The sequence below is a fragment of the Advenella sp. S44 genome, from assembly GCF_002810445.1.
GTDB lineage: Bacteria > Pseudomonadota > Gammaproteobacteria > Burkholderiales > Burkholderiaceae_B > Advenella.
Window position 1 is genome coordinate 1,438,299 of sequence record NZ_NEXS01000003.1, and the last position, 57,671, is coordinate 1,495,969.

A 57,671-nucleotide genomic window follows, 5' to 3' on the forward strand; every position below is an offset into this window, starting at 1 on the left:
GCTGCCGACCCGTTACTTGCAATGGTTGATGAAATAAATAAATGCCGGCAGCTGGAGGCACAGGATGACTGACTCCGATAACAAAGCCAATGACCCGCAATTTGCCTCGACGCTGGCTCAGGCAATCGATGTGCTTGCCTGTTTCAGATCGGGGGAGCCGACGCTGGGAAATAAACAGATTTCGGTGCGTACCGGCCTGTCCCCGAGCACGATTGTCAGGCTGACCCATACGCTTGTGCGACTAGGGTATTTGCGCCGTGCACCGCAGGGCAGGCGCTATCTACTGGGACCGGCCGTGCTGACATTAAGCTATCCACTTCTTGCAAGCCTGCAATTACGACAAATTGCCCGCCCTCTGATGTTGCGGCTGGCGCTGGAGATCAACGGCGCTGTCTCACTGGTTATTAGGGATCGTTGTAATATGGTTTATGTGGAAACGGCACGCGCCAATGAAACTCTACAGGCTCATCCGGATATTGGTGCCGCATTGCCCATGATGTCGACCGCGGCCGGCAAGGCTTGGCTCTGCCGCGCCTCTGCACAAGAGCGCGATGCCGCCCTGAATCGCATTCGGGTGGAGCAGCCAGACCATTACAAAGCGCATCACCATAGCCTTGACGAAACTTATCGAGAATTCGAGCGCTATGGTTATTGCTCGAACAACCAGCAGTGGGTGCCGCATTCGTTTGGTTTTGCGGTTCCTTTTGCAAAGCCGATAGATGCCAATATTTTTGTCCTAAACTGCGGTGTGCCAGTCACTGATGGGTCATTTGCCGAGCGCAACAGGCAAATCCCCAAAAGGCTGCAAGTTCTGGTAAACAGTGTGCAAAATACGCTTGGTTTATAAAATTGCTTTATTCTCAGGATAAAACCCGATTACAGTCAATAGGGCGATAATTGAAAAAAACCGTCGTCTCACCGAAACACCGGTGTGACGACGGGTCTAAGTTTACTTAAGTAAACGTTTTGCCCTAAATCTTGACGGCTTTTTCCTTGCTGGTCAGATAGCCCACCGCAGCGCTGAAGCGATCGCGATATTTTTCGTCGATCAGCGGGGCGACCTTGTCCTTGACCACATCGTGCAGGCCGGGCTTGCCGCCTTTGCCTTTTTCCCAGTCACCAGGGTGTTGGAAGTTGCTCATGATGTAGGTCCAGCCATTGAGCTCGTCCACTGACTGCAGGCCGGTGGATTCGGCGCCGGCAGGGCAGGACAGCAGACGTGCCAGTTGCTTGGTATCCACGTTGTAGGCCCACAGGAAATTGTTGACGTGCGTGCCGCTGTCCTCACCAATGAACAGGGTGCGCAATTTTTCTGAGAATTTGATATTGTCCGGATTGGCGATTTTATCTGCGTTGGCCGTATTGCCCAGCGCATCGGGGGTTTGCAGATCTTCGCCGACCAGTTCTGCCGGTGGTTTCATGTCGACCGGAACCCATTCGCTGTTGATTGGCTTGCCAGTATTGTCTTTCTGATCGGCTTTCAGATTCAGTGCATATACGGCGCCGGCATATGGGCCTTGAACCTTGATGTCGCTGGAGCCATCGAGCATGGCATCGCGTACATAGGACATGGCTGAGTAGGCGATTTTATCCTTGACATTAACGGTCGTGCCTTCCATTTTTGAAAAGCCCATGCTGCCGCCGGACAGTGCGGCATAGCGGTGCGTTTCCAGAAACGCCGCTGCTTTTTCCATGCCAGGCTTGAGCTTGACCCAGTTAAACTTCTTATCAAAGACGATTTTCGTGAATGTGCTGTCGTCGGGGTCGTCGGTCTTGACCTCCATGATGTCTTCAGGCCGCAGCTTGTTGGCCAGCGCTTCAATTTCATCGCTGCTCGCATGTCCCAGGTGAATCCAGGTCAGATCTGCCGAGCCCGGACCCTCGCCACTGGTCTGGTGCCATTTGGCGACATACAGATTACCGGCAGACAGGTCTTGTTTTTTGTCTGCAACGAACATAAATAATCCGCCATGGTTGGCATCGTCGCCCATCAACGCGGTACGTTCGTCAGGCATTACCTGGATCAATTCATGAGAAATACGGCCAAGGTTGTAATGCTTCTTGATAGAGCCCGTGCCGTCGGGGTTAACGGTCACTTCCGGCATATGGCCGTAGTGGTATGGGTTGGCTTTGGTCTCATCACCAAACAGCGCCTTGCTGAAGCCTTTGAACTCGTCGTTTTTGGCGATTTTGAAGGCATTGGGCTCGTACTCTTCGCTGGATAAATGCGTATTCCATGGGGAGAGCGAGGCGCCACAGGTAATCCACAATCCATGTACGCCGGAGGTATCAACGTTGTGATATTTCACCAGGGACAGGTGGCCGGTATCCGGGTCCTGGTCCAGGGTAAGAACCGCGATAGGCGAGGGCAGCTTGCCATACATATCATCGCCATTGAGATTGCGTGTGGTGTATTCGAACTGCACAACGGCAAATACCGTATTGCCCTTGACGCCGTCTACCTTGGCATTGTCTAACTTGAGCAACGATGTGCCATCGGGGCTGTCAGAGAAAATCTGGCGCTCTTTGCCGGCAACCGATGTGTCCAGAATTGGCTTGTTGTTGATATCGAAGTAGCCGCCGGCAATAACTTGGCCGCCTTTGCCGTCAGGCACCTTGTCGCCCGTCAGAAAGAACGGCTTGTAGGCCAGCTCAAACGTGGTGCTGGTCTTGTCGGCCCAATTGATTTTCAGCGAAGAGTCCACCGTGGTATCGGCCAATGCGGCCAGGTTATCCAGGGTGGGCGCTGCCATACCGACAAACTCCGCAGAGGCAAACGCCTTTTGCACAGCGTCGGCTGTTTGGGCCGTGGCAAAGCCAGCGAAGCTGCCCAGAACGCCCGTGGTGAGCGGCAACATGGGTGCACTTGCCAGTGCTTTGAGACTGCGGCGACGAGAAGGGGAAAACGTAACGGATTTCATCTTACTTGATCCTGTTGAAAATAATCCGCAGATATTACAGGTTTAATATGACAGGAATTTGTACGTCGAACCGGTTGTGAGCTACATGTGCTTATCTCTATTTTTGTACTGACAGACTTTCGCTCCCCAGCGTGTACACAATAGGAAAAGTGAATTGGTCAAACTGTGAATGTGGTTTATTAGTGTCTGTCTCGCACGCCGACATTTAGCAAAAACATCTTTGTTATAGGAAGTGGATAAGGAAAATAAGTAATGCAAGGAGATTAAGATAAATACCAAGTATCCTCGCATGCCCATTTTCAAGATGATAGTTTCTTTTGGTTATATAGAAATGTCGTTGATCATTAACAGGATGACAAAGACTCAAAAGATAAGAATACGTTATTGTCATTTTTTGGATACAAATTCGCAGATGCGTGGGCTCGGATCGAATAACGATATTCGAGTATTTTTTATTGATATGACATACTTTTTCCATCGTTGTCCTGTATTTTTGGGGAAAGCAATTTTGAACGACAAGAAATGCATACACTTATCTCGTATCAATGAAACCCGTAACATTAACCGGTATATTGCGGAAAATTTTTGTGTAGCCATATCGGGAAGCGAGACGCCATGAAATTCCACAGACAAACCCGCAAGCGATACTACGAGAATGGCTATCTCAGCCAGTGCCAGGCTGCTGTCGTCAAAATTGAAGCCGACATGATCGAGCTCGATAGCACGGTGGCTTTCCTCGAGGGAGGAGGCAGGAAGCGAATCACGGTACGATCACGCTGGGTAGTGGCCGCGCCCTGAGATTTATCGACGCAAGAAAAATGTACGGACACTCGCCAGGGATCGACGGCTATCCTGACGGTCAAGTTGGCGGCGTGATTTTGGCACAAAGTACATCCGGAAGATGCGTCGCTTCTAGATGATCTGCATATTGACGACAGCGTCACGGTGTGCATCGATACTGATCGACGAACACGCTTGACGCTCAGTCATACGGCCTCCCACATCCTTTAGGTTGCTGTCGGTTCGATCCGGCCCGATGCAGTACAGTCAACGCTGGGCTGTCATATCCGGACCGACGGGGCACGCTTTGATTTTGGTGTGAGCGAGCGCTTAAGCCCGGCACAAATCATCCAGATCGAAGCCTGTGCCAACGATCTGGTCTTGCGCGACGTAGTTATCACAATGAGCGCGCACGCGCACGAGCCTGATCTGCGCCGCTGGTATTGCGAGCGTCACGACATTGCCTGTGGCGGTACCCACCTGGATCGTACCGGGCCAGTTGGCAAACTGGTGGTGAAACGCAACGGCCTGGGAACGGGAAAAGAGCGTCTGACTTGCCTTTTCCCTGATGCCATCTTTGATACGGCACGTTTTTTATTAATACGGCGCGTTTTTATTAAATAGGTGCCTGACACATAGAATCCCTTGGCTTTGCATTAACGGATCGTCGAGCCATAATAAACGTAACGTTGCCACTCGTCGCTATGTATACCAACGCTTCCTGTCGGAGGATTCGGCGGAAAATCATAGCCGTCAAGGCAGGTGCAGCGTTAGTGAACCCCGCTTATACTGCCTTAATGATTAGTCCGGCGCGGGAAAATCAACCCCGTCAAGGCAGACTGGCCAGGAGCACGCATTAACGGCGGCGATGATGCCCAGGCTTCCGGTGGTGGGACCGGTGGCCTCGATATTGTCGATGGGCCGATTTTTTATTGTAAGCCCGTGGACGGTAGTGTTTATGACGACTGGAATGATTGTATTTTCTTTCATACTTTGGCCCACTGTGGCGATAGCCGTCACGATAACCATAATGGCGATCGTGCACCACGCAACCGGTCAGAAAAATACTCAGAAAACCGATAATGACAAGCAACTTTTTCATCGACATTCTCCCTGTTTATTTTGCCGATATAGTAAACAGGATTCACTTCGATAGGTATTGCCCAGTTGTAATCTAAATTTCAATCGGGTTCAGAGCAGATGAGCTGTAATAATAATCGTACGGCGAGTGTGCTTGTTTTCTACTTGAAAGTAAGAAATGGCCTTCTCATTATTGCCTATACTATGTCAACCAGTGCCTTGAGCCCAGCCACTCTGGCCTCCGTTCTCGCTTCGGCTGCCTGCAGTTTGAGATCATAAAGTACATTCGCAAGGTGGCAAACCGTCCTGACAGGCACAAAAAAGGTGGCGATCGCGCCACCTTTTCCATGCAATATTGCGTTGTGTTTCAGGCCGGGCTAGTCTTCCTTGCGTAGGTGCGGGAAAAGCAGTACATCGCGAATGGTCGGGCTGTCGGTCAGCAGCATAATGTAGCGGTCAATGCCGATGCCGCAGCCGCCGGCAGGCGGCATGCCATATTCGAGCGCGCGGATATAATCGGCGTCGTAGTACATGGCTTCTTCATCCCCTGCGTCCTTGGCAACAACCTGTGCCTGAAAGCGTGCAGCCTGGTCTTCGGGATCGTTCAGTTCAGAGAACCCGTTCGCAATCTCGCGGCCGGTAATGAATAGTTCAAAGCGCTCGGTAATTTGCGGATTGCTGTCCGAGGCGCGGGCCAGCGGAGAAACTTCTACCGGATAGTCAATGATGAAAGTCGGGTTCCACAATTGTGATTCGGCTGTCTCTTCAAACAATGCCAGTTGTAATGCGCCAATACCGGCCCGCGCCAACACCGGGCCGTCGACGTCCGCACCCAGCCTGCGCAATTCTGTGCGCAGGAATTCAATGTCATTGAGCTGTGTTTCTGTATAGCCCTGGGCATATTTCATGATGGCCTGGGTAATCGTCAGGCGATCAAAAGGCTGGCTCAGGTCCAGTGCTTTGCCCTGGTGGGTCAGAATCGCACTGCCGGTCGCCTGGGTGGCCACATCGCGCAGCAACTGTTCGGTAAAATCCATGAGCCACTGATAATCCGTATAGGCGGCATAGAACTCCATCATGGTAAATTCCGGATTATGCCGGGGGCTGACGCCTTCGTTGCGAAAATTGCGGTTGATCTCGAAGACGCGCTCAAAGCCGCCCACCACCAGCCGTTTCAGATACAGTTCCGGCGCGATGCGCAGGAACATCTGCATGTCCAGCGCGTTATGATGCGTCACAAACGGCTTGGCGGCAGCGCCACCGGGAATTGGATGCAGCATCGGTGTTTCGACTTCCAGAAAGTCGGCAGCATTCATGACCGAGCGCATTGCAGCAATGGCCTTGCTGCGTACCTTGAAGGTGTTGCGTGATTCTTCAGTCATGATCAGATCGACGTAGCGCTGGCGATAGCGCAGTTCCTGGTCGGCAATGCCGTGAAATTTGTCGGGCAGGGGCCGCAGGGACTTGGAAATCAGGCTGATTGATTCGGCATGAATCGACAGTTCGCCCTTGTTTGTCTTGAAAACACGGCCACTGACGCCGATGATGTCACCGATATCCCACGTCTTGAACTGTTCGTACACGTCTTCGCCGAGGCCTTTTTTGTCCAGATAAATCTGGATGCGTCCACTGGCATCCTGGATGGTGGCAAAACTGGCCTTGCCCATCACACGCTTGAGCATCATGCGGCCAGCAACACAGGCCGGATTGGCTTGCGGATCCAGGGTTTCCTTGTCTAGCGAATCAAACTGCTCATGCAGCGCCTGTGCCTTGTGTTTTGGCTTGAAGCTGTTGGGGTAAGCCACGCCGGCTGAGCGCAGGCGCGAGAGCTTGCCACGTCTTTCGGCGATGAGTTTGTTTTCGTCAACTTCGGTAACGGGCGCGTCTTTCTGGATGTCGTTCATAGGGTTTGCTGATGTTTTGCTTTGCATGTCAGACACAAGTGACATGGCAGGGTGAATGGGGATGGCAGGTTGCGATATGCGTGTCAAACGGGTCGATAATAACGATATGGCCGCTCACTGGCTGTACTGACGTATGTCATCCAGCGCTTTGCTGGCAAAATGTTCGCTGTTGATATACCGGACAATCGCTTCTGCCACGGCCTCGGGGCTGCGCAGCGCACCCGTTTCGTTCAGTGTGGTAAAGCGGGCCAGATCCGGGAAATCGTCGATATTGCCCGAGCGAATGGTCTCTTGCATGTGCGTATCTATGACACCGGGTGCGAGCGATACCAGCCTGGCATGCGGCGCTTCCAGGCTGGCGACACGAGTATACATGTCCAGCGCTGCCTTGCTGGCACAGTACACGCCCCAGCCCGCAGTGGGCGAGCGCCCGGCGCCCGAAGAAATGTTGACGACCCGTACATCTGCAGCCAGCGTCTTGGTGGCGCGAAGCAGGGCAGTGGTCAGCAACATGGCACTGGTGACATTCAGATTGAATGTACGGGAAATGGCATCAGCGTCTTTGAGCGTATCATACTGGGCGACTGGTCCCAGAGAACCCGCATTGTTGATCAGCAGATACTGGCTTGCGGTCTGATCCAGCTGCGCAAAAATTCCCAATGCCGCAGCTTCGATATGCTGCATATCGGACAGGTCATGGGCATAATGCACATGCGTGCAGCCCGATGCTTGCGCCAGCCGCTGCGTTTGCGCATCGCTGTTGCGCGACACGGTAATCAGCTGTCTGGCGCTGCCGGCCAGCTTGCGTGCCAGCGCGGCGCCCAGGCCGCGCGATGCACCAGTCACAATAGCAATCGTTCCACTCATATCAGACTCCCTGCTTCAGGCTGGCTTCGATAAACGGGTCAAGGTCGCCGTCCAGCACCTTTTGGGTATTGGATATTTCGACATTGGTTCGCAAATCCTTGATACGGCTATTGTCCAGCACATACGAGCGGATCTGGTGACCCCAGCCGACTTCGGTCTTGGATTCTTCCAGTTTCTGCTGCTCGGCCAGCCGGTTGCGCATTTCCAGCTCGTACAGCTTGGAGCGCAGCATGGACATGGCTTCGGCTCGGTTGCGATGTTGCGAACGGTCATTCTGGCACTGTACAACAATGCCTGTCGGGGTGTGGGTAAGCCGCACTGCCGAATCGGTTTTGTTGATGTGCTGACCGCCCGCGCCACTGGCGCGATAAGTATCGATCCGCAAATCCGCAGGGTTGATTTCAATCTCGATAGAGTCATCGATTTCGGGGTACACGTACACACTGGCAAAAGACGTATGGCGACCATTGGACGAGTCAAACGGGCTTTTTCGAACCAGTCGGTGAACACCGCTTTCCGTACGCAGGTAGCCAAACGCGTATTCGCCTTCGACCTTGATGGTTGCCGATTTGATGCCGGCTACGTCGCCATCGGACTCTTCCAGTACTTCGGTTTTGAAGTCCTTGCGTTCGCAATATCTGAGGTACTGGCGCAACAGCATGGACGCCCAATCCTGGGCTTCGGTGCCGCCGGCGCCAGCCTGGATGTCGACAAAACAATTGAGCGGGTCGGCCGGGTTGGAGAACATGCGGCGAAATTCGAAGCCGTCGATGATCTTGCCAATGCCGTCAGTATCTTCCTCGATGGCAAGCAGCGTCGCATCGTCGTCGTCGGCGCTGGCCAGTTCAAAGAGTTCTTGCGTATCGCGAATGTTCTGCTTCAATTGATCCAGTACAAGAACGACATTTTCCAGGCTTTTTTTCTCGCGGCCCAGTTCCTGGGCCTTCTCGGGGTCGTTCCAGACGTCCGGGTTTTCCAGCTCCAGATTGACTACTTGCAGCCGTTCTGATTTGGATTCGACGTCAAAGATACCTCCGTAGCGCGTCCTCGCGCTCAGCGTAATCTTCAAGACGGTCGGCCAGTTGGTTCTGACGTTCTGCTTCCATGCGTGTTATTCCCTTGCTGAGTAATTTTGCTTAACCCTTTATTTTAGCGCACCCGGGCGCCATAGCTGGCCGAATGCCGATCTTGGGCTGCAAAACTTACGTGTCGCCCGGGCTGGCGCCTGGATGAGTCAGACGTTACATTCAGCGGGCGGGGCGTTGGCCGGAAACATTGCCAAAGGCGCCCCCGACCGTGCCAACTACGCCATCAATATGCTGACCGGGCGTGCCTGTCGTTGTGCAGGCGGTCAAAACCAGAAGGGCGAACAGAATGGCGCTGGTAAGTTTCATAATTTTTCTGGAAATAAAAATGCAGGATAACAAATTGCCGGCCGCTTGCCTTGTCGGGACGGTAACCGTTGTAACAAGAATACCTGAAGGCGCGCATCTGATCGGGATCTTCAGCCAGGGGCATGATGCGGTCACGCTTTTAGAAAGCCGCCGGCTCGGCGTGGCGCACCATCAGTTGCACGTTTACAACGCCATTCCAGGCATTGGGCGCAATTTCATAGATAAGATCGGTGTATTCCGGCAGGGTCTCGGCATGATTGAACCAGATTGCATCGTATTGCTGGTTCATGCGTTCCAGACGCAATTTCAGGTGTTTTTCCTTCAGCAAACGCTGATTGAGCACCCGGAACGTGTCACGAAAAAGGGGAGGGGGAAAACCGGCGCCCCAGACGTGCTCATGCAGCATGCCGGCCACTTCCGCTGTCGTAAAGAGTGGATCGAGCGAGCCATCGGTTTCGATCAGCGGTTCAAAACTGTCTTTGCCGCTAATGCGGCGTACCGCCAGGTCAAAGGCCTCTTCAAATTCGGCAAAAGCCTCTTCGCGCAGTGTCAGCCCGGCGGCCATGGCATGGCCGCCGAATTTGAGAATCATGCCCGAATGGGTTTTGGACACCAGATCCAGAACGTCGCGAAGATGTACGTCCGGCACAGACCGACCCGAACCGCGCAGCTCTCCCGGGTCACCGGGGGCAAAGGCCAGGGTTGGTTTCCAGAATTTTTCTTTCAGTCGTGATGCGACAATTCCCACCACGCCCTGATGCCAGTCAGGATGAAAGACACACACGGTGGCGTTGCGGGCTTTTTCAGGCGCTTGCAGGCTGGCCTGCGCTTGTTCGCTCATATCCTGTTCAATGGTGCGACGCCGATGGTTCATCGTATCCAGTTCGCGGGCTAGCGCCAGCGCTTCGGCCTCATCGTCCGTCGTCAGGCAGCGTATCCCGATGCTCATATCGGCCAGACGGCCGGCGGCATTAATACGCGGACCGATGCGAAAACCCAGATCCAGCGCCGTGGCCTCCCGGTTGTCGCAACTGGCCACCAGGAACAGGGCCTTCAGACCAGGCTGCAATTGATTGCGGCGAATTTTTTTCAGTCCCTGCGACACCAGCAGTCGGTTGTTGGCGTCCAGCCTGACCACATCGGCCACCGTTCCCAGCGCGACCAGATCGGCCAGTGCGTCAAGCCGCGGGCCCGCTTTGGCGTCCACCCAGCCGCGCCTGCGAAACTCTGCGCGCAAGGCCAGCAGTACGTAAAAAATGACACCCACGCCGGCCAGGTTCTTTGATGGAAAGCCGCAATCTGGATGATTCGGGTTCACAATGGCGAGTGCCTCGGGTAGCGCATCCCCGGGCAAGTGATGGTCCGTGACCAAGACCCGCATGCCCAGGTCATTGGCGGCCTGCACCCCGTCTATGCTGGCGATGCCGTTGTCCACCGTGATCAGCATATCCGGCTTGCCTGCAGGATGATTGCACGCCAGTTCCACCACGGCAGGAGACAATCCATAGCCCGTTTCAAAGCGGTTGGGCACCAGAAAATCGACATCGGCGCCAAACGCGCGCAAGCCACGCAGCGCCACCGCGCACGCCGTGGCGCCATCACAGTCGTAATCAGCGACAATCAGCAGCTTCTGTTTGGCGGCAATGGCATCGGCCAGAATGGCTGCCGCCCTATCGGCCTGACTCAGTTCCGAGGGATTGATCAGGTCGGCCCAGGACAGACGTGTCTGCTGGGAAGAAGCCACGCCGCGAGCTGCCCACAACCGGGCCAGCAGGGCATGAATGCCGCTTTCCTGCAATTGTTTTTCGTAGTCAGGGTTAACCGGACGAGCTGTGATTTTTACTGAGACCACCATTGCTTCCATTGCTTGCGTTTACCGGGCAGCCATTTCAATAGCGCCGGTGTAGGTTCCAGGGAAAGGTCGACCCACCGGTCTTCGCCGGTCAGGATCAATCTGAATGGCATGGTAACAGGGTTGCCAGCAGATTCGGCCTCAAGCGCTTTTCCCAACTCAAGTGTCAGTGTCTGCTCCACGCTCGGCAATAAAGCGAGCCAGTGGCCCCACTGACGCGTCCGATGAACGGCTTCCAGGTCGCGGATCACGGTCGGCATTGTTGTTGCAGGAGGTGTCAACTGCGCGGGTGCGGCGCCGCCAAACAGCCAGCCACCATTGATAAGCGGCAGGTTCTTGTCGCGCCGGGCCTCATTGACAGGATGATGATGCCAGGCAATCTGCAGTTCGCTCAGCAGGCGACGCAAGGGTTTAAAAGCGTCTTCCTGCGGCCAAACGTGCGCCAGATCGGCGCTGGCGATTAATGTCGGGCTCAGTGACGGTAGATCAAAATCGTCCGGTACCGCCACCGTCCAGCCTTGCGGGGTGTGGTCCGTGAGCGTAAAGGGCGTGCCGGCAAAGATCTCTGCTGCACTATCGTACAGCGCCAGGCTTTCCTCTTCTGTCACGGCAATGTCGGTCGCGGTCAGCATGTGCGCGCCGGTATTGGTCAGGCCAAAGTGCGCAAGCTGAAACAGCCAGACCGCTTCATTGACCTTTGTGCCCGGGACCAGAATGGGTGCAAGCGCTGCACCGGCGTTCTGGCCGGGCGCTGGCGTAAATTGATGGCGCTGTACGAGCCAGGCTTCAAATGGCGTACAGCCGGTTTGATCCGGATCGGCCGCGTGCCTGTGCGCTGTGCCGAATTCGAACAGGCGTCGCAGCAGAACCGCATTTTTTTTCAGGTGCTCGGCAGTTTCGTGCGCCACGGAATCGGCAGGAAGTGCACCGATAATGATCAGTTCCATGTCGGCGTATTTCTCATAATGTGGGGCCTATTGCAGGCAGCTGTGGAATCATAAGCAGGGTGGTCAATTCAAAAGCATGTTTGGGTCGCGATTGTCATGAGACGCCTGGGGCCGCTTCCGGCCATTGCCTCATTAACCTGTGGTGGGAATGAACTGAGTCCAATTCTTAAGTGGCTTATCGCAAGATATTGGAAGATTATAACGGCTAAGCCCAGCTAGGGTGTAAGAAGGGCTAGGCCGCGCGACGGCCAAATCCGTTCAGCGATCGGTAACGGCAAGCGATGTCATCAAGCAGCCAGGTCACGACGGGCGTGTTTAATGTCCTGGGCGATGGCGTGTTCGATCAGTTCGGGATCCGAAGTCAGATTCACGCTGTAACTGTCGCCGATGCGAATCCATTTTGTCCTGCCATCGGATTTCGGCAGTTTACAAGATATCTGGAAATTGTATTGGTTTTGCGCCGGCAACCGGCTCTTGGTTGCGTCCACTTCAACGAAGCTTGTGACGCGGATCTTGAAATCTTTTTCCTCTATCCCTGCCTCCCGGCAGATACGGGCCTTGGAGATCAGCTTCCAGATCTGTTCTTCGGATTTATTATTTGAGCGCAAAAAGAAATGGAAAATGAGGAATGCTGCCAGACCCGCAATTACTAATACACTGTCGATACTCATCGGTTGCCCTCATTTGTTAAGTTGATGATCTTACTCTGAATTGACACGCTGTGATGCGCGTCTGTCTTTTTTATGAAGAAGGGATCCGGGATTTATCGGATTTGCAGCATTTGATCCTGCCTCTTGGGGCATAATGGGTCTTCACACTCTCTACGGATACGACATGAATAGGAAAGCCATACAAATCACAACATCGCCATTAAATGCCGGTGGCATCGTGTTGGTCGCTTTGGCCGACGATGGTTCAATTTGGCAATCGAACAGGCAAAATATGTCTTCGTCGAGCGACAAATGGTCGGCTTGGACAAAACTGCCGGATCTGCCGCAAGGGACGTCCGATGAGCAAACGGATTAAGCCAGCTCAAATGATGGTTCCACGGCAAGCTCTGCGCAACCCCAATAACAAACAGAACGCAGCTTATTCGGCTTGTCAAACGCTTGCCGCAGAAATCTGACCTCATCGCCTGTGGCGAGGCGCCTCGCGTCAAATGCCGCACTCAAAGCGGATCCATGCCTCGATCTTAATGAAAATAATAATTGGCGACGTATCTGCGTACCCGCCTTGTATTGAGAAAATCAATGTCCTTGCGGTTTCGCTCTGTATCGACCAGTTGAATGAACCGGATCGCCTCGTCATCGCGCAAGGTTCGGCTTTGGCCGCTCTGGTAATGGAATTTCACACCAGGCAAGCCATATTCATACAAGACGCCGACAGATTGAATTTGATTCATATTGGCACCTCCAGATGAGTTGATATAAGTGCAGCGAGACTATGTTTCAGTTCGCCAACGCTTATATGGACTCACCCTTATTATTTATATGAGGCCTGGGGCGGCAAACGCAATATCAATATCGTAATGAAACATTTCGTTGCTTAATCAGTGGTGTTATGAAAATGAAAAGCTCGTTGCTAAAAATTTGCCTGGTGCCGCTGTCTGTTTTTGTTCAAGTCGCCGCAGACGGTTTTCATAACGAGCAGCGTCGCGAGCCGGCTCGGCTTGTATGGCTCAGCCCAGACTCACATTTGTAATAATTGTCACCCTTTCCGGCAAAAGTCGTTTTGTGCAGGGCAGGCTAAATATAATCGGCTTGGCAGGCCTAAAAACTTCGCAGGCCTAAAATGCTTACGCGGGCAATTGCCGCTATTTCCATCGAAAGCTGGCTGACCAAGGAAAATAACAGATGAAATTTCGCGCTACCGTCACGACGGTGTCACTCATAATGGCAGCCATGGTTTCCCTGCCAACCTTTTCACAAAACGTCCCACAACCGGCGGCGGAAATAGCCCCACAACAAGCCGCGCAAGTATCGCTGGCCAGCAGTATGGTCGCCAATGGCGGCACCACGGCCGAACTGACTTCAGTGGTTAAATCCGGAAACCGGGTGACGGTAAAGGTGCGTTTCGTAGAAACGGACCCCGGGGTGTCCGGGCTTTACATGCTGTACCCTTCCCTGGACGACAAGGCGTATGAAAATGATTTCTATCTGCTGGCCGGAGATAAAAAGTATCTTCTATTGAAGGACTCTGCGGGCAAGCCGCTAGCGCCGGGAAAAGTGCAGTTGCGCAGTAGTGGAAAAGTACGGGGAGTGTGGTATGGCACCTTTCCTGCGCCCCCCGACAATGAGAGCGTGATGTTGTTCATTCCGAATATTGAACCGCTGGGCCCGTTTCCGATTTCCGGTCAGTAAAACCATGCTGACCAAACTTTCTGTGGGTCTGGCTGATAAATTAATGACTGCACAAAGGCTGGCCATCCAGGTGCTGGCTGCCGTGGCGCTGTGCATGCCTGCGCTGGCTGCTGCACAGGACGATGATGACCGTGGCCAATATATTCTTGAACTTGTTCCGCAAATTCGCGACTTGATTGCTGCCGATTCCGATTTGGATGCAGCCACTAGCGGGTTGTCTGCAAGTGCCCGCCAGCTTGTCGCCAGCAATAGCGACATTGCGGCGCGCGCATCAGACAAGGGCACAGTCCTGTCGGTCGCCAGCGATGTTCTGTTTGCCTTCGATCGTGCGACCTTGTCTGCGAAGGCCCAGTCAACATTGCAGGATATCGCTGCTATCGTTGCCGACATACCGGCAGGTTCGGTGAAGGTGATCGGGCACACAGATAGTGTGGGAGGCGTCGACTATAACAAGACGCTGTCGGCGGCGCGCGCCGAGGCGGTCGTCGCATTCCTGGTGGCGCACGGCGTAGACGCGTCGCGCCTGGCGCCAGCCGGACATGGAGAAACCGAACCCGTTGCCGAAAACGAAATCAACGGCAAAGACAACCCGCCGGGACGGGCCAGGAACAGAAGAGTTGAATTCGTGTTACCAAAATAATAATAAGGACGCCATCGCCAATATCAGGAACGTCATGGCGAATATCAGAGAGGCCATCGCGAACATCGGGGAGGTCATGAACAATGTCAGCGGCGCCTTCGCGGGCGTAAGGCGCCATGGCCAATGTCAGGAATCCGATGGCCAATGCCTGATGGCATCGGCCCGGCCCCGGATGGTACCGGGAAAATACATTGAAATATAATCTTATAAAGGAGCAGGAGTGCGCCTGTCAGGCGTGGGGGTTTTCAGCTATCATCAGGGGCTCGATCCCTATTTGTTGTGTCCATCATCAATGGTGCAATGGCTGCGTTTGCCGGTAACGGCACGATGGATACACGCAATTTTTTAAATTCTGCTAGTTCCTGCTTGGAATGGTAATCTTTGTAAAGATCAAAATACGTGAAAATACCTTTTGAATTATGGATTGGTGCCCGGTACGCCGGCCTGACACGTACGCGTGGGCGGGGCAAAAAAGGCGACCGGTTTGTTTCCTTCATCGCGGGCACCTCCATGGTCGGAATTGCATTGGGCGTTGCCGCTTTGATTATCGTGCTGTCGGTCATGAACGGGTTCCAGGTGGATGTGCGGGACCGCATGTTGTCGGTGCTGCCGCATATCCAGTTGGTCGTGCCCAATGAAGACCCGGTTGCCGTGACGGATAACTGGCAGCAACTGGCCGACCAGGCGCAGCAGAATCCGCAGGTCGAAGGCGCGTCTGCCTTCGTGGCAGCAGGCGGTATGCTGGCGCGCGGCGACATCCTCAAGGGTGTGGAAATACGCGGCGTCGACCCGAAAAACGAAGGCAAGGTGTCGGAGCTGCCGCAGCAAATGATCAGCGGTTCGCTCGATACCCTGGAGGCAGGCAGTTTCAGGCTTGTCATCGGCAGTAACCTGGCGCAATACCTGGGCGTGGCGGTCGGCGATACGCTGTTAGTAATGACGCCGCAAGGCTCAATCAACCCGTCAGGATTTTCGCCTCGCATGCGGCAGTTTACGGTATCGGGTATTTTTAATTCGGGTCATTATGAATATGATTCGAATATGGCTTTCATTGCCGTCAAAGATGCAGCCGTGCTATTTCGCGATGTGGGATCGGCCGGTGTGCGACTCAAAATCCATGACATGATCAATGCTCCCGAGGTGGCCACGCAATTGACCAATTCGCTGCCGCCAGGCGTTGTGGCACGTGACTGGACCATGGATAACCGTACCTGGTTCGCTGCAGTCAAAACGGAAAAACGCATGATGTTCCTGATTCTGGTCCTGATTGTGGCCGTTGCAGCCTTTAACCTGTTGTCGTCATTGGTGATGGCCGTCAAGGACAAGCAATCGGACATTGCCATATTGCGTACATTGGGCGTCAGCCCGTTTCAGATCGGCAAGATCTTTTTGGTGCAGGGTTCCCTGATCGGCTTTATCGGTACCTTCCTGGGCGTATTGTTCGGTTGTCTGGTAGCCTACAATATCGACGTGGTGATTCCCTTTATCGAGGGGCTGTTCGGCATTCATTTCCTGGACCCAAGCATTTATTTCGTCAGTACCTTGCCGTCCCACCCTGAAGTTGACGACATCGGCCTGATCGGCATTACGTCGCTGGTGCTCTCGCTATTGGCAACCATTTACCCAAGCTGGCGGGCTTCCCGCCTGCAACCTGCAGAGGTGCTGCGTCATGATTAATCCGGAAAACAACACCTTTCAGCAAAGCTCCTATGCCCTGGAATCGCGCGATGTGGTCAAATATTATGAAGATGGCGGCGCGCGCCTGGATATCCTGAAGGGCGTGTCGCTGCAGGTGGCAGCCGGTGAAATGGTTGCCATCATCGGCGCATCGGGCTCGGGTAAAAGCACCTTGCTTCATATGCTCGGGCTTTTGGACAAACCGACTTCGGGCCAGATTCTGATTAACGGACAGCAGACGCACGCGCTGTCTGAGAAGGCGATAAGCCGCATTCGCAATGAAAGCCTGGGTTTCGTCTACCAGTTTCATCATTTGCTGAACGAATTCAATGCACTTGATAACGTCGCCATGCCGCTGATTGTGCGACGTATGGACCGCAAGCAGGCCCGCTCGCAGGCCGAAGCGGTACTGGAACGGGTCGGGCTCAAAGCGCGGATCCACCATACCCCGGGACAGTTGTCGGGCGGCGAGCGCCAGCGTGTGGCGCTGGCGCGTGCCCTGGTGACGCAACCCATATGCGTGCTGGCCGACGAGCCTACCGGCAATCTGGATCGCGAAACGGCGGCCAGTATGTTTGCATTGCTAAAACAGATGAATGCGGAACTGAAAACGGCATTTGTGATTGTCACCCATGATGCCAAGCTGGCCTCACTGGCAGATCGGCAACTGCTGATGGAACGGGGGGTATTGCAGACAGCATAATTGCGGCAGAATCCCGATAATGCGAAGGAGAGATTATTGTACATCGATACACATTGTCATCTCGACGCTTCCGAGTTTAATGACGATCGTAGTGCCGTTATTGCAAGCGCCCAGCAGGCGCAGGTCGGACAGATCGTCATTCCAGCCATTGGACGCAGCAATTTTTCTACAGTTCGGCAATTGGCTCACTCTTTTGACGGTGGGTATTATGCGCTGGGTATACATCCATTATTTGTCGGGCAAGCGGCTGACGAGGATCTGGATATCCTCGCGCAGGAAGTGGAGCGCGCGCTTGATGACCCGCGATTTGTCGCCATCGGTGAAATCGGCCTGGATTTTTTCGTCAAGGATATTGCAACCGGACCGCCACGTAAACGTCAGGAGTTTTTTTACCAGGAACAGCTTAAGCTGGCCCGCCAGCACGCGTTACCCGTGCTTTTGCACGTGCGGCGGTCACAGGACATCATTCTGAAATACCTGCGTCGCTTTCCCGAGGTCGGCGGTATCGCCCATGCCTTCAATGGCAGTGATCAGCAGGCCGATCAATTTGTTGATCTCGGCTTTGCGCTGGGCATCGGCGGCGCCATGACCTTTACCCGCGCACGGCAGATCCGGCGCCTGGCCTGTCGTATACCGTTGTCCAGTATCGTACTGGAAACGGATTCTCCGGATATTGCCCCGGCCTGGCTGCAAGAAGATCACCCGCGCAACACTCCCGGGCAGATTCCCGCTATCGCCCAGGCATTGGCTCAACTGCGCGATGTTCCCACCGGGGAAATTGAGCGAGGAACTAACGCAACGGCCCACCGGGTGCTGTCACGTCTGGCCGCGTAGTGGCAGTTCGATCAAATGTGCTGAGTGACGCCGGTTACATGATGGCGTATGCGCCATGGTCAGAGGCCTGCTAAGCGGAGGTACTCTAGTAACAGCACGGTATTTGCGCAATGACCGGATGGTCACGAAGCGATTGCGGTGTACGGTTGGCAAAAAGACAATAGCATTTATCGAGTTATTGATCTGCGCGGATATCATGCATTGGCCAGCCAGCGTTTTTCTGTTTTCCCGCTTACCTTTCATGCAATGGCATGGGGCCGGCACAAACGATGGTTGGGCGGATCCGGCGAACGAGCCGGTTGTGTGTGCAAGCAGGAGGCGGATGCCAGTCGCTGTCTGGTACTGCAGCCTCGCGTTCGGTATCGCCATCGTTCAGTGGTTCGAGACACTGCCTTCGCCAACGCTGCTGATCCTGATAGGGCTTAGTCTCCTGGGTATCTGCTGCGTGCTCTCTATACCGGCGATGTTGCCAATTCGTTGGCTTGACCGACGTTCGCATCAAGGCGAACAATATTATCGAAGCCAGCGCGATCAGCCTCATCAACGCAATCTACCTCGTCAACTTCAGCATCATCACCAACCTCAGCAACATCAGCGCCAGCATCAACACGATTGCCAGCATTATCATCAAGGCCTGCAACGTGATCCATGCACGCCCCCCCAGCCAGGGCCACTCCCTTGTCAGTCGACTGGCATTACCAAGCATCACGCCCGGGGCCGGGTAAGTCAGTCGGAGCGTGCGAGCGCTGGCGCAGCCCTGGCCGGGTTTTGTCCAATGCTGCTACGGTTGAGTCTCCTGGGACTGTGCGTGGTCAGTGCCGCGCTATATTCTGTATGGCGTGCGCAATGTCGACTGGCAGACAGCCTGGATCGACATTTGGAGAACCGTCCATTGTCCATCCAGCTCAGGGTCACCGGACTGCCTCGCGATCTGGTGAATGGGTGGGCCTTTGAGGCACAAGTGCTAACTCATGCGCACGCTGGCCGTTTGCCCGAACGCATCTTGTTGCGCTGGTATGCCGGCGCGCGCAGCGGGCCGTATGCGAAACCGCGGCGGCCAGCCGCTGGCCTGCCTGATCTTCGCCCCGGCCAGGTATGGCAAATGACGGTAAAGCTCAAGCGGATCCATACGCCACGCAATTTTCATGGATTCGATTACGATGCCTATCTGTTCGCCGCTGGCATTCGCGCCAGTGGCTCGGTAAATGGTGCGGCAACATTGTTGCGCGACGAGAGCTGCCGCAAGTTCGGGCCGTGCATTGAACGGATGCGTTTCGAGCTGCGGCGCGCCATGAACGGTGTTTTGCAGCAGAAGCGGTTTGGACCCGTGCTGATTGCGCTGGTCATGGGCGATCAGAACGGTATTGGCAATGAGGACTGGAAAATCTTCAATCTTACCGGCATCACGCATCTGGTCTCAATCAGCGGTTCGCACATTACCATGCTCGCTGCCATGGGTAGCCTGGGTGTATTCCGGCTATGGCGTCATTTGCGCTTACAAGGCAAATTGCTGGCCGATCGTCGGCCAGCCCAAATGATTGCGGCAACGGCCGGTCTGCTGGTGGCCGGCATCTATTCGTTGCTGGCCGGGTGGGGCGTGCCGGCGCAGCGTACGTTTATCATGCTCGCCATCTTGTGGCTGTCCGTCGTCTGGCGCGTCAGGCTCAAAGGCGCAACCCTGCTTTCCGTCACGGCCTTTGCCATTTTGCTGCTAGACCCGTGGGCGGTACTGTCTGTGGGTTTTTGCCTGTCCTTTGCCGCCGTTGCGGGTCTCATGCTGTGGGGGGCTCGCCTGCAACGACGGGTGTCGCCTGCTGGCACACTGATGTTTAAAATCGGTTATGGGCTCAAAGAGGCCGCCGCCATGCAGCTATTTATGAGCGTGGCGCTGGCACCGCTGCTCATTGGTCTGTTTCATCAATACGCATTTGTCTCTCCACTGGTCAATGCGTTTGCCATTCCGGCCATTGGTGCGCTGGTGACGCCGCTGGCACTCTTGCTGGCTGTATTATGTGCAACCAGGCTGTGGCCGCAAGCGACAATCTGGCTGGCCGACGGCGTGCATCGCCTGCTGGAGTTGACGATTACAGGTGTTCGTGTGATATCAGAACAGGACTGGGCAGCCCTGCATTTTCCGGCGCCGCCCGGCCATTGGGTGGTTCTTGGCATGGTGGGATTGTGCTTGTTCGTTCTGCCCAAAGGTTTTCCGGGTCGAATCCTGGGGCTACTATTGTTGATTCCAGTGCTGTTCTATAGGCCGCCAAGGCCATCGGCCGGGGACTGGTTCATGACCGTGCTGGATGTAGGCCAGGGCGCCGCAGTACTGGTAAGCACGCGTCATCATAATGTTCTGTTCGACACGGGCGTGCGCAGTAGTGTCGATAATGACAGTGGCAACCGTATTATTGTGCCTTATCTTCAGGCGATGGGTGTCTCGACGATTGATCAGCTGATTGTGTCCCATTCCGATCTCGACCACGCAGGCGGGGCGGGCAGCGTGCTGCAGGAGCTCGCAGTCAGGCATGCCTACGCGCCGTTTGCCCTCAATTATTATCTGGAACGCGAACAGCGTGCATTGGCGCGAGATATACGGCTAAAGGCGCCGCAGGCAACTTACGATTTTTGTCAGCGGGATGTGGCATTTGAGTACGATGGCGTCCAATTTCGTTTTTACCACCCTTTCGGGATAGCGGGCATGCCCCTGAAGGCGGATAATGATCACAGTTGTGTTTTACGGATTGTCGGCAGGCATCATTCGGCACTGTTAAGCGGGGACATTGGCACTGCGGTCGAAGGCAGACTGCTGGCTGCCAAGCCACCGATTCCGCCAACCGATGTGGTCATGGCTCCGCATCATGGTTCAGCAAATTCATCTTCGCCGGCGTTTGTGCAGGCAATGCGGCCCACCGTTGTCTTTGCTCAGGCCGGTTACCTGAACCGTTACGGACATCCGGCAAGTAAAGTGGCGGCACGTTGGCGCGACTCGGCACAGTGGTTTTTCGATACCATCCAGGCCGGCGCGATCCGGATTGAATCGGGCGCCGACGGCCTATGGGTAAATAGTGCCAGGCTATCGCAACGGCGTTATTGGGATGGTTTTTAGCTTATGATTACTGGGCGTTGCCCAGACCTGCTGCGGCCATAATGGATGGCCCAACGTGATCGTGCCACGCGAGCGCGCCCTGATGTTATTTCTCATGGGGCTTGTTGCGTCCTTTTCAGTGCTGTGTCATTCAAGGAGTTTTTATGCAATCGCCCCGTCTGAATTTTGTCAACTGTATGAGTCCCGCCGGCATTCATCGCATGGCCTATCGGGAATGGGGCGATCCGGGCAACGGCCAGGTTCTGCTCTGTGTGCACGGACTGTCGCGCAACAGCAATGACTTTGATGAAGTGGCCCGTGCCATGGCAGCCGAATACCGTGTTGTCTGCCCGGATATCGTCGGCCGTGGCGCCTCTGATTTTCTGACCAACGCCGTCGGTTATGTTGTGCCTCAGTATGTCTCGGACATCATGACGTTGCTGGCGCGAGTGCAGCCGCAGTCGGTGGACTGGCTGGGTACATCCATGGGCGGACTGATCGCGCTGGCTTTCTCTGCTGTGGTCGCTGGCAAGGAAGCAGCCATCGCCGCAGGTGATAATACGGCATTGCCCGTGACAACGGGCCTGTCTCTGCGCAAGCTCATTCTGAACGATGTCGGGCCTGCGATCGAGCTGGCTTCCATAGAGCGAATTGCAGAATATGTCGGTGTGCCCTTGCAGTTTGATACATTCGAAGATGCCGTCGTCCATATGAAAACGAATGCCGCCTCTTTTGGCCCGCTGAGCGACGAACAGTGGGAGACGTTTACCAAGGCCGTCATCGTGAAAAAAGGCCGGGTCTGGACCCAGCATTATGATCTGGCTATTGCCCAGGCATTTGCCAGTCTGAAAGACGAGAAAATGCTCAAGGCGGGCGAGGCAATGCTTTGGCGCGCGTTCGAATCGCTGCAATGCCCGATCTTGCTGCTACGCGGCGAGCGTTCGGATCTGTTGAGCCAAACAACTGCAGAACAAATGCAGGCGCGCAATAAAAACCTGCAATTGATTCAGATTCCGCAAACGGGTCACGCGCCTTCATTATTGCCTCAGTCACAGGTACAGGCAGTGCGCCGTTTCCTGCTATCGCCAATGGGCTGAGGCTGGGGCGATTGGGGCAAAAGCGGCAAAATCTGCCAGAAGGTGTGTTTATTGCACAGAGGGCGTAAAATGACGATAAACAAATGCATCCTGCATGTGCTTTTTCATTGTGTCCCGATGTTGCGAGTCGGCATGCAAGCGGCACTGGTGGATCGGAAAGAAGCGTGACCGCCGCTTACGGACTCCATCAATCGGCAATACGGAAAGGATTATGACTGAATCGCTGGCATTCAAGGCAGATTTACACTGTCACTCTACCGCCTCGGACGGCGTGTTGGCGCCGGCCGACGTGGCGACGCGCGCGCATGCCAATGGTGTTACCCTCTGGAGCCTGACAGACCATGACGAAATCCGGGGCATTCCGCAAGCGGCTGAAACCGCACGTTCCCTGGGCATGTCGTTTGTTGCGGGCATTGAAATTTCGGTCACCTGGGCCGAGCGAACACTGCATGTGGTCGGGCTGAATATCGACATTGAAAACAGCGGGCTTAATGAGGGCCTTGAGCAAATCCGACGGGATCGCCAGGTTCGTGCTCGCCTGATGGCAGACAAACTGGCCGAATTGGGTATATCTGGAAGCTACGAAGGCGCGCTTAGCTATGCGGGTAATCCCAACTTGCTCAGCCGGACTCATTTTGCCCGTTATATGGTCGAGCAAGGGCATTGCAAAAGTATGCAGGAAGTCTTTGACCGTTATCTTGCCGATGGCAAGCCGGCCTACGTGGCTGGTGAATGGGCCGGGCTGGATCAGGCGCTTGAATGGATTCATGCTGCCGGCGGCGTTGCGGTCATTGCCCATCCGGGTCGGTATAAATATTCAAGGCGTGAGTTTACGACGCTTTTCCGGACTTTCAAACTGATGGGCGGCAAGGGCATCGAGGTGGTCACAGGGTCGCACACGCCTGATCAATACCATCAATATGCCAATGTGGCGCGTCAATACGGTTTCCTTGCTTCTTGCGGCTCCGATTTTCATAGTCCGCAGGAAAGCCGCATGGATCTTGGTAAATTGCCTCCTATGCCAAGCGATCTTGTCCCTGTATGGAAAGCATTCAACTGAAATTATGAATAAAGCATTTGTCAAGGAAAAGGAAGACGACGACGAGGACGATCAGAGTCCTGAAGCCGTTGCGCTGCCGCCGGGGACCCGCAATTACATGACACGCAGTGGCTACAATACGCTGCGCGATGAACTGACGCGCCTGATGAATGTAGAGCGGCCCGATGTGGTCCAGATTGTGTCCTGGGCGGCTTCTAACGGGGACCGTTCTGAAAACGGTGATTATTTATACGGAAAGAAACGACTGCGTGAAATTGATCGCCGGATCCGTTTTCTGACCAAGCGGCTGGAAATGGCGGAGGTGGTCGATCCGGAAAAGCAGCCTGATCGCGACCGTATTTTTTTTGGTGCACAAGTGCTCTATTGCGATGAACAGGGCGAGGAGTTTCGTATCACCATTGTGGGGGTTGATGAAGCGGAACCCCTTCAGGGAAGAATCAGCTGGATCTCTCCGGTGGCCCGGGCGCTGCTCAAGGCCCAGGAAGGAGATACGGTGACCTTGCGCACGCCATCTGGGGTGAAAAACCTGGAAGTGCTCGAGATTATTTATCCTGATGCGTAATTGAACACTGCGCCTGACCGTCCTGGGCCAGTTGGCTTTCCAGTACTGGTCCTGCCTGGCGCAGTGCCGCCGCGAGCGTATACGGCGGATTGACGACAAACATGGCGCTGCCATACAAGCCATAACCATTTTCCGGTGGCTTTTTTACCGCCAGGCGCACATGCACCCAGCCGACATCGCTTAATTTTTCCAGCTGCTTTTGCATGTCGTGCACTTCCTTGCGCCGCACCAGCGGGTACCAGACGGCAAAGCAGCCGGTGGCGAACTTTTTGAGTCCCTCCTTTACGGCGTTCAGCGTGTGCCGGTAGTCGTTCTTGTCCTCGTAGGACGGGTCAATCAGGATAATGCCGCGCCGGGGAGCAGGCGGCAACTGCGAGAGCAGACCGGTAAATCCGTCTTTCTCGAACACGCTGACCTGCCTTGCGACATCGCGTGACTGCATCTGTATATTTTCATCCAGATGAGTAATTTCGGTTGGATGCAGTTCGAACAGCCGCAACCTGTCGGCCGGCCGCATCATCTGAAGCGCGATCCATGGCGAACCGGGGTAGACGCTGAGCGCGCCATAGTCATTGAGCTGCCGAACATGCTCTATGTAGTTGGCCAGCAGTTCAGGCAACTGCGGCTGATGCCAAAGTCGTTCGATTCCGTCACGAAATTCAGCCGTTTTTTCTGCCCAGGCATCGGTCAGGTCATACACCCCTGCACCCGCATGGGTGTCTACGACCCAGTAGGGGGAATCCTTGCGGTTGTAATAATCCAGGATATGCAGCAGGATGGCGTGCTTGAGCACATCGGCATGATTGCCTGCGTGAAAGGCGTGACGGTAACTGAACATGAGCTTGTACTTTAATAGGCGCCGATATCGGCAGGAATGCGGACAAGTTCGTCCGTGAAAATGGCGTCGCAGCCCCAGCCGAGCAACTGCCTGGCCCGACGGTAATCATTGACCGTATAGGCGCACACCTTATAGCCGGCAGCATGGACGCGCTCGATAGTTTGCTGGTCCAGATTTTTCTGGTTCAGGTTGATGGCCGTGCACTCGAGCGAAGTCAACAGGTTTTCGAAGTCCTCGGGCAGGGTATCGGCCAGCAAAGCCTTGGGAGCGAACCCGGCATGTTGGCCAAATGCAGCCAGGGACTGGCGCGAAAACGAAGATACTAGGGGTAGCACCCCGCCATGCGACCACAATTGCAATACGGCGTGGGCCACTGCTGTGCCGGTTTCCTCTTCACGCCCAGGACATGGTTTGATCTCGATGTTGCAGAGCAGGTTGTTTTCCAGGATGAAGCGGGCAAATTGGCTGAAGGCCGGCAGCGGTTCGCCTGCGTACCAGGAGGAGTGCCACCCGCCCATGTCCAGCCGGCTGAGCGCATTGAAGGTCATGTCGGCTGCCGCGCCGGATCCGTCCGATGTGCGATCCACCGTGTCGTCGTGCAGAACGATCAAAACATTGTCCTTGCTCAGCTTGACGTCGAATTCTGACATGATAAAGCCGTGGTCGTACCCACAGCGCAGGCCCGCGAGCGTATTTTCAGGGGCAATGGTGCCGCCACCACGGTGTGCGATGACAGCAGGATAGGGCCAGGAAACAGGAGATTTCAAAGACATGCGGGCACCAGAGAGGGCAAATAGGGACGATGACAGGCATTGTCGCACGCCGGACGGCGCCTTGCACGGGGCGCACGCCCAGCAGGCCAATTGCCTGAATTGACGCTAAAGTTTTATTTTAGATGAAAAAGCGCTTAAAATAAGCGGTTAATCTGAATAGCTTTGCCAATTGGCAGCTTTTCGCTTTCGCATCAGACATTCATTTTGGTCGGGAACACAATGCTAGAATCCTTTCGCACGCATAAACGTTTATTGCTCATTGTTCTGTTCGTTCTGGTCGTGCCTTCTTTTGTTTTCTTGGGTATTGCCGACTATCAGTCATTTGACAGCAATGACGTGAAACTGGCTTCGGTTCGCAAGAACGACATCACCCAGTCACAGTTTGACCAGTCCTGGCGCGAGCGCCTGAACCAGTTGCGTGAGGAAAACGGCAGCAGCTTTAATGTCAATGCAGTCGATACGCCCGCCAATCGCCAGGCTTGGCTTGATCAGCTGGTGGACAATCAGGTGTTGCAGCAGGAAATGGTAGACCGACATTTCAATGCGACCGACAACATGGTGCGCCAGGCCATTGCCAGCACGCCCGAGTTTCAGGACAACGGCAAGTATTCCTTTCAGAAATACAGCCAGTTCCTGACTGAAAGAAATATCCGTGACGTTGACTACGAGCAGTATGTGCGCCAGGGCCTGGCATTTGCACAATTGCTGGAACCGGTTGCAGGCACAGTGGCCATTCCTGCGCAAACGACCGCGCTGCTTCAGACTGCCATGACGCAGGAGCGCACGGTTCGCCTCAAGAATTTCGAAGCCTCGGCATACGAACAGTCGGTGCAGGTGAGCGATCAGGAAACGAACGAATGGTACGAGAAGAACAAGCAATCGCTTCAGATTCCTGCCTATGTGAACGTCGACTACATCGTACTGAACCAGGATGCGGCGCTCAAAACCGTTGACGACGTTTCCGACGCGGATATTGAAAGCTATTACAAGACGAATATCGAAAAATACACCAAGAAAGAACGTCGCCAGATCAATCATATTCAGATTCAGATTCCTGCCGGTGCCAATGATGCCGAGCAAAAAGCGGCTCATGACCGCGCGATCGAAGTCGCCGAGAAGGCCAAGCAGAGCCCCGAGTCATTTGCTGAACTGGCAAAAACCTATTCAGACGATGCCGGCTCGAAAAATCAGGGCGGCAGCCTGGGTACGCTTGCCAAGGGCGATATTGCACAGCTGGATGAGGCCGCTTTCGGTCCCGAGGCGCCCGGCATTACTGAGCCGGTCAAGATCGATAATGCCTGGCATGTCCTGCAGATTGCCAACATCGAACAGGGAGAGGTGCAGCCGCTGGATCAGTTGAAGGACACACTGAAAAAGGAAATTGAGCTGCAACAGGCATCTGAAAAATTTGCAGACCTGTCAACCAAGTTGACCCAGTTGTCCAGCACCGAGCGTGATTCGCTGCAGCCGTTGGCCGATGCGCTGCAGCTGGACATTCGCCACGTCAGCGGCGTGGGCCAGGAAGCGTTATTGCCAAAGGAGCAAGCCGGCGAAAACGCAGCGGTTGAAAGCAAAGACGCGAGTTATTTTGAAGTTGGGCGCGTGCGCGAAACCCTCTTTTCTGAAGAAGTGGCCAAGCAGGGAAAAAATTCAGGCGTGATTGAGATTTCACCGTCTGAACTGATGGTCGTACGGGTTGCCAAGAATGTACCGGCTGCGGTGCCGGCGCTGGACGATGTCCGGGAGGTTGTTCTGGACCGTATACGTGCGGAAAAAGGCAAGCAGCAGGCGGCTGAAGACGGGCAGGCAGAACTGGCCATGCTCAAGGAAAAAGGCCCGGGCGAGCTGACAGGATTTGGCAAGGAAACGACCATTAGTCGTCTGACTCAGGCTCAGTTGCCGCCTGCCATGCTCAATGCCATCATGAACGCACCATCTGACAATCTGCCTGCTTTCGTGGGTTTTGAGTTGCCCGAAGGCTATGCCATTGCCCAGATAGAGAAAGTGACCGAACCGACCGCCGAGGCCCGCAATATGTTCGACCAATATCTGCGGCAGGCCATGATCACCGGAACCGGCGCGCAGATGGCGCAAAGCGTAACCCGCCTGATCCGCCAGACCCACGACGTTAAGATTTATCCCGAAGCCGACAAAGTCATTAACGAGACTGCCGGTAATCAGTAAGCGCTTTTTCCAGAACAGGCCATACGGTTTGGGCCATTAATGGCTGGGCCTGTTCTGCGGGGTGAATGCCGTCATCCTGATACATGTTGCGATCCAGCGCAAATGAGGAAAACAGAAAGGGCACCAGATAGGTGTCCTTTTCTTTTGCGAGTGTACCGAACATCTGCTCAAACTGGCGCGCGTAGTCTGGTCCGAAATTGGGAGGAATTTGCATGCCGATGAGCACGACTTTGGCGTTGCGCTCCTGCGCGGCGTCGATCATGCTTTTGAGGTTATCACGACTGGCATCAAGTGACAGGCCGCGCAAGGCATCGTTGGCGCCCAGCTCCAGTATCATAATGTCCGGCTGATGCTTTTCCAGAAGGGCAGGCAGGCGAGAGCGTCCACCGGCCGTGGTGTCGCCACTGATGCTGGCGTTAACCAGCCGGGCATCGTCCAGCGCCTCTTTTTTATTCTCGATCAGCCACTGCACCCAGCCGGCACCTCGTCTGATACCATATTCGGCAGACAGGCTGTCACCTACGACCAGAATCACCGGTGTTTTGGGCGATACCGCTTTTTCCTGGGCCTGGGCCAGTTGTGGCCCAACAAATACCCACAGACTTATCAGAATGGACAAAACACGAATCATGGACGCAGATGTTGTCATTAACGTTTCTCATTTAAAAAAGCACGTTGCCGAAGCAACCGGAACGCTACACATTTTAGATGATATTTCCTTTGTGCTCGAACGCAGCGCGACATTAGCCATTACAGGTAGTTCCGGATCAGGCAAATCCACATTGCTTGGCATTCTGGCGGGACTGGATACACCGTCTTCGGGTGAAGTGAGCCTCATGGGAAAGTCTATTTTCGAGATGGATGAAGATGCCCGTGCTGTATTGCGGGCGCAGAATATCGGCTTTGTCTTTCAGTCTTTTCAGTTGCTACCGAACCTGACTGCGCTTGAAAACGTCATGCTGCCGCTTGAGCTGCAGGGCCAGACGGCAAGGGTGCAGGCCCAGCAGATGCTCGAACGTGTTGGTCTGGACTCACGCATGCATCATTATCCAAAAACCCTGTCCGGAGGCGAGAAGCAGCGTGTCGCATTGGCACGGGCCTTCGTGGTGACGCCCTCGATTCTTTTCGCCGACGAACCGACAGGCAGCCTGGATACAGAAACCGGCCAGCGCATTGCGGACCTGATGTTCGAGATGAATCGGGAAAAAGCCGCGACCCTGGTGCTGGTCACGCATGATGAAAAACTGGCTGCGCGCTGTGACCAGACAATCAGACTGATTTCAGGCCGGCTGGCCGCTACAGCACCGGATCCTGATTTGGTCTGACTTTCAGGCGCGCCACTTTCTGCACCTGGGATACGTGACGCACCATGCGAAACACGCGCGCCAGATGCTTGCGATCCTGCACCTGAATCGTCAGGTGTACAACGGCCAGGTTCTGGGTGTCCTCGTTCATGGACATGGTAAGAATATTGGAGTCGGCCGCAGAAATTTGCGCCGCAATACGGCCCAGCACGCCTTTTTCGTTGCGGATCACGATTTCCATGCGCACAGGCAGGTGAGACGCGGTTTCCTCGTCCCAGTAAACCTGTAGCCAGCGATCGGGCTCGCGTAAGCGTAGCCGCATTGCAGTGGGGCAGTCGTCGGTATGCACGACCAGACCGTGGCCCGGGCGGATCAGCGCGATCAGGCTGTCGCCCGGAATGGGGCTGCAGCAACCCGAGAGCTGGACCGCCTGGCCTTCATTGCCCTGAATGAATATCATCCCTGCGTGAGCGATGGAAACCTCGTCAATGACGGCGGCGCTGGTGGCCAGCATGGCGTTTTCAACAGCGAAACGGCGAGCGACCACGGCAGCCAGTCTGCGACCCAGTCCAATGTCGGCAAGAATCTCTTCGCGAGAGGAGGCGCCAGAGCTGCGGGCCAGCTTTTCCCATTCTGCATTGTCGGCATCAGGCAAGGGAATACTGAGTTCCTGTAACGCCTGTTTGAGCATTTTTTCGCCAAACTGAATGGAGTCTTCATATTTGACTGTTTTCAGGAAATGGCGGATTTCGGAACGGGCTTTGCCGGTACGCACGTGGTTGAGCCACTGGACATTGGGTTCCGAGGCGGGCGAGGTGACAATCTCTATGGTGTCGCCGCTTTTGATTTCGGTTTTCAGCGGCACAAATTCGCCGTTGATCTTGGCCGCCACTGCCTGATTGCCGATATCGGTATGAATGCTGTAGGCAAAGTCGATGGGCGTTGCTCCCCGTGGCAGCGACACGATTTTTCCCTTTGGCGTCAGGACATAGACTGCATCAGGAAACAGATCGACCTTGACGTGTTCAAGAAATTCGCCGGAGTCGCCGGTCTGGCTCTGAATGTCCAGCAGAGACTGCAGCCAGCGGTGCGTCTGTTTTTGCAAGTCATTGAGCGAGACATCGTCTTCCTTGTACATCCAGTGCGAAGCGACGCCCTTTTCGGCAATGTGGTCCATATCGCGCGTGCGAATCTGAAACTCAATAGGCGTGCCGTAGGGGCCGACCAGGGTGGTGTGCAGAGACTGGTAGCCATTGATCTTGGGAATGGCGATATAGTCCTTGAACTTGCCCGGCACGGGCCGGTACAGCTGGTGAATGGTCCCCAGGGTCAGATAGCACTCCTGCAGGGTATGCACAATGATCCGGAAACCGTAAATATCCAGCACTTCCGAGAAGGATTTTTTCTGCTCGCGCATCTTGTTGTAGATGCTAAACAGGGACTTTTCCCGACCACTGATTTCGGCTTCGATGCCATTTGCGGGCATTGCTGACGTAATATTTTCCGCAATGCGGGTAAGCACTTCGCGACGATTGCCGCGAGCGGCCAGTACGGCCTTTTTTAGTACTGTATAGCGATTGGGATTGCTGGCCTCAAAACACAGATCCTGTAATTCCCGTACCAATGCATTCAGGCCCAGCCGGTGTGCAATTGGAGCATAGATTTCCAGCGTCTCGTTTGCTACGCGACGGCGTTTATCGGCGCCAACCGCATCCAGGGTCCGCATATTATGCAGTCTGTCGGCCAGCTTGATCAGAATGACACGGACATCCTTGGCCATGGCAAGCAGCATTTTGCGAAAGCTTTCGGCCTGCTGCTCGGCCTTGGTCGCAAAATTGAGTTTTTCCAGTTTGGTCAGGCCATCGACCAGATTGGCGACATCCGGATTGAATTTTTCGGCAAGCTCTGCCTTGGACACATTCTGGTCTTCGATCACGTCATGCAGCAGGGCAGCCATCAAAGCGTTGGAGTCAAGCTTCCAGCCTGCGCAGATTTCGGTAACGGCGATCGGGTGAGTAATGTATGGCGCGCCGGATGACCGGAACTGGCCCAGGTGAGCCTGGTCGGCAAAGCGGTAGGCTTCCCGGACTTTGTCGATTTCCTTGCTATCCATGTAGGAGGACAGCATTTCGGTCAGATGCGCCAGCGATGCAATGGCAGGTTCATTGCGTGTTGGGCTATTGGGAATGGCTTGCGGCGGAATGCGCGGTTCTTCGGTTGGCAGCGACGCTGCGCTTGTGGCAGAGACAACCGTAGCGGCAGGTTGCCTTGCCCGATTTCGTCGGCGGAAAGGGGACCCGGCACGCAGTGCGTGCAACAGCGACGAAGATGCGTCCTTGAGTCCCATATAACCTTGCCTGTGCCGAAATCAGGTGGGCACTTTGCGTAGCATTTCCGCTCCGGTCAGGCCTTTTGCAATTTCACGCAATGCGATTACGGTCGGCTTGTCCTTGTCGGGATCGACGCGTGGTTCATGGCCCTGGGCCAGTTCACGGGCGCGGTAGGTCGCAGCCAGCGTCAGGTTGAAGCGGTTGGGGATGTGCATCATGCAATCATCAATAGTAATACGAGCCATGGTCTTGTCCTTAGCGGGTCAGCAAAATTAAAGTCGAATTACCGAACAGAATCGGAAATTCCAAGTTGGGAGAAGAGTTGGGCATGCCGGGCTGCCTGTGACTGGTATCGGAGCCTTGCGGCTGCAACGATTTTCTGTAATTCATTCAGGGCGGTGGCAAAATCTTCATTGATAATAACATACTCGCACTCGGGCGCGTGCGCAATCTCACTCCCTGCCGCCAGTATCCTGCGCGTGATGACACTGGGCGAATCCTGTCCGCGTTGCATCAGCCGCGTTTCCAGTACATCGATCGAGGGCGGCAGGATGAAGATGCCAGTCACTGCCGGAAAGTGCTGCCGCACCTGGCGAGCGCCTTGCCAGTCAATCTCAAGCAGAATGTCCTTGCCCTGGGCAATGGCCGATTCGATGGGCGGGCGTGGCGTGCCGTAAAAATTGCCATGCACCTCGGCCCATTCAAGCAACTGGTTGTCTTCCCGCAATTGCTGAAATTGTTCCTTGTTGGTGAAATAATATTCGCGGCCTTCCTTTTCGCCCGGGCGTGGTTCCCGTGTCGTGCACGATATAGAGAGCGAAATGTTTTTGTCCTGCGCCAGCAGCGCATTGACGAGGCTGGATTTGCCTGCACCGCTGGGTGCGATAATCATAAAGACATTACCGGGAAATTTAAGCATAATGATGACGGTGGCGGCAAAAGAAAATCATAGCAAAAAAAACACGGTTTTTCGGCAATTGGCGGCATCGACGCACTTTTTGTCAGGATCACATCGCGTACAGGATGCCATTGCGTCTATTCCAAAAGCCTCGGTCACATGAAACAACATGAAAAAACAAGACAGGCTGCGGCTGCAGCCATTATTTCAAACCTGATAGGATAGCGGTTCCGTTTCCAAAGGAGTAACAAGAATGAATACGTCCCCCCTTAAAGTTGCCGTGGTCACAGGAGCAGGCTCCGGCGTCGGGCGCGCAGTGGCGCTGGAGCTGCTGGGCACCGGTTATGCCGTCGTGCTGGCCGGCCGGCGTGCCGATGCCCTGGAAAAGACCCGCACCGCGGCCGGGGCTGATGCGACTCGGGCCTTGGTGGTGCCGACCGATGTGACCAGCGAACAGCAGGTGCGCAGGCTGTTTGACTCGGCCCAGCGCGAATACGGTCGCGTCGATGTACTATTTAACAATGCAGGACGCGGGGGCACGCCGGTTCCGGTCGATGAGTTTTCGGTGCAGGAGTGGCGTGATATTGTGGACGTTAACCTGACCGGCATGTTCCTGTGCGCGCAGGCAGCATTTCGTGTGATGCGCAATCAGGATCCGAAAGGCGGGCGCATTATCAATAACGGATCCATTTCGGCACACGCCCCGCGGCCCATGAGTATTGCCTATACGGCCACAAAGCATGCCGTTACCGGGCTGACCAAATCGCTCTCGCTCGACGGTCGCGCTTACAACATTGCTTGCGGTCAGGTAGATATCGGTAATGCCGGGACCGACATGACCCAACGTATGAAAAAGGGTATTATCCAGGCAAACGGCGAGGTTGCCGTCGAACCGGTTATGGATGTGGCGCATGTGGCGCAGACCGTGCGCGCCATGTGCGACTTTCCGCTGGAAACCAATGTGCAATTCGTGACCATCATGGCCACTAAAATGCCCTACGTGGGTCGAGGGTAAGTCGGTCGCGAACAGCAGGCGCGCAAAAGCAGGAGACGAAGCTGCCGACGGGCGGCTTCTGCAAAAAGGGGGCTCGTACCTGACAGGCGAGCCACATCTTTATTTGACAGGAGTCGGTCATGACGATACAGAAAATCAAACCGCGGCTTGCTGATGTTGGTGGCATTCCCGTTGCACGCGCACTGCCTAACCGGCAGCGCCGCACTATTGGATCCTGGTGTTTTCTGGATCATGCGGGCCCGGCCCGCTTTGCATCCGGCAATCCCGGCATGCAGGTCGGGCAACACCCGCATATCAATTTGCAGACGTTCACCTGGATGCTTGAAGGGGAAGTCTTGCATAAGGATAGCCTGGGCAATAAGCAGGTGATCCGCAGCAAGCAGGTCAATCTGATGACTGCGGGCCACGGCATTGTGCATACTGAGCAGACGCCGCCGGGTGTCGATGTGCTGCATGCTGTGCAGTTGTGGATTGCCTTGCCGGTTTCGGAAATGGCCATCGCGCCGGCGTTTGAGCATTATCCGCATTTGCCCGAATGGATAGAGGGCCAGACGCGAATGACGCTGTTGACCGGTGAGTTTGCCGGCCGACGGGCGCCCACGCGCCAGTTTACGCCGCTGGTCTGTGTCGATATCGAGGCGCTGGGGCCCGATCACCTTGAGCTGGCGTTGAATCCTGAATTTGAGTACGGTCTGTTTTTGATAACCGGCGCTGCGGCCCGGATTGAAGATGAGCTATTCGAGCTGGATGAATTGGCTTTTCTTGGCGCAGGAAAAACATCGGTGCGCATTGAGACCACGAGCCAGTCGCGGCTGCTTCTCTTGGGTGGCACGCCAATTGATGTGCCTGACTTTCAGATTTGGTGGAATTTCGTCGGTTCGCGCAAAGATATTATCCAGGCTCAGAAGGACTGGAACGCGCAGGATGCGCGTTTCGGGAAGGTGGACTCGGAACTGCAAAGGCTAACCCCGCCCGATCTGCCGTGGGCGTAAAAGGCGAACCGGCCTATTCAATATTTTGCGCCTGTTCCCGCAATTGTTCGATCAGCAGTTTCAGATCAATCACGGACTGGGTAATTTCCAGTGAACTGGATTTGGAGCCCAGCGTATTGACTTCTCGGTTCATTTCCTGAAACAGGAAATCCAGTCGCTTGCCCAGGCTCAGGGATTTGGCTGCCGATTTTGACTCGGATTTTCCGGTAGACAGTATGACGCTGAGTTCTTTGAGGTGCGAATCCAGCCGGGTGAGTTCCTCTGCGACATCGATACGCAATGAAAACAGCGATGATTCTGCGGCAATGCGCGCCGAAAGCTCGGCGCCGCTGATTTGTTCAAAGCCCGCGGGGCAGGCTGCGTTCAGCGTATCGGTCAGCTTGCCGGCCAGCTTCTTGCGGTATTCGTTTAAAATGCCGGGAAGTCGCTGCTCGATGGTTTCAATCACCTTTGTCATTTCTTTTGCGGCGTCCAGCATGGCCGTCGCGAGCCGTTGTCCTTCCCGGGCTCGCGCCAGGATCAGCTCCTGCAATGCGCTGCGCGCGGCCTGCATGCACTGATTGAGCCACATGGCGGGCGAGTCGTCTTCGTCGTATTCATTCGGGGCAGGCCAGTGCAGCAGGTCGGTCATGCCGGGCGCGGCCAGATCCGGAATGATTTTACGGGCAGCCTGATAGCGTTCGTTGATCAGCATCAGTTGATCTTCTTCAAAAGCATGTTGCTGCAAACTGCCTGACCGGGCAAAAGACACCCGAACTTCAATTTTGCCGCGCTTAAGATGGCTGCTGAGGATTTCACGCAGGGCGGTCTCAGCATGACGCAGTTCGTCGGGAATCCTGAAGGCAAGGTCAAGATAGCGGCTATTGACGCCCTTGAGTTCTACACTTACGCTGCCAAGGAGAAATTCGGAGCGGGCACTGCCAAAAGCCGTCATGCTGTGAATCATAGTGTGTCCGATATTATTAAGATCAGGGGTACGGGGTAATACTTTGTTCCAGCAGGTTTTGAAAAGTGACTGGATGACTGATCCGATTATAAGTGATACAAATGACCATTTTATGCGGATCGCGCACTACAATGTAACTATTGATAATCGATGAGGATATTATGCCCAGCGCAGATCTCAAACTACACTTTGCGCGCCCGTCAGGCCGCGAACACGATATGATTCGCCCCCTTTCTGTTACGCGCAGTTACACGAACTATGCCGAAGGTTCGGTTTTATTTGAGGCCGGCAATACGCGCGTGCTATGCAACGCCAGCGTCATTGAGAGTGTGCCTGCTTTTCTGCGTGGCAAAGGACAGGGGTGGGTAACAGCCGAATATGGCATGTTGCCGCGTTCCACGCACACCCGATCCGATCGCGAAGCGGCACGCGGCAAGCAGTCCGGGCGTACCCAGGAGATCCAGCGCCTGATCGGACGCAGTCTGCGGGCGGTTATCGATATGCAAAAGCTGGGCGAGCGCACCATTCAGATTGACTGCGATGTCATCCAGGCTGATGGCGGAACGCGTTGTGCGAGTATTACCGGAGCGTGGATTGCCATGGCCGATGCCGTCAGCCTGTTGCTCAAGGATGGCCGCTTGGCGGCCAATCCGCTAAGAGACCGGGTTGCCGCCATATCTGTTGGCATGTATCAGGGTCATGCTGTGCTGGACCTGGATTATGAAGAGGATTCGGCTTGCGATGCGGATATGAATGTTGTTATGACCGGTTCGGGTCAGTTTGTTGAAGTACAGGGAACGGCCGAAGGCCAGGTATTTAGTCGGCAGGATCTGGACAGTCTGCTTGCGCTGGCAGAATCGGGCATCGCCCGATTGCTGCGAGAGCAGCAGTCGGCCTGGCCGGCGTAGCGTCCGATCTGGGCGATATGCCGCCGTTGCGCGGCGGCTTAGTATCGTAACCGGTCGGGGCGGCAGGGTCATCAGGCAGGCCGATGATAATAACGTTGGCCCGGCCTGGTCTGGCCTCATGGTTATTATTGAATATAGATTGAATATAGAGCGTACGTATATGGATGTTGTACTGGCTTCAGGAAATAAAGGCAAGCTGCGTGAATTTGGCGCGCTGTTTGCGCCGCTGGGCATGCGCCTGATTCCGCAGCAAGAACTGAATGTATCAGAGGCCCCAGAGCCTTTTCATACCTTTGTCGAGAATGCGCTGGCCAAGGCACGCCATGCCAGTCATCATACAGGTCTGGCGGCGCTGGCAGACGACTCGGGGCTGGCAGTCGAGGCGCTGGACGGTGCCCCTGGCGTGCTCTCGGCGCGCTATGCGACCCTGTTTGGTGAAGAAAAATCCGATGCGGCTAACAATCGCCGCCTTTTACTTGAGCTGCAGAACCACGATAATCGTCGCGCGGCTTACATTGCCGTACTGGTTTTTGTGCGATCCGAAAACGACCCCTGTCCCATTATTGCGCAGGGCACCTGGCACGGTGAAATCGCCACGCAAGCCGCCGGCGAGAATGGATTTGGCTATGATCCCTATTTTTATATTCCGGATCTTGGGAAAACCGTTGCCCAGCTTGATCCGCAAGCGAAAAACAGCATGAGCCATCGCGCTATGGCGCTCAAGCGCCTGCTGGCAGACCTGGGTGCGGCGTGATCGAAAATATCGTACCCATGCAGCGTCTGAAGCAGGCGATTAATTTTCACAGTCTGCCACCGCTGTCGTTGTACATTCACGTGCCGTGGTGCGTGCGCAAGTGTCCGTACTGCGATTTCAATTCCCACGAGAAAAAGCAGGACATACCGGAAGCGCGTTATCTGGCCGCGTTGCGTCGCGACCTGGAAGATACGCTGCCATTGGTGTGGGGGCGTTCTGTCTATACCGTCTTTATTGGCGGCGGTACGCCCAGTCTATTGTCCGGCGAGGCGATCGAGCAGATGCTTGCCATGGTTCGCTCGTATCTGCCGCTGGTCCCGAACGCGGAAATCACGATGGAAGCCAATCCCGGCACGGCCGAGGCTACCCGTTTTGCGCAATATGCTGCCGCCGGAGTCAACCGCTTTTCCCTGGGCGTGCAAAGTTTCGATGATGATGCGCTGCAACAGCTGGGACGTATTCACAACGCCCGGCAGGCGGAAAAAGCGATCGAGCTTGCGATGAACGCGGTGTCGCAAGTCAATATTGATCTGATGTATGCATTGCCCGGACAGACCGTGGCCAAAGCCCGCGCCGATGTTCAGCGTGCGCTGGACTTCGGCACTCAACATCTGTCGCTGTATCATCTGACGATGGAACCGAATACCGTCTTTGCCAAGTTTCCTCCGAAAGGGCTGCCCGACGAAGATAGCGCGGCTGACATTCAGGATATGCTGATTCAGGCAACCCAGGATGCGGGTTTTGAACATTACGAAATTTCCGCCTACGGGCGTCCCGGTTGCCGTGCGCGCCACAACCTTAATTACTGGGAGTTTGGCGACTATATAGGCATCGGACCCGGGGCGCATGGCAAACTGTCTTTTCAGGACAAGATTATTCGCCGGGCAAACGTGAAGAATCCCCAAACCTGGATGGATCGCGCCCTTGATGCTGATAGCACTGGCCGGATCATGCACGAGCAGACCCTGACGGTGGCTGACTTGCCGTTTGAGTTTATGCTCAATGCGCTGCGGCTGGTGCACGGCGTGCCGGCAACGCTTTTTGAAGAACGGACCAGTCTTTCGCTACTGGCCGTAGCCCCCACCATTCGGGAAGCGGTCGAGCGCGGTCTGCTGGAGCCAGATCCGATGACGATCCGTCCGACCGAGCGAGGACAGGCATTTCTGAATGACCTACAGGCCATGTTCCTGCCCAAAGAGAAAGCCAGTCCGGTCTGAAGCGTTGCACGCGTGCGTCGCCTCGTGCCAGCACGCAAAGGTGCGCTGCGCGCTTGAGTGTCCCATCGCGCACCACACAAAAAAAGGGAGCGCTAGCGGTTTGCGTTCCCGCCTAGCATCACACACCAACAGTGCCTTGCGTTTGAATTGCGCCGCGCCACGCAAAAGGGGCGCTTCGGGTTTGAGTGCCCGCCGCGCATTTTCCCCAACCTTTTCTTGTGCGGTAATGGTGCCTATTTCGGTGTGGCACCAAACAAGTGCATGCGGCAGAATAAAAAAGCACTAAAATAGTGCAGAAAATTTCTGTTTTGCCACGCATAGGCTCATCAATCGTTGGCACGATACTTGCTTGATCTACCGCATACCTTGCTTTAAATACGCATACGGCCGGCTCAGGCCCTGTCATTAGACATTACCCATGGAGATAGTATGACAACCCCTCAAGACGTTCTTAAGCTGATTGGTGATCGTGAAGTGACTTTCGTCGATTTCCGGTTTACAGATACGGTCGGCAAAGAACACCATGTGACGATTCCATCCAAATTGCTGGACGAAGATAAATTTGAATCCGGTCAGGCTTTTGATGGTTCGTCCATCGCCGGCTGGAAAGGTATTGAGGCTTCCGATATGCTTCTGATCCCCGACGCCAAGTCTGTGCGTCTGGATCCTTTCCGTGAAGAGCCTACGCTGATTATGACTTGTGATGTGGTCGAGCCTTCCGATCTCAAAGGATATGATCGCGATCCGCGCTCGCTGGCCAAACGCGCCGAAGCGTATCTTAAGTCCAGCGGTCTGGGCGATACCGCCTACTTTGGTCCCGAGCCGGAATTTTTTGTATTCGACGGCATCACCTGGACTGACGATATGTCCGGCTGCTCGTTCAAAATCAAATCGGACGAAGCGCCATGGTCATCCGGCACCGAGTCAGAATCGGGCAATCTCGGACATCGCCCACGCGTCAAAGGCGGTTATGTTCCTGTTTCCCCGGTCGATTCCTTTGCCGATCTGCGATCAGAAATGAGCGTGATCCTGGAAGAGCAGGGCGTTCCTGTCGAAATCCACCATCACGAAGTTGCTGGCGCCGGTCAGCTGGAAATCGGCACGCAGTTTTCTACGCTGGTTCAGCGTGCAGACTGGAACCAAATCCTGAAGTACACCGTGCATAACGTGGCGCATATGTATGGAAAAACTGCGACATTCATGCCAAAACCTCTCGTTGGCGATAACGGTTCCGGCATGCACGTTCACCAGTCAATCTGGAAAGACGGCCAGAATCTGTTTGCCGGCAATGGTTATGCGGGCCTGTCTGAATTTGCCCTGTTCTACATTGGCGGTATCATCAAGCACGCGCGTGCGCTGAACGCGATCACCAATCCGGGTACCAATTCCTACAAGCGTTTGGTGCCGCATTACGAAGCGCCGGTCAAGCTGGCCTATTCGGCCCGTAACCGATCTGCGTCCATTCGTATTCCTTATGTTGGCAATCCGAAAGGCCGACGTATCGAAGCCCGGTTCCCCGATCCGCTTGCCAACCCATATCTGGCTTTCTCTGCGCTGATGATGGCGGGCCTGGATGGTGTACAGAACAAAATCCATCCTGGCGATCCTGCAGATAAAAATCTGTACGATCTGCCGCCCGACGAAGACAAAAAAATTCCGACAGTGGCAGTCTCGCTGGAAGAAGCGCTGACAGCACTGGACGCAGACCGCGAGTTCCTGACCCGTGGCGGCGTGTTCAGTAACGATATGCTGGATGCGTATATCGAGCTCAAAATGCAGGAAGTGACGCGTTTGCGCATGACGCCGCACCCGGTAGAGTACGACCTCTACTACTCAGTGTAATTACCGTACACGGGCCTTGCCCCCGAAAGGGGGCGAGGCAATCGCCACCGCGCTCGCCTGTTCTTCCACGGCAGGCCGGTTTCTGTCCGAGCCCTGACCGGCCCCGGTTCCAGGGCCGTAGCGGGTCAGAAGGACGACGCTTACTAGGTCAATACGTCCCTATCCCGGTGACGTGGATACCTCAGGACCCATCATGGCAACGAAATTCACAGACGCATACGATCTTCTTGCCACATCCGTTTTGCTGGTGGATGACGACGGTCGGCTATTACACGTCAATAGTGCCGCACAGGATCTGCTGGAACGATCGCTCAAATCACTGGAGCGAACGGCTGCCGTTGATCTGTTTATCGATGCCCAGGCCTTCACCAAAGCGCTCGATTATGTATCGGGCAGGAAACTGTCAAGTGTGAGACTGACGCTTAGCTTGCGCAAGCCGTTGGAAAGCGTGCCTGCCAACGTGACGTTGACCCGGCTTCTGGCCATGCCATGGTCGATTTTGATAGAGATTCGTGAGTTTGAGCAGCACGCGCTGGCCGAACGCAATGAAAGGCTATTTCACGAGATTGAAATTTATAAAGATACATTTCGCAATCTGGCGCACGAAGTCAAGAACCCGCTGGGTGGCTTGCGTGGTGCGGCCCAGTTGCTGGAAATGGAGTTGCAGGATCCGGCGCTCAAGGAATATACGCAGGTCATTATCGATGAGGCCGATCGTCTGCAGGTGCTGGTGGATCGCCTGATTCGTCCCAGTCAGTCGCAGTTGTCCATGTCAGTTGTCAATATCCACGAGGTTTGTGAACGAGTTCATGCGCTGATCAAGGCAGAGTATCAGGATCGCATCACAATTGTGAAAGATTACGATGCATCGGTACCGGATATGAAAGCTGATATGGCCAAGCTGGTGCAGGCCTATCTGAACCTGGCGAGAAACGCAGCGCAGTCGCTGCTGAGCGACGATCGATCACGATCGCAATTCGAAAGTGGATCTGCGGTTGATGACACGGCTCGGGGCCCGCAGCATAGCGACGATAGGCCGCAGCCGGCTGGCCCGCAGATAACATTGCGCACGCGCATACTGAACAAATTTTATCTGCTGAACAAAGTGCACCGATTGGTGGTTGTAGTGTCGGTCGTGGATAACGGCGCTGGCGTGCCAATGCAATTGAAAGACAGGATTTTCCACCCGCTTGTCACCGGACGCGCCCAAGGCACCGGGCTTGGCCTGAGTCTGGCCCAGGAGCTGGCTCATCAGCACGGCGGCTTGATCGAATTTGATTCGGAACCGGGTCACACCGAGTTCAGAATGTTGTTACCGTTGGAGCAAGTATGAAAACAATCTGGATTGTCGATGATGACCAGGCCATTCGATGGGTCCTGGACAAGGCGCTGCAACGCGCCGGAATGGCGCCGAGGTGTTTTGAACGGGCCAGGGATGCGCTCGATGCGTTGCGAACGGAACAACCCGATGTTCTGGTAACGGATATTCGTATGCCGGATATGTCCGGCATTGAGCTGCTCAAGGCGATCAAACAAGAAGCTGCAGATTTGCCGGTGATCGTGATGACTGCCTATACAGACCTGGACAGTACGGTGACCGCCTTTCATGAAGGGGCCTTTGATTATCTGGTCAAGCCTTTCGATGTCAATGAAGCGGTGGCGTTGATCGAACGCGCGTACGAGCATGGTCGTGAAAACACGGCTAATGATGCGGCGCCGACAGTCGCTGCGCCATTGCTGGCTGCGGACTACGACAAGATGATGACGCAATCGTCATCCCGTCAGATGCAGGAAATTTTTCGCGCCATCGGTCGCCTGGCGCCATCCAAGGTAACCGTGCTGATTACGGGCGAGTCTGGCACCGGCAAGGAATTGATTGCACGGGCGGTGCACAAGCACGGCACGCGCGCCGGTAAGCCTTTTGTCGCGCTCAATGCGGCGGCTATTCCGCGTGATTTGCTGGAAGCTGAGCTGTTTGGACATGAGCGTGGATCGTTTACTGGCGCCAGTGCGCAGCGGATGGGCCGTTTCGAAGAGGCCAATGGCGGGACGCTGTTCCTGGATGAAATCGGCGATATGCCGCTGGAGCTGCAGACTCGACTGCTGCGCGTGCTGGCCGAAGGCAATTTCTACAGGATAGGCGGAACCCAGCCCGTGAATGTGGATGTACGCATTATTGCCGCCACACACCAGCCATTGGAAGCGCGTGTCGAGCAGGGCGCCTTTCGTGAAGACCTGTTTCACCGCCTGAATGTGATTCGCCTGCGCGTGCCGCCATTGCGTGAGCGCAGGCAAGACATAGGCCAGTTGGCGACGCATTTTCTGAAAGTCGCTGCCAATAGCCTGGGCGTTGCGCCAAAGCAAATGAGCCAGCAAGCCCTGGGCATTCTTGAACAGTTCGATTTTCCCGGCAATGTGCGCCAGCTTGAGAACTTTTGCCATTGGCTCACCGTGATGTCGCCGGCCCAGCGGATAGACAAGAATGATCTGCCGCCGGAATTGATGGCAAGCCTGCGTTTTTCTCCCGGAACCCGGCGTGCATCGCAACATGTCGTAGAGGAGGCCGACACTCTTGCAGGCAGTTCCCCAGCGCCCACCCACGGGTCTGCGCCAGCCCCACCTTTAGCCGGCCAGTTGTCCGTTGCGTCCGACACTGGCAATTATGACTCGCAGAACTGGCTGAATCAGCTGGAGCTTGAGGTTCTGCAGCGATTGCAGCGCAATGAGACGGACATTATGGTGCAGTTGACGCGCGAATTCGAACGGATCGTGCTGACCACAACGCTACAGAGCTGTCGTGGTCGGCGCATCGATGCGGCAGCCCGGTTGGGCATCGGTCGCAATACGGTGACGCGCAAGCTCAAAGAGCTGGCAATAGCGCACCTCTGATCGTATCGGCCACAGGCAAGTACTTTTGAGCGCGTGCTGTGTGTTTGCCGCTCACAGCGTCGGGCAGACGGCGCTTGGTAGTGGCGTGATTCGCTAGCAGTGTCCGCCGTACTGAGGGCTGAGTCCGCTTATTGTTGGCAATCGTGCGGGCCTTTATGCACGCTTTTTTGCTGGCAGGCACCGCCCGCTGCACGTTTTATGTTGGCAGGCATGGGCCAGCGAGCGGACCGTTTTTCGGTCGAAAGTGTTTATACTATTACTATTGCCTATAGTAAACGCGACGTTCATTGGAGAATCTCATGACCAAACAAGTCATCCAGACAGACAAAGCCCCCAGCGCCATTGGCCCATACTCGCAGGCAGTGGTCGCACCAGGAGGCAGCACAGTATATCTTTCGGGCCAGATCGGTCTGGACTCGGCTACGGGCGATCTCGTTTCCGAGCAGGTTGAAGAGCAGGTGCGCCAGGCCTTCAGAAATATGAGTGCCGTCATTCACGCGGCCGGCGGCTCGCTGCACAGCATTGTCAAGCTCACGTTGTTCCTGACGGATCTCACGCATTTTGGCATTGCCAATAACGTGATGTCGGAACTGATTCCGGAACCGTTTCCCGCCCGCTCCACGGTCGGCGTCAGCGCCTTGCCCAAGGGCGCGCTGTTTGAGGTAGAGGCCGTTATCGTCGTTTGATTACTGCGTCGCCGTGCCTGCCGCTTCCGTGAAAACCGACAATTCCAGCGTCATCAGCAAGAAATTTGCGGCGCTGGGACTGGTCCAGGATTTTGATTTTGTTTTGCACTTGCCATTGCGTTATGAGGACGAAACGGCACTGCATCGCATCGGATCGCTGTATCCGGGCCAAATGGCGCAGGTCGAAGGTATCGTGCGCAAGGCGCAGGTCCAGATTCGCGGCAGGCGGCAACTGACAGCTACCATTGAGGACGATTCGGGCCAGTTGTCACTGCGCTGGCTGCATTTTTATCCAAGCCAGATCAAGGCGGTGGAAGAAGGGCGGCTGATCCGGGTTCGCGGCGAAGTGCGCGGGGGGTCTTTCTGGGGTTTTGAAATGGTGCACCCCAAGGTCAGTCGTGCGGGGGCGCCGCTATCGGATCGACTCACGCCGGTTTATCCGGCGACCGATGGATTGAATCAGCCGCAAATCCGCAAGGCGGTCAACGCGGCGCTCTCCCGCGTGCGGCTTGACGACACCCTGCCCGAGGCGATTCAGCAACAGTATCAACTGGCGCCGTTTGCGCAGGCCATCCAACTGCTGCACAATCCTCCCAAACAGGCCGACACCGTATCGCTGATTGAAAAAACGCATCCAGCGTGGGAACGCATCAAGTTCGACGAACTGCTCGCACAGCAATTGGCCATGTCGCTGGCACGCGCCACCCGGCAGAATCAAAAGGCCTATGCCATGAAGGGGCAAGGCTCGGGACTGGTGCAACGGCTGCTTGCCCAGGTCGGCTTTGCCCTGACTTCTGCGCAGGACAGGGTCAGCCGCGAGATTCTGGCCGATATGCAACACAGCTATCCCATGCAGCGGCTGCTGCAGGGGGATGTGGGCAGCGGTAAAACCGTGGTGGCCGCGATTGCCGCCGCACATGCGATCGATCAGGGATTTCAGGTAGCTGTCATGGCGCCCACCGAGATTCTGGCCGAACAGCATTTCAAAAAATTCAGTGCCTGGTTTGAACCGCTGGGCATCAGTACGGGGTGGCTGGCCGGCAGCCTGACGCCGAAAAAGAAGCAGCAGGCCGCAGCAGATGTGGCAAACGGCACAACTGAACTGGTGGTGGGTACGCAGGCGCTTATCCAGCAGCACGTCTCGTTCGAGCGGCTCGGACTGATGATCGTCGATGAGCAGCACCGTTTTGGTGTCGGCCAGCGTCTGAGCCTGGCCCGCAAGGGCGAGCAGCAAGCCGTGGCGCCCCATCAGCTCAGTATGAGCGCCACGCCCATTCCGCGCACGCTGGCTATGACGTTTTTTGCCGATCTGGACGTCTCGGTGATCGATAAACTGCCGCCGGGCCGCACTCCCGTGGTCACAAAGCTGTTTGCCGACGCACGACGTGGTGAACTGCTGGCTCATGTCCATGAAGTCATTCGGCAGGGCAGGCAGGTATACTGGGTTTGTCCGCTGGTAGAGGAAAGTGAGGCTTTGCAATTGCAAACGGCGACCGACACGTTCCAGCGGTTGCAGGAAGAACTGCCGGGTCTGCGTATCGGCCTGCTTCATGGACGCTTGCCGACACAGGAAAAAACAGCCATCATGAGCGCCTTTCACGGACATGCGCTGGATGTACTGGTAGCAACCACGGTGATCGAAGTTGGCGTGGACGTGCCCAATGCATCGTTGATGATTATTGAACATGCCGAACGATTTGGGCTGGCCCAATTGCACCAGCTACGGGGGCGCGTCGGTCGCGGAAATAATGAATCGGTCTGTGTGCTGTTGTACCAGACCCCCCTGTCCACGGTGGCGACGGCCAGGCTCAAGGCGATGTACGAGACGCAGGATGGCTTCGAGATTGCAAGACGTGATCTGGAACAGCGTGGTCCGGGAGAGTTTCTTGGCATGCGGCAGTCGGGCATGGCGCTCTTGCGTTTTGCCGATATCGAGCTGGATGCGCCCATCGCCGAACAGGCGCGTGACACTGCGGTGCTGATGCAGGCTCAATACCCGGAAGCGGCGGCCGCGCATTTACAACGATGGGCGCGCCAGCGGGCAGATTTGCTCAGAATATGAAGCGCTTGGTTGCGCGCTGGCCAAAAGAGGCGCGCTAGTTCGATTCAAGATTTTGCGTTTCAACCGGACTATCCTGTCCACGGCTGGAGACCCTAGCCAATTTGACACTTACTTTTTGCGGAGCCTGGTGTGACGCTTACTGAACTCAAATATATTATTGCAGTAGCCCGGGAACGACATTTCGGCCGTGCCGCAGAGGCTTGTTTTGTCAGCCAGCCAACCTTATCTGTGGCCATCAAAAAACTGGAAGATGAACTGGGCGTGATCATATTCGAGCGCGGCGGCAACGAAGTGGGTGTGACGCCCACCGGACAGCGGATCGTTACGCAGGCCCAGAAAATTCTGGAAGAAAGCGCCAACCTTAAGGAAATTGCCCGGCAGGGCAATGATCCCTTATCGGGCGCGTTGCGTGTCGGCGTTATCCATACAATCGGCCCTTATCTGCTGCCCAAGCTGATCCCGCTGCAATTGCGCACTACACCGCAAATGCCGCTGATTCTGCAGGAAAGCTTCACGGTGCGACTGCTGGAGTTGTTGCGCCAGGGCGAGATAGACTGCGCCATTGTCGCCTTGCCGCTGCCCGAGGCAGGGCTGGAGGTGCGGCCACTTTATGAAGAAGATTTCATTGCGGCAGTCCCCCGCAATCATCGCTGGGCCCAGGAAACGGATATCGATACTGAGATGTTAAAGCAGGAGACCATGCTCTTGCTGGGAGCCGGACACTGTTTTCGCGACCAGGTGCTGGAGGTATGCCCGGAGATGTCGCGATTTGCGGCCGCGGCAGACGGCATACAGCGTTCTTTTGAAGGCTCCTCGCTGGAAACTATTCGCCACATGGTTGCGGCCGGCCTGGGCATTACGCTGCTGCCAATGACAGCGCTGCCCGAAAAACCACCCTCGAAAGAGGATCTGGTGCGTTACGTGCCCATGAAGCGGCCCATACCCAACCGGGAAGTGGTGCTGATCTGGCGTCGCAGTTTCCCGCGACTGCAGGCGATTGATGCGCTGGCCGACTGTATTTACCGATGCGATTTGACCGGCGTCAGAATGCTTAATGGCAAGATCAGAAGCCTGCACACAAGCTGACTGGCAAAGGGAGAGATTCCTCGCCCCGGAGTCTCACTCAGGCCGGGTCCGCCGTGGCCACCCAGCCGCGAAACGAGAAAGCAGCATAAAAGAGTTCGACATTGACGAAACCGGCTTGCCGAAACAGCGCCTGCTCCTGACTGACCTTCAAGAGCGGCAGGCCTGATGCCATTGAGTCCGCGGACGCCAGCGCATTCTGCCAGTTGACACCGTCATGCTGGCTGAAGGCCACTGACCGCGCCAGCCACGATTGTACGTTGCCCCCCGGGTTGCTGTGATGCGCTGCAATCAGCCGGGCTCCGGGCCTGAGGCGCCGACGAATTTGCTGCAGCGTGTGCAAACGTTCGGTTCTTTCGAGAAAGTGCAACGTGAGCAGGCAAGTGGCGCCATCATACTTGTGAACAGGTGCGGCCTCGACAGTGCCGTCTATCAGCGTTATACGGTTTTTGAACGATTCCGTGTTGCGATGCGCCAGATCCAGCATGGAGGCAGAGGGATCGACGCCGACAAACTTCCATTGTGACTGTGCTTGGGCCATCGCCTTGAGTTCCATCCCGCCACCGGCGCCGACAACCAGAATTTCCGCAGCCTGCGGCAACTGCTCATTCAGTAAAAGCATGGTCATGCGATGCAGATCGGCCAGCCCGGGAACTTTGCGCTCTGTCCCTGCCAAGTAGCCCGGGACGACCGTAGAATCGAATTGAGGCAATGTTTTACCGGTCATGGGTGTGTCCTCCCGGGCGTGATGTCCCGGCGGTAGGTTGGCAGACTTGGCAGCAAGTAACGAAAAGATCGTTCATATATCGTCAAACCATACAAGACGCCGTATTCCATGTCAATTGAACAGAGCCGCTGGCCTTGCGGCGTTTGGCAATTAGCAGGCCACGGCATCCAAATAGCGCGTAACAGCTGTACCCGGTAGGCGAGCATCGTGGCAAGTGCCGTTGCCCGATGACATGGTGGGCGCATTCGTCAAATCAGGGTTTACCTTGAGCGTTCTAACAAAATTGAACCCATGTAAAAAAAAAGTGCGAGAATAACGACGTTAAACGTGATTACGTATCCTTACATTACCGGAGTACTACAAATGAACTATCTGAAAGCATCTGCACTGTCCGTGGCCATTTCCGCCGGCCTGATGCTGTCGACCCAGGCACTGGCTGCAGATACCATCAAAATTGCGGCAGTCGGCCCCGTAACCGGCCCCGTAACCCAGTATGGCGACATGGTGCGTGAAGGCATTCAGACCGCAATCGAATCGGTCAACGCGGCAGGCGGCTACGATGGCAAGCAATTTGAAATGGTGCAAGTGGATGATGCTTGCGAACCCAAACAGGGCCCGACAGCAGCCAATAACGTGGTCAACAATAAAATCGGTTTCGTGGTCGGACCGGTCTGCTCCGGTGCGACGGTTGGCGGCGCGTCTGTCTACAATCAGGAAGGGGTAGTCATGATCACGCCTTCGGCCACGGCACCCAACGTGACAGACGGCAAAAATTTTGATTTCGTTTTCCGTACGATCGGAAGGGATGACCAGCAAGGCCCCGCAGCGGCAAAATATATTATTGACAGCGTCAAGCCCAGCAAAGTCGCAATCCTGCATGACAAACAGTCCTATGGACAGGGGATTGCCTCATCCGTACGCGACAACCTGAAAAAGGGCAATATTGAGGTTGCGTTGTTTGAAGGTATCAACGCCGGGGAAACGGATTACTCATCAGTCATTACCAAGATGAAGTCATCTGGGGTGGATTTCATTTACTACGGTGGCTACCATCCCGAGATGGGCCTGCTCATGCGTCAGGCATCTGAGCAAGGTCTCAAAGCGAAGTTCATGGGTCCGGAAGGCGCCGGCAATCCTGAAATCAATGCGATCGCCGGCGATGCCGTCGAAGGCATGCTGCTCACCTTGCCTGCCGATTACTCCTCACTGCCAGAGAACAAAGCCGTCGTCGAAGCCTTCAACGCGAAAAAACGTAACGCGTCTGGCGCCTTCCAGCTAACCGCCTATGCCGCGACACAAGCCATCGTGGAAGGTATCAAGGCCACCAACAGTACCGATCCCGAGCAAGTCGCTGAATGGCTGCACGGCAATACAGTTAAATCGGTCATCGGCGATCTGTCATGGAATAAGCAGGGCGACCTGAACACCTTTAAGTTTGACGTCTACACCTGGCACAAAGACGGAAGCAAAACAGCGGTCAAGTAAACCGCCACGCCAGGACGTCAGGAATTCGCGTACGCCGTCAGGCAATGCGAGTTTTGTCGGTCCGACAAAGGGCAATGAAACTGGATCCGTCGCGCGCGGATCCAGTTTTGTTTTGGAGGGCGTTTTGGTCCCCATAGGCCAACACGCTTTTGCCGCCATGTTCAGTACACCGTTAATAAACCCAGCCCGCAGCGCATATTTTCTTATTACGATCCTGCCAGCCCATCAGCCCATCAGCCCATCAGCCCATTAGTTAACCAGCCCACCAGTTAACCAGGTTGCCTGCCAGTTTAAGTCAGCGTTGCTTCAACGCTCGTTCCGCCACACCCGCTGACCACGGGCAAGCCGGCCAATTCGATTCGGACCCGCGTTAGCGCTCGTTCGCCGTATTTTCAGTTTCAGGCCTATCCCATAGGGCGAACTGCAAAAAAGACCGAACTCGCTAGGATCAATCGCAATCCTCAGTGAGTACTATTTCTTGAGCTACATCATTCAGTTTTTTTCCGATCGCGCTTAATATGCTCGGGCCCAAATCCATTACTAATAAACAGCAAAGGACACAAATGGCAGGCTGCTCATTCCGTTCTGCAAAGCTTCTGCATGCACGTGTGCCACGGTGTACTGCGATACCGTTCTTTCCTGCGCCATGTCTGCACTCAATAACGACCAGGCGCGTGACCAGCTAGCGCTCTGGGCAAACGGGTTTGTGGCAGGCCGTGTCGGTTCGTTGTGTGCCTTAGTCGGATGACACAGCTTCTGGCCGACATCCGTTTATTGTATTTGTCGTCATAAGGTGTTTAATTGTCGCGGCTAAAAACGACTTGCGCTACAGGGTTGCTGTTACTGTCGTTACACGGTGCCGCCATTGCCCAGGCTCATCCTGTTGCCGCATTGGTGGACGGACAAAGAACGGCACAGCAGGAACTCGAAAGAATCCGGCAATACCGGCAACAGCATAGAAACAGCCAGCGGCATTACGAGCCGGCCAGGCAAGCGCAACAGAACAAGTTTAAAGGGCAGTCGTGCCTGTCCTATGACCGGCTGGAGCTGGTCGGTGTCTCCCTGGTAAAACCGGATGCCATTTTGCCCAGCGTGGACGAATGCCTGAATGCCGACCGGCTCAACCAGTTAAGCCGTGAGCTGACCGCTCTCTATCTGGAACATGGCTATTTGCATAACGTCTTTGTGTTCGAGCCCATCGGCCAGATTTTGTACCTTAGGGTTACCGAAGGGCGTGTGGCAAAAATTAGCGGGCAAGATGCCATTGTCAATGCAGATATGCTTTTTCCGGGTTTGATCGGCAAACCCTTGAGGATCCATACCCTGGATCAGGGGCTGGATCACACCGATAAGTTTTTTTCAAACAAGGTCAGTGTTGATGTGAAATTGCAGCCCGGTGGCGATATCGAATTGCAAATGCGCAACCAGTCCCGGGGACGCGCCGGTGGCTATGTTGGACTGGACAATAACGGCAATAAAGGAACAGGTCGGTGGACGGCGCGAGCGGGCCTGGTCATAGACAGCCCGTTTTCGTTGTCAGACTCGATCATGATCAGTGCGAGCCAATCGCTGGGCAGCAAGCCCTTCAGCCTGTATAACCGCAGCCTGGCTTTTCACTATTCCGTGCCCTATGGATACTGGGACTTCAGTGTATTTGGCTCTATCTCGCAGTATCGTGATCAGCTCTTTATTCATGAGAACCGCTATGTGTTGGATGGCAGAACCTGGCAGGCGGGGTTACGTGCCAATTATGTTTTTACCCGGGGAAGCAATCATGTGTCGTCGGTATACGGACAGCTGGAGCAAGTAAGCGCCCGCGGCCGTTTTGAAAAAAGCGTGATCTATTTGCAAAGTCCGGTGATGGTCAGCGCCCAGATTGGATGGACCCACTTGCGCGTCTTACCCGACGGCGTCATGTGGACCGACGTTGCGTACGAACAAGGCTTGTCGTGGAAGCAGGGATATGCAGACATCTATAAACGCAGCTATCGCAATTTCAGCCTGGCGTTCAACGCCCAGTTCTATCATCGTCGTGGCCAGCACACCTGGCATCATGAGCACGAACTGCTGGCCCGTTACAGCCCTCATCTTCTACCCGCCATCAAACAGCTGGACCTGCTGGACAAATATGCCGTTCGCGGGTTCAGGCGAATGAGTACATCAGCGGAAAAAGCGGTGGTGCTGCGGAACAATCTTTATCTGGGCCAGCAACAGGGATCGTTGACGATACGACCGTATGTGGGGCTGGATATCGGGATGCAAAAATCAAACCGATCACGCAATGAGAAACCAAGATGGGCTCATTCGTGGTCAATTGGATTGAAACTTAACGCTCACAATGGTTTGGATGCGAGGGTCGAGTTTTCAAAGGGTCGTCTGCATGATCATAACGGGTCATGGGGCGATCACGCACTGAGCTTGAATCTGAGTCAACGGTTCTAGCAATATTGTGGTTCAACCGTAAATAGTGATTTTGAATCAGGAGGAAATCATATGACATCACGACAGCCAACGTTGCGTTTGTCATCCGCCGGTCGACTGGCCGTTTCGCTTGCAATGACCCAGCTTTCTTCAATTGCCCTGGCTGACATTGTCGCCGAGCATAAAGGTGCGCAAAACATATACCGTAAAGGTAATGTTGAAATCGTGGACATTGCGGCACCGAATGAGCAGGGCATCTCTCATAACAAGTATGTCAAATATAACGTGGATCGTGCCGGCGCCGTTTTGAATAACGCATTACAGGGCGGCACTTCACAACTGGCGGGTGAGTTAAAGGCCAATGGCAACTTGAATGGGGCAGCGGCAAAGGTCATTCTGAACGAGGTCATCCGGCATAATCCCTCTCTGCTGCTGGGTAAACAGGAAGTGTTCGGGATAGTGGCCGATTACGTTCTTGCTAATCCTGACGGAATTACATGCCGGGGCTGCGGCTTTATCAATGTGCCGCGCGCCAGCCTGGTTGCCGGCAAGCCGGTGATTGAAAACGGCAACCTGGCCGGATACGATGTCACGACCGATAACAAGCTCGTCGTGCAGGGCAGTGTTGATCAGGCTAAAGTCCTGGATCTGATCGCCCCTGCCGTAGACTTGAACGGCGACGTTCAAGCCGACACTGCGGTCAATGTCATCATGGGACGTAACCAGGTCATGCGTGAGCGCGACGGTTCGATCAAGGCAGTCAATCCTGCCAAGCCGCAACATCACAGAACGCTGGACGGGCATTTGCTGGGTAGCATTCAGTCCGGCCGTATCCGCATTCATTCGACCGACTCAAGAGCGACTGTGGTTGCCGAAGGCTTAAAGATGAAGGCTGATCATGTCCAGCTGGATGCAGGCAAAGTAGATCTTCGTGGCAAGGCGGTGCGCCGGGAGGTCAGGCAGGAGTCGGTGGAAAACCTGGGTGACGGCGTTTTTGTCAAGCGCAATGCCTTTGACAAAAATGAAACGCTGCAAGGCACAGAAGTCAACGCCAAAAATGCCGTTTTCAACATCCAAAATAGGCTGAATGTGAGCGGCACCACGCTGGCAGTCGATGCGCTGGAGGTGAACGCGGGCAATGTGAATTTGGGCGCGCAGGTAACCAGTAACGAAAACTCGCGCAGCGATCGCAAATATAAGGGGCTCTGGTTCCATACCGATGCGCAAAAAAGCGTTCAGGAAACCGTCCATGGCACCCAGATCAAATCGGACACTGTCACTATTTCCAGTGCATCCGACATTACCGGTACAGCCCTCACTCTTGATGCACGCGGTGTCGCGTTAAAGGCAAAAGGCAAACTTGCACTGTCGGGTAAAAATCAGACAAAACTGACAGAAAAAACCGTGACTTTCCGCAATGAAATTGATCGCAACGCCAAGCGCGCCCGTGACCGTATCAAAAACGGCGATGCGCGCGATTTTGAAAGCGTACAGGATGATATTGCCTCGACCGTCAACGCAGAAAAACTGGTCATCAACACGGACAAAGATACGGTATTGAACGGAGTCAGGATTGTTGCCGATTCTGCGATGGTGGATGCCGGCGGCAAAATCGGACTGGGCGCCGAGCAAACCCGGCAGCAGCAGGCCAGAGACGACGTCACCAAATATTGGGCCGGTGCGGGCGGATCCAACAGTGCCGACAACAAGCGTGATGAAAAACGCATGGTGGGCTCTGATGTACACGCCAAACAACTGGTTGTTTTGCAGGCCAAAAAAGGCGTCGATATTGCGGGCAGCCGGGTTATCTCTGATAAAGGCGCCTATGTTTATACCGACCAGGGTCATCTGACGATAGACTCAGTGGTCAACCGGCTGGACGAGAGCAACTATCAACGGATTGGCAGCATATTTGACATTACCAAGGATAAAAGGCAGAGCCATCGCCGGCAGGACAGCAGCCAGGGCTCTACGCTGTTCTCAGAGTCCAATCTGAAGTTGCTGAGCAGGCAGGATATTGATGTCGTGGGCAGCCAGGTCAAAACCAATGGTTTGCTCGATATTGCCGCCAGCGGTAAAGTCAATGTTGCCGGCAGCAACGATAAAATCACCAGTTCAGAACACCACAAGGCCGTGGGTATCCACAGCAAGCTTGACAAGCTGAGCGTGAAGGACAAGGAAGTTGCCGGCCATATCGCAATTGTGATTAATGACAATAAAACCGTCAACGAGGCCGAACGCCATCACGCTGCCGAACTGACAGGCGGTCGCGGCGTCAGCATTCAGGGCAAGGATGTATCGGTGTCGGGAAGCACAATCGAGGCAGTGCGCGGCGACGTCAATATTGCGGCGGCCAAACTGAACACAGGCAGTCAGTCAGAGACGACGTCCGAGAATCGTATTGACACCACAACCAGCGTGACCCTGTCTGCAGGCGCCAACGGGAAAGGGGTTTCCCTTGGCCTGGCGGTCGATGCCAAACATCAGAACGACAAGGTCAATGATTCGATCGTCAAAGGCACGCAAATTATTGCTGCCGATCAGGTGAATCTCAAAGGCGATACTATCGTTCATCAAGGCACGCAGATCAGTGGCAAGGCCATCAATGAATCGGCCAAAAACATCTCGCACCAGACCGCCCATGGCGGTAAAACGGGCACAAGTATTGATGCCGTTGTACATGCGGGGATTGGCGTCAATGTCGGCTACGATAAGGCGCTGGCCGTTAATGTGGGTATTAATGGACAGGGTGGTCGCAAAGACAGCAAGGAGACGAAGGCCACGGGCACGCAATTGAATGCCCAGGTCATTAACGTTGCGGCCCATGACGGTCTTCGCGATGAAGGCACCCGTTATAACGGAAAAGACCAGGTCAACCTGAGCGCAGCCAATGTGGATCTGGCATCGGCCAGCAATGAAAAAGGTTTTGTCGACAACCGTGGCGCAGTCGGCCTGGGTGTGAACGTTTCGACCAAAGACTACAATACCGTCAATGTGTCTCTGAATGCGAACGCCAAGTTTCAGCATGAAAAAGAGATGGCTGGCACGGCAGTAAAAACGCAAATCAATAGTGGCAACGTTTCTGTTAATGCCATGCAGAACATCCATAGCCAGGCTGATATCCATGCTGCCGATGGTATCCATCTGGTCGCGGGCAAGGACGTGGTATTAAGCCAGGCCAACAACACGGAAACAAAACGTGGCGGCGGCTTTGATTTAAAAGTGGGCGTGGGCGCCTTTGTTGTCCCCGCCGCGGGAGCCGCGGTACCATCGCTCGATCTGGGGCTTGCTGTCAACGGCCATAGCGAGGGCCAAAAGACCGGGCAAGCTGCGCAGCTCAACGCCAAACAACTCAATATCAGCAGCCACGGCGCCAGCGTCATTCAAGGTACGCAGATTCAGGCCGATGCATTGAACGTCAAAGGCGAGCCTATCAAGCTGGCTGGTCTGACGGATGAACACCGCAAAGTGGGCGTTGATCTGGGCGCGACGATCGGGCTTGGCGCTGATGTAAGCAGTGTCAATCTGGGCACCCATCTGAATGTGCAACATGGCGACGCGCTTGTCTATCATGCAAGTAGCGTTCAAGCCGGTTCCGTCAATCTGAATGGCAACAAGGGGATTGACGTGGTTGCGACCCATTTGGCTGCCGGGCAACTTGAGGCAACAACGGACGGCAATATCAATGTTCAGGCAGGCCATAATCACGATAAGCACACCAGCGTGGGTGTAGCGCTTGGGTTATCAGGCGGCGTCAGCGATAAGGTCTGGTATCCGGCCCAGGGCAATGCCTCACTGGATATTGACGTCGCCCGCAATCAGTCAAATACCGCAGGCCATTCCACAGCCGAGGTCGCCACCATCAATGTCGGCAAGGATCTGACATTCAAGGGTGACAGCCTGACTGCCGGTTTAGCAACCGGTCACGTCACTGGCGATATCAGCACGCAGGGGACCCAGGCGACCACTCATGAAGGCAAATTGAATCTGCAGGCAGCCGGATCCGGCAAGTTCACACCATATGAGTTGGGTAACGTGCTTGAAGGCCTGAAACACGACTGGAACAATGGCACCATTGCCGGTGTAAGCGCCTCGATCAATGGAGATGGCAAGTATATCCATAAGATTGAGAATGAGCCGGCCAAAATCAGCCTGCACAGTGGCGAGTCCGCACTCAACGTTAATGGGCGTATCGTTGATGCACCTGAGCGTGCCCAAAAAAACCTGGCGGCCGGATTCGATTTTGATGTGGGTACCAATCTGAAGGAACGGCTTGAAAAAGGCCAGCCTTTGGCATCCGGGCATGGCTATTTCACCAACGATGAAAAATAGCATGCTGCCTCGCAAGGAAACCGCCTTGTCTTGAGGCTTGGTCCGTGGCAAGAGGGTTACCCGAGTGCGCGCCGCTGCCAGAATGACAGTAGGAACACCATGGGTAACTCTCTACAGAAGAAGAGGGCGGGGACTGCGATTAGTCGATGCGGCGTGTGGTTTGCGGATCGAACCAGTGCAGATGATGGCGGGCATCGGCTCCGGCATGAATAGTATCACCGATCTTGTTGTTAGAAGAGGCGGTGTCGTGTAGATCGCAGCGCACAACAACCAGCGTATCGCCAACGCGTCCGTGAATGAGTTTTTCCGATCCCAGAACTTCAATCATTTCAATTGTCATAGGGATGCCGGGCTGGCCAAGCTCGACATGCTCAGGGCGGAATCCGAGAATAATATCTTTATTGCGGGCACGCGCAGGCACTTGCGAAGCCGGGATGGCCATTGTCTGGCCAGCGCGGGTCACTATATCGCCGTCTGCCGTTACAGAGACTGGAATCAGATTCATGGGCGGAGAGCCGATGAATGCGGCAACAAACGTGGTGGCTGGTTTCTCGAAGACCTCGATCGGGGTGCCGATTTGTTCGGCCACGCCTTTATTCATCACAATCATGCGATCAGCCAGCGTCATGGCCTCAATCTGGTCATGCGTCACGTACAGGCTGGTGGTGCGCAGGCGCCGATGCAGCTTCTGGATCTCCAGGCGCATTTGCACCCGAAGTTTGGCGTCCAGGTTGGACAAGGGTTCGTCGAATAGAAACACTTTGGGCTCGCGCACAATAGCGCGACCCATGGCTACACGCTGGCGCTGTCCGCCCGAAAGCTGGCGCGGCCGGCGGTCAAGCAGGCTGCCCAGCTCCAGAATGCCCGCCGCTTGCTGAACCCGCTCGTCAATCTGGGCTTTGGTCATTTTGCGGATCTTCAGGCCATAGGCCATGTTCTCATAGACCGACATATGCGGGTATAGCGCATAGTTCTGAAAAACCATGGCGATATCGCGTTCTGCCGGTTCCAGGTCATTGACGACGTTGCCGTCAATGCGGATCTGGCCATCGGTTACCGACTCCAGTCCGGCGACCATGCGCATCAGCGTGGATTTGCCACAGCCGGACGGCCCGACGATGACAATGAACTCCCCGTCCTGCACCTGCAGATTCACGCCATGAATGACGGCCACATTGCCGGGGTAAGTTTTCCTGATATCGTTCAACTGCAGTGTTGACATGTTAATAATCCTTTATTTCTCGGTGTCCACGAGACCCTTGACAAACCATTTCTGCATGAGTACCACTACCAGTCCGGGTGGGATCATGGCGAGCAGGGCGGTCGCCATGACAATGTTCCAATCGGTCACGCTGTCGCCTCCGCCGATCATGGTGCGGATACCGACCACAATGGGGGTCATGTCATCTGTGGTTTTCATCACCAGAGGCCACAGGTATTGGTTCCAGCCATAGGTAAACTGAATCACGAACAGGGCGGCGATGCTGGTTTTTGACAAAGGCAGCAAGATATCACGGAAAAAACGCAAGGGGCCGGCGCCGTCAATGCGGGCCGCTTCAATCAGTTCATCGGGCACGGTCAGGAAAAACTGCCGGAATAAAAAGGTGGCGGTGGCCGAAGCAATCAGTGGCAGAGTCAGACCGGCATAGGTGTTGGTCAGGCCAAGGCCGGCGACCACTTCGAATGTGGGTGAGATACGCACCTCTACCGGCAGCATGAGCGTGATGAAGATCATCCAGAAACACAGCATGCGCAAGGGAAAGCGAAAATAAACTACGGCAAAGGCCGATAGCATGGAAATCGTGATTTTTCCTATGGCAATTGTCATGGCGGTGACGAAACTGACCCACAGCATATGCGCCACGCTAGTGGGTGCGGAACTGTCGCCAAACAGGGCTGTTGTATAGTTTTCAATGAACTGGCTGCCCGGCCAGAGCGACATGGGGGCATTGGCGACTTCCTGTGCCGTCTGGGTTGAGGCCACAATGGCGATGTACAGCGGAAAGGCAACGATCGCCAGTCCGACAATCAGAATCAGGTGGGCCAGCAAATCCAGTGCGGGGCGTCTTTCAATCATGATTTGATTCCTTAGTACTGGACTTTGCGATCAACATAGCGAAACTGGATGACTGTCAGTAAAATCACAATCATCATCAAAATGACCGACTGCGCGCCGGACGAGCCGTAATCGAACGACTTGAATGCCGTCTTGTAGACGTTGTAGA

At 55.0% G+C, this 57,671-nt stretch carries 52 protein-coding genes (2 of these 52 cut by a window edge); 31 read left to right on the plus strand and 21 right to left on the minus strand.

The window, feature by feature from the left end:
- Together CAP48_RS10695 and CAP48_RS10700 are read left to right on the plus strand one after the other, a co-directional pair.
- Positions 1-72, plus strand: partial view of an IclR family transcriptional regulator gene (locus CAP48_RS10695; RefSeq protein WP_100696301.1) — the end only. It extends 723 nt beyond the left edge of the window; 72 of the gene's 795 nt are visible here — the last part of the coding sequence; the start codon falls outside the window, past its left edge; the stop codon is at positions 70-72.
- Complete coding sequence (locus tag CAP48_RS10700; RefSeq protein WP_100696303.1) at positions 65-847, plus strand: IclR family transcriptional regulator; 783 nt, start codon at positions 65-67, stop codon at positions 845-847. Before CAP48_RS10695 ends, CAP48_RS10700 begins: the two co-directional genes overlap by 8 nt.
- A 124-nt stretch (positions 848-971) precedes the next feature.
- Here the strand turns inward: CAP48_RS10700 and CAP48_RS10705 are convergent, their stop codons facing one another.
- The gene (locus tag CAP48_RS10705) at positions 972-2,921 is read right to left on the minus strand and encodes a PhoX family phosphatase (protein WP_100696305.1); all 1,950 of its coding nucleotides are present in this window, start codon (positions 2,919-2,921) and stop codon (positions 972-974) included.
- A gap of 615 nt (positions 2,922-3,536) precedes the next feature.
- Here CAP48_RS10705 and CAP48_RS20445 point away from each other — a divergent pair.
- Positions 3,537-3,719, plus strand: coding sequence for a hypothetical protein (locus tag CAP48_RS20445; RefSeq protein WP_242444390.1), 183 nt, complete (start codon positions 3,537-3,539; stop codon positions 3,717-3,719).
- A gap of 300 nt (positions 3,720-4,019) precedes the next feature.
- Positions 4,020-4,325, plus strand: a complete 306-nt coding sequence (locus CAP48_RS20450; protein ID WP_242444391.1) for a hypothetical protein — start codon at positions 4,020-4,022, stop codon at positions 4,323-4,325.
- Positions 4,326-4,502: 177 nt separating this feature from the next.
- Here the strand turns inward: CAP48_RS20450 and CAP48_RS10720 are convergent, their stop codons facing one another.
- The 9 genes from CAP48_RS10720 to CAP48_RS10765 all read right to left on the minus strand — a co-directional run bounded on the left by CAP48_RS10720 (position 4,503) and on the right by CAP48_RS10765 (position 13,147).
- Positions 4,503-4,691 carry a hypothetical protein gene (locus tag CAP48_RS10720; protein ID WP_153045678.1) on the minus strand — a complete coding sequence of 63 codons (189 nt, stop codon included), beginning with the start codon at positions 4,689-4,691 and terminating at the stop codon, positions 4,503-4,505.
- Between the two features lie 467 nt (positions 4,692-5,158).
- Entirely contained in the window at positions 5,159-6,685 is a 1,527-nt protein-coding gene (lysS, locus tag CAP48_RS10725) for a lysine--tRNA ligase (protein ID WP_100696311.1), read from the minus strand.
- Between the two features lie 114 nt (positions 6,686-6,799).
- A complete protein-coding gene (locus CAP48_RS10730) occupies positions 6,800-7,552 on the minus strand; it encodes an SDR family NAD(P)-dependent oxidoreductase (protein ID WP_100696313.1) in 753 nt (250 codons plus the stop codon).
- A 1-nt stretch (position 7,553) separates the two neighbouring features.
- A protein-coding gene (gene prfB / locus CAP48_RS10735; protein WP_153045679.1) for a peptide chain release factor 2 occupies positions 7,554-8,658 on the minus strand; the annotation gives its coding sequence in 2 pieces (ribosomal slippage) (positions 7,554-8,576 and positions 8,578-8,658; 1,104 coding nt in all).
- Between the two features lie 141 nt (positions 8,659-8,799).
- The gene (locus tag CAP48_RS20205; protein WP_161495236.1) at positions 8,800-8,946 is read right to left on the minus strand and encodes a hypothetical protein; all 147 of its coding nucleotides are present in this window, start codon (positions 8,944-8,946) and stop codon (positions 8,800-8,802) included.
- 139 nt (positions 8,947-9,085) lie between these two features.
- Positions 9,086-10,798, minus strand: coding sequence for a single-stranded-DNA-specific exonuclease RecJ (gene recJ, locus CAP48_RS10745; protein WP_369806349.1), 1,713 nt, complete (start codon positions 10,796-10,798; stop codon positions 9,086-9,088).
- A complete protein-coding gene (locus CAP48_RS10750; protein ID WP_100696321.1) occupies positions 10,786-11,745 on the minus strand; it encodes a hypothetical protein in 960 nt (319 codons plus the stop codon). Before CAP48_RS10750 ends, recJ begins: the two co-directional genes overlap by 13 nt.
- 287 nt (positions 11,746-12,032) lie before the next feature.
- Positions 12,033-12,416 carry a hypothetical protein gene (locus tag CAP48_RS10755; RefSeq protein WP_100696323.1) on the minus strand — a complete coding sequence of 128 codons (384 nt, stop codon included), beginning with the start codon at positions 12,414-12,416 and terminating at the stop codon, positions 12,033-12,035.
- A 521-nt stretch (positions 12,417-12,937) separates the two neighbouring features.
- The gene (locus CAP48_RS10765) at positions 12,938-13,147 is read right to left on the minus strand and encodes a hypothetical protein (protein WP_100696327.1); all 210 of its coding nucleotides are present in this window, start codon (positions 13,145-13,147) and stop codon (positions 12,938-12,940) included.
- Between the two features lie 451 nt (positions 13,148-13,598).
- Between CAP48_RS10765 and CAP48_RS10770 the strand changes: the two genes are divergently transcribed.
- The 11 genes from CAP48_RS10770 (at position 13,599) to greB (ending at position 23,760) form a co-directional block, all read left to right on the plus strand.
- Positions 13,599-14,105, plus strand: coding sequence for a hypothetical protein (locus tag CAP48_RS10770; RefSeq protein WP_100696329.1), 507 nt, complete (start codon positions 13,599-13,601; stop codon positions 14,103-14,105).
- 4 nt (positions 14,106-14,109) lie between these two features.
- A complete protein-coding gene (locus CAP48_RS10775) occupies positions 14,110-14,745 on the plus strand; it encodes an OmpA family protein (RefSeq protein WP_242444395.1) in 636 nt (211 codons plus the stop codon).
- Positions 14,746-14,779: 34 nt separating this feature from the next.
- Positions 14,780-14,947, plus strand: coding sequence for a hypothetical protein (locus CAP48_RS20210; protein ID WP_161495237.1), 168 nt, complete (start codon positions 14,780-14,782; stop codon positions 14,945-14,947).
- A gap of 242 nt (positions 14,948-15,189) precedes the next feature.
- Positions 15,190-16,422 carry a lipoprotein-releasing ABC transporter permease subunit gene (locus CAP48_RS10780; protein ID WP_242444461.1) on the plus strand — a complete coding sequence of 411 codons (1,233 nt, stop codon included), beginning with the start codon at positions 15,190-15,192 and terminating at the stop codon, positions 16,420-16,422.
- Complete coding sequence (lolD, locus tag CAP48_RS10785; RefSeq protein ID WP_100696331.1) at positions 16,415-17,125, plus strand: lipoprotein-releasing ABC transporter ATP-binding protein LolD; 711 nt, start codon at positions 16,415-16,417, stop codon at positions 17,123-17,125. Before CAP48_RS10780 ends, lolD begins: the two co-directional genes overlap by 8 nt.
- A gap of 36 nt (positions 17,126-17,161) precedes the next feature.
- Positions 17,162-17,959 (plus strand): TatD family hydrolase, encoded by a 798-nt coding sequence (locus CAP48_RS10790; protein WP_100696333.1) that lies wholly within the window; start codon positions 17,162-17,164, stop codon positions 17,957-17,959.
- Positions 17,960-18,441: 482 nt separating this feature from the next.
- Positions 18,442-18,684 carry a hypothetical protein gene (locus tag CAP48_RS20215; RefSeq protein ID WP_161495238.1) on the plus strand — a complete coding sequence of 81 codons (243 nt, stop codon included), beginning with the start codon at positions 18,442-18,444 and terminating at the stop codon, positions 18,682-18,684.
- A gap of 32 nt (positions 18,685-18,716) precedes the next feature.
- Positions 18,717-21,062 (plus strand): DNA internalization-related competence protein ComEC/Rec2, encoded by a 2,346-nt coding sequence (locus CAP48_RS10795; protein WP_369806350.1) that lies wholly within the window; start codon positions 18,717-18,719, stop codon positions 21,060-21,062.
- 143 nt (positions 21,063-21,205) lie between these two features.
- A complete protein-coding gene (locus CAP48_RS10800) occupies positions 21,206-22,138 on the plus strand; it encodes an alpha/beta fold hydrolase (RefSeq protein WP_100696337.1) in 933 nt (310 codons plus the stop codon).
- A 211-nt stretch (positions 22,139-22,349) separates the two neighbouring features.
- Positions 22,350-23,198, plus strand: a complete 849-nt coding sequence (locus tag CAP48_RS10805; RefSeq protein ID WP_100696339.1) for a 3',5'-nucleoside bisphosphate phosphatase — start codon at positions 22,350-22,352, stop codon at positions 23,196-23,198.
- Positions 23,199-23,202: 4 nt separating this feature from the next.
- Positions 23,203-23,760 (plus strand): transcription elongation factor GreB, encoded by a 558-nt coding sequence (gene greB, locus CAP48_RS10810; protein WP_100696341.1) that lies wholly within the window; start codon positions 23,203-23,205, stop codon positions 23,758-23,760.
- Here greB and CAP48_RS10815 read toward each other — a convergent pair.
- Complete coding sequence (locus CAP48_RS10815) at positions 23,741-24,598, minus strand: 23S rRNA (adenine(2030)-N(6))-methyltransferase RlmJ (protein WP_100696343.1); 858 nt, start codon at positions 24,596-24,598, stop codon at positions 23,741-23,743. The two genes, greB and CAP48_RS10815, sit on opposite strands and share 20 nt — an antisense overlap.
- Before the next feature lie 11 nt (positions 24,599-24,609).
- Entirely contained in the window at positions 24,610-25,371 is a 762-nt protein-coding gene (gene ugpQ / locus CAP48_RS10820; RefSeq protein ID WP_100696345.1) for a glycerophosphodiester phosphodiesterase, read from the minus strand.
- Between the two features lie 219 nt (positions 25,372-25,590).
- On the opposite strand from ugpQ, the gene CAP48_RS10825 reads away from it, so the two are divergent.
- Entirely contained in the window at positions 25,591-27,555 is a 1,965-nt protein-coding gene (locus tag CAP48_RS10825) for a SurA N-terminal domain-containing protein (RefSeq protein ID WP_100696347.1), read from the plus strand.
- On the opposite strand, the gene CAP48_RS10830 is transcribed toward CAP48_RS10825, so the two are convergent.
- Positions 27,530-28,204, minus strand: a complete 675-nt coding sequence (locus tag CAP48_RS10830; protein ID WP_242444397.1) for an arylesterase — start codon at positions 28,202-28,204, stop codon at positions 27,530-27,532. The genes CAP48_RS10825 and CAP48_RS10830 overlap by 26 nt on opposite strands.
- On the opposite strand from CAP48_RS10830, the gene CAP48_RS10835 reads away from it, so the two are divergent.
- Complete coding sequence (locus tag CAP48_RS10835; RefSeq protein ID WP_100696351.1) at positions 28,185-28,880, plus strand: ABC transporter ATP-binding protein; 696 nt, start codon at positions 28,185-28,187, stop codon at positions 28,878-28,880. The two genes, CAP48_RS10830 and CAP48_RS10835, sit on opposite strands and share 20 nt — an antisense overlap.
- Here CAP48_RS10835 and CAP48_RS10840 read toward each other — a convergent pair.
- The 3 genes from CAP48_RS10840 to gmk all read right to left on the minus strand — a co-directional run bounded on the left by CAP48_RS10840 (position 28,852) and on the right by gmk (position 32,081).
- Positions 28,852-30,987: a bifunctional (p)ppGpp synthetase/guanosine-3',5'-bis(diphosphate) 3'-pyrophosphohydrolase gene (locus tag CAP48_RS10840; RefSeq protein ID WP_369806351.1), complete on the minus strand. Its 2,136-nt coding sequence runs from the start codon at positions 30,985-30,987 to the stop codon at positions 28,852-28,854. The genes CAP48_RS10835 and CAP48_RS10840 overlap by 29 nt on opposite strands.
- Positions 30,988-31,227: 240 nt before the next feature.
- The gene (gene rpoZ, locus CAP48_RS10845) at positions 31,228-31,434 is read right to left on the minus strand and encodes a DNA-directed RNA polymerase subunit omega (RefSeq protein WP_100696355.1); all 207 of its coding nucleotides are present in this window, start codon (positions 31,432-31,434) and stop codon (positions 31,228-31,230) included.
- Between the two features lie 38 nt (positions 31,435-31,472).
- Positions 31,473-32,081 carry a guanylate kinase gene (gene gmk, locus CAP48_RS10850; protein ID WP_100696798.1) on the minus strand — a complete coding sequence of 203 codons (609 nt, stop codon included), beginning with the start codon at positions 32,079-32,081 and terminating at the stop codon, positions 31,473-31,475.
- A gap of 259 nt (positions 32,082-32,340) precedes the next feature.
- Here gmk and CAP48_RS10855 point away from each other — a divergent pair, with 259 nt between their 5' ends.
- Both CAP48_RS10855 and CAP48_RS10860 read left to right on the plus strand, forming a co-directional pair.
- On the plus strand, positions 32,341-33,102 hold the full coding sequence (locus CAP48_RS10855) for an SDR family oxidoreductase (RefSeq protein WP_100696357.1): 762 nt from the start codon (positions 32,341-32,343) through the stop codon (positions 33,100-33,102).
- Positions 33,103-33,221: 119 nt separating this feature from the next.
- Positions 33,222-34,094 (plus strand): pirin family protein, encoded by an 873-nt coding sequence (locus tag CAP48_RS10860; RefSeq protein ID WP_100696359.1) that lies wholly within the window; start codon positions 33,222-33,224, stop codon positions 34,092-34,094.
- Between the two features lie 13 nt (positions 34,095-34,107).
- Here the strand turns inward: CAP48_RS10860 and CAP48_RS10865 are convergent, their stop codons facing one another.
- Complete coding sequence (locus CAP48_RS10865) at positions 34,108-35,040, minus strand: YicC/YloC family endoribonuclease (RefSeq protein ID WP_100696361.1); 933 nt, start codon at positions 35,038-35,040, stop codon at positions 34,108-34,110.
- A gap of 161 nt (positions 35,041-35,201) precedes the next feature.
- Between CAP48_RS10865 and rph the strand changes: the two genes are divergently transcribed.
- The 9 genes from rph to CAP48_RS10910 all read left to right on the plus strand — a co-directional run bounded on the left by rph (position 35,202) and on the right by CAP48_RS10910 (position 46,484).
- Positions 35,202-35,948 carry a ribonuclease PH gene (gene rph, locus CAP48_RS10870; RefSeq protein WP_100696363.1) on the plus strand — a complete coding sequence of 249 codons (747 nt, stop codon included), beginning with the start codon at positions 35,202-35,204 and terminating at the stop codon, positions 35,946-35,948.
- A 118-nt stretch (positions 35,949-36,066) separates the two neighbouring features.
- Positions 36,067-36,702 carry an RdgB/HAM1 family non-canonical purine NTP pyrophosphatase gene (gene rdgB / locus CAP48_RS10875; RefSeq protein WP_242444402.1) on the plus strand — a complete coding sequence of 212 codons (636 nt, stop codon included), beginning with the start codon at positions 36,067-36,069 and terminating at the stop codon, positions 36,700-36,702.
- 17 nt (positions 36,703-36,719) lie between these two features.
- Entirely contained in the window at positions 36,720-37,919 is a 1,200-nt protein-coding gene (hemW, locus tag CAP48_RS10880) for a radical SAM family heme chaperone HemW (RefSeq protein WP_242444462.1), read from the plus strand.
- Between the two features lie 429 nt (positions 37,920-38,348).
- Entirely contained in the window at positions 38,349-39,761 is a 1,413-nt protein-coding gene (gene glnA / locus CAP48_RS10885; RefSeq protein WP_100696369.1) for a type I glutamate--ammonia ligase, read from the plus strand.
- A 193-nt stretch (positions 39,762-39,954) separates the two neighbouring features.
- Positions 39,955-41,094, plus strand: coding sequence for a nitrogen regulation protein NR(II) (locus tag CAP48_RS10890; RefSeq protein WP_100696371.1), 1,140 nt, complete (start codon positions 39,955-39,957; stop codon positions 41,092-41,094).
- Positions 41,091-42,650 (plus strand): nitrogen regulation protein NR(I), encoded by a 1,560-nt coding sequence (gene ntrC, locus CAP48_RS10895; protein WP_100696373.1) that lies wholly within the window; start codon positions 41,091-41,093, stop codon positions 42,648-42,650. Before CAP48_RS10890 ends, ntrC begins: the two co-directional genes overlap by 4 nt.
- A 299-nt stretch (positions 42,651-42,949) precedes the next feature.
- The gene (locus CAP48_RS10900) at positions 42,950-43,336 is read left to right on the plus strand and encodes a Rid family detoxifying hydrolase (RefSeq protein WP_100696375.1); all 387 of its coding nucleotides are present in this window, start codon (positions 42,950-42,952) and stop codon (positions 43,334-43,336) included.
- Between the two features lie 28 nt (positions 43,337-43,364).
- Positions 43,365-45,398: an ATP-dependent DNA helicase RecG gene (gene recG, locus CAP48_RS10905; protein WP_255411704.1), complete on the plus strand. Its 2,034-nt coding sequence runs from the start codon at positions 43,365-43,367 to the stop codon at positions 45,396-45,398.
- A 129-nt stretch (positions 45,399-45,527) separates the two neighbouring features.
- Positions 45,528-46,484: a LysR substrate-binding domain-containing protein gene (locus CAP48_RS10910; RefSeq protein WP_100696379.1), complete on the plus strand. Its 957-nt coding sequence runs from the start codon at positions 45,528-45,530 to the stop codon at positions 46,482-46,484.
- Between the two features lie 37 nt (positions 46,485-46,521).
- Here CAP48_RS10910 and CAP48_RS10915 read toward each other — a convergent pair whose 3' ends face one another.
- Complete coding sequence (locus CAP48_RS10915; protein ID WP_100696381.1) at positions 46,522-47,208, minus strand: class I SAM-dependent methyltransferase; 687 nt, start codon at positions 47,206-47,208, stop codon at positions 46,522-46,524.
- A 363-nt stretch (positions 47,209-47,571) separates the two neighbouring features.
- Here CAP48_RS10915 and CAP48_RS10920 point away from each other — a divergent pair, with 363 nt between their 5' ends.
- The 3 genes from CAP48_RS10920 (at position 47,572) to CAP48_RS10930 (ending at position 55,446) form a co-directional block, all read left to right on the plus strand.
- Positions 47,572-48,693 (plus strand): high-affinity branched-chain amino acid ABC transporter substrate-binding protein, encoded by a 1,122-nt coding sequence (locus CAP48_RS10920; RefSeq protein ID WP_100696383.1) that lies wholly within the window; start codon positions 47,572-47,574, stop codon positions 48,691-48,693.
- Positions 48,694-49,494: 801 nt separating this feature from the next.
- Positions 49,495-51,135 carry a ShlB/FhaC/HecB family hemolysin secretion/activation protein gene (locus CAP48_RS10925; RefSeq protein WP_100696385.1) on the plus strand — a complete coding sequence of 547 codons (1,641 nt, stop codon included), beginning with the start codon at positions 49,495-49,497 and terminating at the stop codon, positions 51,133-51,135.
- A gap of 51 nt (positions 51,136-51,186) precedes the next feature.
- Positions 51,187-55,446 (plus strand): hemagglutinin repeat-containing protein, encoded by a 4,260-nt coding sequence (locus tag CAP48_RS10930; RefSeq protein WP_100696387.1) that lies wholly within the window; start codon positions 51,187-51,189, stop codon positions 55,444-55,446.
- Between the two features lie 139 nt (positions 55,447-55,585).
- Here the strand turns inward: CAP48_RS10930 and CAP48_RS10935 are convergent, their stop codons facing one another.
- The 3 genes in view from CAP48_RS10935 to ugpA are tightly spaced (at most 12 nt apart) and all read right to left on the minus strand, a layout consistent with a single transcriptional unit that may run on beyond the window.
- Positions 55,586-56,668 carry a sn-glycerol-3-phosphate import ATP-binding protein UgpC gene (locus tag CAP48_RS10935; RefSeq protein ID WP_100696389.1) on the minus strand — a complete coding sequence of 361 codons (1,083 nt, stop codon included), beginning with the start codon at positions 56,666-56,668 and terminating at the stop codon, positions 55,586-55,588.
- 12 nt (positions 56,669-56,680) lie between these two features.
- Positions 56,681-57,523, minus strand: a complete 843-nt coding sequence (ugpE, locus tag CAP48_RS10940; protein WP_100696391.1) for a sn-glycerol-3-phosphate ABC transporter permease UgpE — start codon at positions 57,521-57,523, stop codon at positions 56,681-56,683.
- A gap of 11 nt (positions 57,524-57,534) precedes the next feature.
- On the minus strand, positions 57,535-57,671 hold the 3' portion of the coding sequence (gene ugpA, locus CAP48_RS10945) for a sn-glycerol-3-phosphate ABC transporter permease UgpA (RefSeq protein WP_100696393.1). Its footprint extends 745 nt past the window's final position; only the last 137 of its 882 coding nucleotides appear in the window; the start codon falls outside the window, past its right edge — the gene reads right to left on this strand; its stop codon occupies positions 57,535-57,537.

Bases quoted from the DNA above. Each gene is read 5' to 3' on its own strand.
- CAP48_RS20205 (WP_161495236.1), bottom strand. From the start codon at position 8,946: ATGAAACTTACCAGCGCCATTCTGTTCGCCCTTCTGGTTTTGACCGCC.
- CAP48_RS20445 (WP_242444390.1), top strand. From the start codon at position 3,537: ATGAAATTCCACAGACAAACCCGCAAGCGATACTACGAGAATGGCTAT.
- CAP48_RS10770 (WP_100696329.1), top strand. From the start codon at position 13,599: ATGAAATTTCGCGCTACCGTCACGACGGTGTCACTCATAATGGCAGCC.
- CAP48_RS20210 (WP_161495237.1), top strand. From the start codon at position 14,780: ATGGCGAATATCAGAGAGGCCATCGCGAACATCGGGGAGGTCATGAAC.
- CAP48_RS10860 (WP_100696359.1), top strand. From the start codon at position 33,222: ATGACGATACAGAAAATCAAACCGCGGCTTGCTGATGTTGGTGGCATT.
- CAP48_RS10930 (WP_100696387.1), top strand. From the start codon at position 51,187: ATGACATCACGACAGCCAACGTTGCGTTTGTCATCCGCCGGTCGACTG.
- CAP48_RS10865 (WP_100696361.1), bottom strand. From the start codon at position 35,040: ATGATTCACAGCATGACGGCTTTTGGCAGTGCCCGCTCCGAATTTCTC.
- CAP48_RS10825 (WP_100696347.1), top strand. From the start codon at position 25,591: ATGCTAGAATCCTTTCGCACGCATAAACGTTTATTGCTCATTGTTCTG.
- CAP48_RS10915 (WP_100696381.1), bottom strand. From the start codon at position 47,208: ATGACCGGTAAAACATTGCCTCAATTCGATTCTACGGTCGTCCCGGGC.
- rpoZ (WP_100696355.1), bottom strand. From the start codon at position 31,434: ATGGCTCGTATTACTATTGATGATTGCATGATGCACATCCCCAACCGC.
- glnA (WP_100696369.1), top strand. From the start codon at position 38,349: ATGACAACCCCTCAAGACGTTCTTAAGCTGATTGGTGATCGTGAAGTG.
- CAP48_RS10855 (WP_100696357.1), top strand. From the start codon at position 32,341: ATGAATACGTCCCCCCTTAAAGTTGCCGTGGTCACAGGAGCAGGCTCC.
- CAP48_RS10800 (WP_100696337.1), top strand. From the start codon at position 21,206: ATGCAATCGCCCCGTCTGAATTTTGTCAACTGTATGAGTCCCGCCGGC.
- greB (WP_100696341.1), top strand. From the start codon at position 23,203: ATGAATAAAGCATTTGTCAAGGAAAAGGAAGACGACGACGAGGACGAT.
- CAP48_RS10700 (WP_100696303.1), top strand. From the start codon at position 65: ATGACTGACTCCGATAACAAAGCCAATGACCCGCAATTTGCCTCGACG.
- ntrC (WP_100696373.1), top strand. From the start codon at position 41,091: ATGAAAACAATCTGGATTGTCGATGATGACCAGGCCATTCGATGGGTC.
- ugpE (WP_100696391.1), bottom strand. From the start codon at position 57,523: ATGATTGAAAGACGCCCCGCACTGGATTTGCTGGCCCACCTGATTCTG.
- CAP48_RS10920 (WP_100696383.1), top strand. From the start codon at position 47,572: ATGAACTATCTGAAAGCATCTGCACTGTCCGTGGCCATTTCCGCCGGC.
- CAP48_RS10705 (WP_100696305.1), bottom strand. From the start codon at position 2,921: ATGAAATCCGTTACGTTTTCCCCTTCTCGTCGCCGCAGTCTCAAAGCA.
- gmk (WP_100696798.1), bottom strand. From the start codon at position 32,081: ATGATTATCGCACCCAGCGGTGCAGGCAAATCCAGCCTCGTCAATGCG.
- CAP48_RS10890 (WP_100696371.1), top strand. From the start codon at position 39,955: ATGGCAACGAAATTCACAGACGCATACGATCTTCTTGCCACATCCGTT.
- rph (WP_100696363.1), top strand. From the start codon at position 35,202: ATGCCCAGCGCAGATCTCAAACTACACTTTGCGCGCCCGTCAGGCCGC.
- lolD (WP_100696331.1), top strand. From the start codon at position 16,415: ATGATTAATCCGGAAAACAACACCTTTCAGCAAAGCTCCTATGCCCTG.
- CAP48_RS10750 (WP_100696321.1), bottom strand. From the start codon at position 11,745: ATGGAACTGATCATTATCGGTGCACTTCCTGCCGATTCCGTGGCGCAC.
- CAP48_RS10815 (WP_100696343.1), bottom strand. From the start codon at position 24,598: ATGTTCAGTTACCGTCACGCCTTTCACGCAGGCAATCATGCCGATGTG.
- lysS (WP_100696311.1), bottom strand. From the start codon at position 6,685: ATGAACGACATCCAGAAAGACGCGCCCGTTACCGAAGTTGACGAAAAC.
- CAP48_RS10900 (WP_100696375.1), top strand. From the start codon at position 42,950: ATGACCAAACAAGTCATCCAGACAGACAAAGCCCCCAGCGCCATTGGC.
- CAP48_RS10835 (WP_100696351.1), top strand. From the start codon at position 28,185: ATGGACGCAGATGTTGTCATTAACGTTTCTCATTTAAAAAAGCACGTT.
- CAP48_RS10730 (WP_100696313.1), bottom strand. From the start codon at position 7,552: ATGAGTGGAACGATTGCTATTGTGACTGGTGCATCGCGCGGCCTGGGC.
- hemW (WP_242444462.1), top strand. From the start codon at position 36,720: ATGCAGCGTCTGAAGCAGGCGATTAATTTTCACAGTCTGCCACCGCTG.
- ugpQ (WP_100696345.1), bottom strand. From the start codon at position 25,371: ATGTCTTTGAAATCTCCTGTTTCCTGGCCCTATCCTGCTGTCATCGCA.
- CAP48_RS10755 (WP_100696323.1), bottom strand. From the start codon at position 12,416: ATGAGTATCGACAGTGTATTAGTAATTGCGGGTCTGGCAGCATTCCTC.
- CAP48_RS10935 (WP_100696389.1), bottom strand. From the start codon at position 56,668: ATGTCAACACTGCAGTTGAACGATATCAGGAAAACTTACCCCGGCAAT.
- rdgB (WP_242444402.1), top strand. From the start codon at position 36,067: ATGGTTATTATTGAATATAGATTGAATATAGAGCGTACGTATATGGAT.
- CAP48_RS10840 (WP_369806351.1), bottom strand. From the start codon at position 30,987: ATGCTGTCCTCCTACATGGATAGCAAGGAAATCGACAAAGTCCGGGAA.
- CAP48_RS10805 (WP_100696339.1), top strand. From the start codon at position 22,350: ATGACTGAATCGCTGGCATTCAAGGCAGATTTACACTGTCACTCTACC.
- CAP48_RS10775 (WP_242444395.1), top strand. From the start codon at position 14,110: ATGCTGACCAAACTTTCTGTGGGTCTGGCTGATAAATTAATGACTGCA.
- CAP48_RS10830 (WP_242444397.1), bottom strand. From the start codon at position 28,204: ATGACAACATCTGCGTCCATGATTCGTGTTTTGTCCATTCTGATAAGT.
- CAP48_RS10720 (WP_153045678.1), bottom strand. From the start codon at position 4,691: ATGAAAGAAAATACAATCATTCCAGTCGTCATAAACACTACCGTCCAC.
- CAP48_RS10765 (WP_100696327.1), bottom strand. From the start codon at position 13,147: ATGAATCAAATTCAATCTGTCGGCGTCTTGTATGAATATGGCTTGCCT.